The organism is Streptomyces jumonjinensis, from assembly GCF_009600885.1.
In the GTDB taxonomy this organism is placed as follows: domain Bacteria; phylum Actinomycetota; class Actinomycetes; order Streptomycetales; family Streptomycetaceae; genus Streptomyces; species Streptomyces jumonjinensis.
The window spans coordinates 1-57637 of record NZ_VCLA01000061.1; the positions used below are offsets into that span (position 1 = coordinate 1).

Annotated in this window: 49 protein-coding genes and 1 pseudogene; 29 read left to right on the forward strand and 21 right to left on the reverse strand. The window is 72.3% G+C overall.

The annotated features are described in order from the left end of the window. The 3 genes from FF041_RS07305 to FF041_RS07315 all read left to right on the forward strand — a co-directional run. Positions 1-612, forward strand: a 612-nt coding sequence (locus tag FF041_RS07305) for an SDR family NAD(P)-dependent oxidoreductase (RefSeq protein ID WP_153521538.1), incomplete at its 5' end; no start/stop codon positions are given. After that, positions 609-1673 carry a threonine aldolase family protein gene (locus FF041_RS07310; RefSeq protein ID WP_323391417.1) on the forward strand — a complete coding sequence of 355 codons (1065 nt, stop codon included), beginning with the start codon at positions 609-611 and terminating at the stop codon, positions 1671-1673. The genes FF041_RS07305 and FF041_RS07310, both read left to right, overlap by 4 nt. A gap of 216 nt (positions 1674-1889) precedes the next feature. Next, complete coding sequence (locus FF041_RS07315; protein ID WP_153521539.1) at positions 1890-2582, forward strand: B3/B4 domain-containing protein; 693 nt, start codon at positions 1890-1892, stop codon at positions 2580-2582. A gap of 81 nt (positions 2583-2663) precedes the next feature. Here the strand turns inward: FF041_RS07315 and FF041_RS07320 are convergent, their stop codons facing one another. Beyond that, complete coding sequence (locus FF041_RS07320) at positions 2664-3386, reverse strand: lysophospholipid acyltransferase family protein (RefSeq protein WP_153521540.1); 723 nt, start codon at positions 3384-3386, stop codon at positions 2664-2666. Between the two features lie 259 nt (positions 3387-3645). On the opposite strand from FF041_RS07320, the gene FF041_RS07325 reads away from it, so the two are divergent. From FF041_RS07325 to FF041_RS07340, 4 genes are all read left to right on the forward strand, one after another. Next, positions 3646-4152, forward strand: coding sequence for a flavin reductase family protein (locus FF041_RS07325; protein WP_153521541.1), 507 nt, complete (start codon positions 3646-3648; stop codon positions 4150-4152). A gap of 238 nt (positions 4153-4390) precedes the next feature. Beyond that, positions 4391-5179 (forward strand): electron transfer flavoprotein subunit beta/FixA family protein, encoded by a 789-nt coding sequence (locus tag FF041_RS07330; RefSeq protein ID WP_323391404.1) that lies wholly within the window; start codon positions 4391-4393, stop codon positions 5177-5179. 98 nt (positions 5180-5277) lie between these two features. Next, on the forward strand, positions 5278-6249 hold the full coding sequence (locus tag FF041_RS07335; RefSeq protein WP_153521543.1) for an electron transfer flavoprotein subunit alpha/FixB family protein: 972 nt from the start codon (positions 5278-5280) through the stop codon (positions 6247-6249). Between the two features lie 158 nt (positions 6250-6407). Next, a complete protein-coding gene (locus FF041_RS07340; protein WP_153521544.1) occupies positions 6408-7736 on the forward strand; it encodes a DUF6986 family protein in 1329 nt (442 codons plus the stop codon). Here the strand turns inward: FF041_RS07340 and FF041_RS07345 are convergent. Next, entirely contained in the window at positions 7717-8730 is a 1014-nt protein-coding gene (locus FF041_RS07345) for a LacI family DNA-binding transcriptional regulator (RefSeq protein WP_228387407.1), read from the reverse strand. The two genes, FF041_RS07340 and FF041_RS07345, sit on opposite strands and share 20 nt — an antisense overlap. Before the next feature lie 215 nt (positions 8731-8945). Here FF041_RS07345 and FF041_RS07350 point away from each other — a divergent pair, with 215 nt between their 5' ends. Further along, on the forward strand, positions 8946-9881 hold the full coding sequence (locus FF041_RS07350; RefSeq protein WP_153521545.1) for an ROK family protein: 936 nt from the start codon (positions 8946-8948) through the stop codon (positions 9879-9881). A gap of 158 nt (positions 9882-10039) precedes the next feature. Here FF041_RS07350 and FF041_RS07355 read toward each other — a convergent pair whose 3' ends face one another. Then, the gene (locus FF041_RS07355) at positions 10040-12118 is read right to left on the reverse strand and encodes an NPCBM/NEW2 domain-containing protein (RefSeq protein ID WP_153521546.1); all 2079 of its coding nucleotides are present in this window, start codon (positions 12116-12118) and stop codon (positions 10040-10042) included. A 287-nt stretch (positions 12119-12405) separates the two neighbouring features. Here FF041_RS07355 and FF041_RS07360 point away from each other — a divergent pair, with 287 nt between their 5' ends. The 4 genes from FF041_RS07360 to FF041_RS07375 all read left to right on the forward strand — a co-directional run bounded on the left by FF041_RS07360 (position 12406) and on the right by FF041_RS07375 (position 17021). Further along, a complete protein-coding gene (locus FF041_RS07360) occupies positions 12406-13701 on the forward strand; it encodes an ABC transporter substrate-binding protein (protein WP_153521547.1) in 1296 nt (431 codons plus the stop codon). Between the two features lie 155 nt (positions 13702-13856). Further along, positions 13857-14855 carry a carbohydrate ABC transporter permease gene (locus FF041_RS07365; protein ID WP_153521585.1) on the forward strand — a complete coding sequence of 333 codons (999 nt, stop codon included), beginning with the start codon at positions 13857-13859 and terminating at the stop codon, positions 14853-14855. Continuing rightward, positions 14852-15772 (forward strand): carbohydrate ABC transporter permease, encoded by a 921-nt coding sequence (locus FF041_RS07370; RefSeq protein ID WP_153521548.1) that lies wholly within the window; start codon positions 14852-14854, stop codon positions 15770-15772. The genes FF041_RS07365 and FF041_RS07370 overlap by 4 nt, the downstream gene beginning before the upstream one ends. A 142-nt stretch (positions 15773-15914) precedes the next feature. Then, the gene (locus tag FF041_RS07375) at positions 15915-17021 is read left to right on the forward strand and encodes an NUDIX hydrolase (RefSeq protein WP_323391406.1); all 1107 of its coding nucleotides are present in this window, start codon (positions 15915-15917) and stop codon (positions 17019-17021) included. 155 nt (positions 17022-17176) lie between these two features. Here the strand turns inward: FF041_RS07375 and FF041_RS07380 are convergent, their stop codons facing one another. Beyond that, a complete protein-coding gene (locus FF041_RS07380; RefSeq protein WP_153521550.1) occupies positions 17177-18547 on the reverse strand; it encodes a dipeptidase in 1371 nt (456 codons plus the stop codon). Between the two features lie 108 nt (positions 18548-18655). On the opposite strand from FF041_RS07380, the gene FF041_RS07385 reads away from it, so the two are divergent. Next, complete coding sequence (locus FF041_RS07385) at positions 18656-19924, forward strand: geranylgeranyl reductase family protein (RefSeq protein ID WP_153521551.1); 1269 nt, start codon at positions 18656-18658, stop codon at positions 19922-19924. 91 nt (positions 19925-20015) lie between these two features. Here the strand turns inward: FF041_RS07385 and FF041_RS07390 are convergent, their stop codons facing one another. After that, the gene (locus FF041_RS07390; protein ID WP_153521552.1) at positions 20016-20477 is read right to left on the reverse strand and encodes a nitroreductase family deazaflavin-dependent oxidoreductase; all 462 of its coding nucleotides are present in this window, start codon (positions 20475-20477) and stop codon (positions 20016-20018) included. A 161-nt stretch (positions 20478-20638) separates the two neighbouring features. On the opposite strand from FF041_RS07390, the gene FF041_RS07395 reads away from it, so the two are divergent. The 3 genes from FF041_RS07395 to FF041_RS07405 all read left to right on the forward strand — a co-directional run bounded on the left by FF041_RS07395 (position 20639) and on the right by FF041_RS07405 (position 23843). Continuing rightward, a complete protein-coding gene (locus tag FF041_RS07395) occupies positions 20639-21460 on the forward strand; it encodes a TetR/AcrR family transcriptional regulator (RefSeq protein ID WP_153521553.1) in 822 nt (273 codons plus the stop codon). Between the two features lie 137 nt (positions 21461-21597). Beyond that, on the forward strand, positions 21598-22812 hold the full coding sequence (locus FF041_RS07400) for an ROK family protein (RefSeq protein WP_153521554.1): 1215 nt from the start codon (positions 21598-21600) through the stop codon (positions 22810-22812). Positions 22813-22997: 185 nt separating this feature from the next. Further along, positions 22998-23843 (forward strand): YhjD/YihY/BrkB family envelope integrity protein, encoded by an 846-nt coding sequence (locus tag FF041_RS07405; RefSeq protein WP_153521555.1) that lies wholly within the window; start codon positions 22998-23000, stop codon positions 23841-23843. 71 nt (positions 23844-23914) lie between these two features. Here the strand turns inward: FF041_RS07405 and FF041_RS07410 are convergent, their stop codons facing one another. Together FF041_RS07410 and FF041_RS07415 are read right to left on the reverse strand one after the other, a co-directional pair. Continuing rightward, complete coding sequence (locus tag FF041_RS07410) at positions 23915-24463, reverse strand: ATP-binding protein (protein ID WP_323391407.1); 549 nt, start codon at positions 24461-24463, stop codon at positions 23915-23917. A 230-nt stretch (positions 24464-24693) separates the two neighbouring features. Then, positions 24694-25017 carry a hypothetical protein gene (locus FF041_RS07415; RefSeq protein WP_153482264.1) on the reverse strand — a complete coding sequence of 108 codons (324 nt, stop codon included), beginning with the start codon at positions 25015-25017 and terminating at the stop codon, positions 24694-24696. A 199-nt stretch (positions 25018-25216) separates the two neighbouring features. On the opposite strand from FF041_RS07415, the gene cds1 reads away from it, so the two are divergent. Beyond that, positions 25217-26359, forward strand: a complete 1143-nt coding sequence (cds1, locus tag FF041_RS07420; RefSeq protein ID WP_153521587.1) for an L-cysteine desulfhydrase Cds1 — start codon at positions 25217-25219, stop codon at positions 26357-26359. A gap of 112 nt (positions 26360-26471) precedes the next feature. On the opposite strand, the gene FF041_RS07425 is transcribed toward cds1, so the two are convergent. The 4 genes from FF041_RS07425 to FF041_RS07440 form a co-directional block, all read right to left on the reverse strand. Further along, the gene (locus FF041_RS07425) at positions 26472-26948 is read right to left on the reverse strand and encodes an SRPBCC family protein (RefSeq protein WP_153521556.1); all 477 of its coding nucleotides are present in this window, start codon (positions 26946-26948) and stop codon (positions 26472-26474) included. A 275-nt stretch (positions 26949-27223) separates the two neighbouring features. Beyond that, on the reverse strand, positions 27224-27571 hold the full coding sequence (locus FF041_RS07430) for a nuclear transport factor 2 family protein (RefSeq protein WP_153521557.1): 348 nt from the start codon (positions 27569-27571) through the stop codon (positions 27224-27226). A gap of 173 nt (positions 27572-27744) precedes the next feature. Continuing rightward, a complete protein-coding gene (locus tag FF041_RS07435; protein WP_323391408.1) occupies positions 27745-28185 on the reverse strand; it encodes an SRPBCC family protein in 441 nt (146 codons plus the stop codon). A gap of 53 nt (positions 28186-28238) precedes the next feature. Beyond that, positions 28239-29069: a DeoR/GlpR family DNA-binding transcription regulator gene (locus FF041_RS07440; RefSeq protein WP_323391409.1), complete on the reverse strand. Its 831-nt coding sequence runs from the start codon at positions 29067-29069 to the stop codon at positions 28239-28241. A gap of 238 nt (positions 29070-29307) precedes the next feature. Here FF041_RS07440 and FF041_RS07445 point away from each other — a divergent pair, with 238 nt between their 5' ends. Continuing rightward, entirely contained in the window at positions 29308-31776 is a 2469-nt protein-coding gene (locus tag FF041_RS07445; protein ID WP_323391410.1) for a hypothetical protein, read from the forward strand. A 64-nt stretch (positions 31777-31840) separates the two neighbouring features. Here FF041_RS07445 and FF041_RS07450 read toward each other — a convergent pair whose 3' ends face one another. The 4 genes from FF041_RS07450 to FF041_RS07465 all read right to left on the reverse strand — a co-directional run bounded on the left by FF041_RS07450 (position 31841) and on the right by FF041_RS07465 (position 37464). After that, positions 31841-34294 carry a right-handed parallel beta-helix repeat-containing protein gene (locus FF041_RS07450; protein ID WP_153521558.1) on the reverse strand — a complete coding sequence of 818 codons (2454 nt, stop codon included), beginning with the start codon at positions 34292-34294 and terminating at the stop codon, positions 31841-31843. Between the two features lie 215 nt (positions 34295-34509). Next, complete coding sequence (locus FF041_RS07455) at positions 34510-35118, reverse strand: Rv1733c family protein (protein WP_323391411.1); 609 nt, start codon at positions 35116-35118, stop codon at positions 34510-34512. 258 nt (positions 35119-35376) lie between these two features. Continuing rightward, positions 35377-35844, reverse strand: a complete 468-nt coding sequence (locus tag FF041_RS07460) for a DUF6643 family protein (protein WP_153482259.1) — start codon at positions 35842-35844, stop codon at positions 35377-35379. 357 nt (positions 35845-36201) lie between these two features. Further along, positions 36202-37464: a glycosyltransferase gene (locus FF041_RS07465; protein WP_153521559.1), complete on the reverse strand. Its 1263-nt coding sequence runs from the start codon at positions 37462-37464 to the stop codon at positions 36202-36204. On the opposite strand from FF041_RS07465, the gene FF041_RS07470 reads away from it, so the two are divergent. Together FF041_RS07470 and FF041_RS07475 are read left to right on the forward strand one after the other, a co-directional pair. After that, positions 37463-38296: a glutamate racemase gene (locus FF041_RS07470; RefSeq protein WP_153521560.1), complete on the forward strand. Its 834-nt coding sequence runs from the start codon at positions 37463-37465 to the stop codon at positions 38294-38296. The two genes, FF041_RS07465 and FF041_RS07470, sit on opposite strands and share 2 nt — an antisense overlap. Positions 38297-38424: 128 nt before the next feature. Continuing rightward, positions 38425-39000, forward strand: a complete 576-nt coding sequence (locus tag FF041_RS07475; RefSeq protein ID WP_153521561.1) for a hypothetical protein — start codon at positions 38425-38427, stop codon at positions 38998-39000. 390 nt (positions 39001-39390) lie between these two features. On the opposite strand, the gene FF041_RS07480 is transcribed toward FF041_RS07475, so the two are convergent. Next, a complete protein-coding gene (locus FF041_RS07480; RefSeq protein ID WP_153521562.1) occupies positions 39391-40545 on the reverse strand; it encodes an O-antigen ligase family protein in 1155 nt (384 codons plus the stop codon). 234 nt (positions 40546-40779) lie between these two features. Here FF041_RS07480 and lnt point away from each other — a divergent pair, with 234 nt between their 5' ends. The 3 genes from lnt to FF041_RS07495 all read left to right on the forward strand — a co-directional run bounded on the left by lnt (position 40780) and on the right by FF041_RS07495 (position 43785). Next, entirely contained in the window at positions 40780-42378 is a 1599-nt protein-coding gene (gene lnt / locus FF041_RS07485; RefSeq protein WP_323391412.1) for an apolipoprotein N-acyltransferase, read from the forward strand. Positions 42379-42422: 44 nt separating this feature from the next. Beyond that, complete coding sequence (locus FF041_RS07490) at positions 42423-42929, forward strand: NUDIX hydrolase (RefSeq protein WP_153481302.1); 507 nt, start codon at positions 42423-42425, stop codon at positions 42927-42929. A 136-nt stretch (positions 42930-43065) separates the two neighbouring features. Further along, positions 43066-43785, forward strand: coding sequence for a Clp protease N-terminal domain-containing protein (locus FF041_RS07495; protein ID WP_153521592.1), 720 nt, complete (start codon positions 43066-43068; stop codon positions 43783-43785). A gap of 426 nt (positions 43786-44211) precedes the next feature. On the opposite strand, the gene FF041_RS07500 is transcribed toward FF041_RS07495, so the two are convergent. After that, complete coding sequence (locus FF041_RS07500) at positions 44212-45138, reverse strand: MurR/RpiR family transcriptional regulator (RefSeq protein WP_323391413.1); 927 nt, start codon at positions 45136-45138, stop codon at positions 44212-44214. A gap of 218 nt (positions 45139-45356) precedes the next feature. Between FF041_RS07500 and FF041_RS07505 the strand changes: the two genes are divergently transcribed. Both FF041_RS07505 and FF041_RS07510 read left to right on the forward strand, forming a co-directional pair. Then, positions 45357-45824 carry a nuclear transport factor 2 family protein gene (locus FF041_RS07505; RefSeq protein WP_153481304.1) on the forward strand — a complete coding sequence of 156 codons (468 nt, stop codon included), beginning with the start codon at positions 45357-45359 and terminating at the stop codon, positions 45822-45824. 164 nt (positions 45825-45988) lie between these two features. Then, positions 45989-48529, forward strand: coding sequence for a SpoIIE family protein phosphatase (locus FF041_RS07510; protein ID WP_323391414.1), 2541 nt, complete (start codon positions 45989-45991; stop codon positions 48527-48529). A 77-nt stretch (positions 48530-48606) separates the two neighbouring features. On the opposite strand, the gene FF041_RS07515 is transcribed toward FF041_RS07510, so the two are convergent. Beyond that, positions 48607-49050: a DUF6299 family protein gene (locus FF041_RS07515; protein ID WP_153521564.1), complete on the reverse strand. Its 444-nt coding sequence runs from the start codon at positions 49048-49050 to the stop codon at positions 48607-48609. Positions 49051-49457: 407 nt separating this feature from the next. Here FF041_RS07515 and FF041_RS07520 point away from each other — a divergent pair, with 407 nt between their 5' ends. Genes FF041_RS07520 through FF041_RS07530 form a run of 3 tightly spaced genes read left to right on the forward strand, consistent with a single transcriptional unit; the run spans position 49458 to position 52926 of the window. Further along, positions 49458-50414 carry a hypothetical protein gene (locus FF041_RS07520; protein ID WP_323371164.1) on the forward strand — a complete coding sequence of 319 codons (957 nt, stop codon included), beginning with the start codon at positions 49458-49460 and terminating at the stop codon, positions 50412-50414. A 44-nt stretch (positions 50415-50458) separates the two neighbouring features. Then, positions 50459-52003, forward strand: a complete 1545-nt coding sequence (locus FF041_RS07525; RefSeq protein WP_153481308.1) for an amino acid permease — start codon at positions 50459-50461, stop codon at positions 52001-52003. A 50-nt stretch (positions 52004-52053) separates the two neighbouring features. After that, complete coding sequence (locus FF041_RS07530) at positions 52054-52926, forward strand: GNAT family N-acetyltransferase (RefSeq protein WP_153521565.1); 873 nt, start codon at positions 52054-52056, stop codon at positions 52924-52926. A gap of 23 nt (positions 52927-52949) precedes the next feature. Here the strand turns inward: FF041_RS07530 and FF041_RS07535 are convergent, their stop codons facing one another. Further along, a complete protein-coding gene (locus FF041_RS07535) occupies positions 52950-54299 on the reverse strand; it encodes a DUF6777 domain-containing protein (protein WP_153521566.1) in 1350 nt (449 codons plus the stop codon). A 147-nt stretch (positions 54300-54446) separates the two neighbouring features. Here FF041_RS07535 and FF041_RS07540 point away from each other — a divergent pair, with 147 nt between their 5' ends. Continuing rightward, the gene (locus FF041_RS07540; RefSeq protein WP_153521567.1) at positions 54447-55742 is read left to right on the forward strand and encodes a streptophobe family protein; all 1296 of its coding nucleotides are present in this window, start codon (positions 54447-54449) and stop codon (positions 55740-55742) included. Positions 55743-55746: 4 nt separating this feature from the next. Here FF041_RS07540 and FF041_RS07545 read toward each other — a convergent pair whose 3' ends face one another. Beyond that, on the reverse strand, positions 55747-56769 hold the full coding sequence (locus tag FF041_RS07545) for a serine/threonine-protein kinase (protein WP_153521568.1): 1023 nt from the start codon (positions 56767-56769) through the stop codon (positions 55747-55749). Then, a pseudogene (locus FF041_RS07550) lies at positions 56769-57637 on the reverse strand (hypothetical protein); the annotation flags it as partial. The pseudogene FF041_RS07550 and the gene FF041_RS07545, both read right to left, overlap by 1 nt.

Below are 57637 nucleotides of genomic sequence, written 5' to 3' on the forward strand. Positions count from 1 at the left end.
GCGTCGGCGGTCGACGCCGCCCGCTACGCCCACGGCGGCGCCACCGTCACCGGAGACACCGTCGACCTTCTCGACCTGGCCGCCACCCGGGACTGGGCGGACCGGACCGAGAAGGAGTTCGGCAGGATCGACGGACTGGTCCATCTCGTCGGCGGCTGGCGCGGCAGCGCCTCCTTCACCGCCACGGATCTCGCCGACTGGGACGTACTGGAGCGGCTGCTGATCCGTACCGTCCAGCACACCTCCCTCGCCTTCCACGACGGGCTGCTCCGCAGCGACCGGGGCCGCTATCTGCTGATCAGCGCCGCCGGGGCCGGCAAGCCCACCGCGGGCAACGCCGCCTACGCCGCGTCCAAGGCCGCCGCCGAAGCCTGGACGCTGGCGCTCGCCGACTCCTTCCGCAAGGCGGGGGGCGAGCAGGGCCCCGGAGCGGCGGCTGCGATCCTGGTGGTGAAGGCCCTTGTGCACGACGCCATGCGTGCCGAGCGGCCGAATGCGAAGTTCGCGGGCTTCACCGACGTCAACGATCTGGCCGAGGCCATCGCCGGGGTCTGGGACCGGCCCGCCGAGGAAGCGAATGGACAGCGCCTGTGGCTGACGCCCCAACCGTGAAGACCGACGCCCGACGCCATCACGACCCCACGGTGCGTGGTTTCGCCAGCGACAACTACGCCGGAGCCCATCCGGAGATTCTCGCGGCTCTCGCCCTCGCCAACGGCGGCCACCAGGTCGCCTACGGCGAGGACGACTACACCGACCATCTCCAGCGGGTGATGCACACCCACTTCGGCCCCACCGCCGAGGCATTCCCGGTCTTCAACGGCACCGGGGCCAATGTGACCGCCCTCCAGGCGCTCACCGACCGCTGGGGCGCGGTGATCTGCGCGGAGTCCGCCCATATCAACGTGGACGAGGGCGGCGCCCCCGAGCGGATGGGCGGGCTGAAGCTGCTGACCGTGCCCACACCGGACGGAAAGCTCACCCCCGAGCTGATCGACCGGCAGGCATGGGGCTGGGAGGACGAGCACCGGGCGATGCCGCAGGTCGTGTCGATCACTCAGAACACCGAACTGGGCACGGTGTACACACCGGCCGAGATCCGGGCGATCGTCGAGCACGCCCATGAGCGCGGGATGAAGGTCCATCTCGACGGAGCCCGGATATCCAACGCGGCGGCGTCGCTGGACACCCCGATGCGGACCTTCACCAACGCCGTGGGGGTCGATCTCCTCACCTTCGGCGGCACCAAGAACGGCATGCTCTTCGGCGAGGCGATCGTCGTCCTCAACCCGGACGCCGTCAGCCATATGAAGCATCTGCGCAAGATGTCGATGCAGCTCGCCTCGAAGATGCGCTTCGTCTCGGTGCAGCTGGAGGCCCTGCTCGCGCGCGATCTCTGGCTGCGGAACGCCCGGCACTCCAACGCCATGGCCCAGCGCCTGGCGGACGGGGTACGGCAGGTCGACGGGGTCGAGATCCTCTACCCCGTGCAGGCCAACGCCGTCTTCGCCCGGCTGCCGAACGCCGTGAGCGAGCGGCTCCAGAAGCGCTTCCGCTTCTACTTCTGGGACGAGACGGCGGGCGATGTCCGCTGGATGTGCTCCTTCGACACCGCCGAGAGCGACGTCGACTCCTTCGTGCAGGCGCTGAAGGAAGAGATGAACCGACAGTAGTGACGGACGACCGTACGCGTGCGCAGCCGACCGGAAAGATCCACTCCGGTCGGCTGCGCACGCATGATGCCGTGGTGCGCCGCGTAGTCCAATAAAACGCACTGAGCAGTGCTATATGCTGAACCTCGCTCTATGGTGCCGGACGTGCTCCGGAACCATGTCGCTCCGGAGTCCCCTGTGGACGCATCTCCCGACCGAACTGCGAGGCATTACGGCATGGCGCTCACGCTCACCGTCTCCGACGAGGTCAGGGCGCTCGCGCCCGGCTTCACCCGGCTCACCGTCGAGGCGCACGGCCTCACCGGCGGTCCCAGTGACGAGGGCGGGGCCGCGCTCCTCGACGACGCGGTCCGCAGAGCCGCCGAACGGCTCGGCGGACGCGCCCCGCACGAAGACCCTCATATGGCCGCCTGGCGCGAGGCGTACACCGCTTTCGGCGCCAAGCCCTCGCGTACCCGCAACTCCGCCGAGGCGCTCGTCAGAAGAGCGCTCACGGGCGGCGGACTGCCGCGGATCAACGTGCTGGTCGACCTCTACAACGCGATCAGCGTGGCCCATCTGATCCCCGTCGGAGGCGAGGATCTCGACCGCGTCAGGGGCGGTATGCGGCTGGTGCGCGCCACGGGCCGGGAGCCGTTCGTCACCGTCGCCGCGGGTGCGGAGACGGTCGAGCACCCGGAGGCGGGAGAAGTCGTCTGGTGCGACGACGAGGGCGTCACCTGCCGCCGCTGGAACTGGCGGCAGGGCCCGCGCACCCGGCTCACCGAGCGGACGGTCAACGCCGTCTTCCTGCTGGAGGCGTTGCCTCCGATGACGGCGGGAGAGCTCGAAGCCGCGGGCGCGGAACTCGCCGAGGGCCTGGCGAAGCTGAGCCCGGGGGCGCGGATCACGGTCCACCCGCCCTGCTGAAGCTCCATGGCCATCGCGGTTCACCCACCCCGCTGAGGCCCTGTGGCCCCCGGGCCCCCGGGTCCGTACGTTCCGGGGCCTTCAGAGGGTCCCGCGGACCTCCGCCGCGGTCGGCGCGGTACCCCCGAGGTGCGCGGGCACCCACCAGGTGTCCGACGCGTCCTTGGGGCGTACGGGATACGACCGCTGGGCCGCTTCGAGAAGCTCCTGCACCCGCTCGCGCAGCCGCCGGCTGATCGCGCCCGCGTACTGGTCGGCGGGCGCCTCCACGGGCTCGCCCACCCGGATCGTCACCGGGATGTGGCTGCGCTTGAAATTGCGCGGCCGTCCCTTGGTCCACAGCCGCTGGGTGCCCCACAGCGCCATCGGGATCAGCGGCACGTTCGCCTCCTGCGCCAGCCGCACCGCACCCGACTTGAACGACTTCAGCGTGAACGACTCCGAGATCGTCGCCTCGGGGAAGACCCCGACGATTTCCCCCGCGCGCAGCGCCTCCAGCGCCTGCTGATAGGCGGCTTCGCCCTGTTTGCGGTCCACCGGGATGTGCTTCATCCCGCGCATCAGCGGGCCGGAGATCCGGTGCTTGAAGACGGCGTCCTTCGCCATGAAACGCACCAGGCGCTTCTGGGGGAGGGCGGTCAGACCGGCGAAGATGAAATCCAGATAGCTGATGTGGTTGCTGACCAGCACGGCGCCACCCGAGCGCGGAATGTTCTGCGACCCCTGAGTGTCGATCTTCAGGTCCAGCGCCTTGAACATCGTGAGAGCGGCGCCGACGACCGGCCGATAGACGAACTCTGCCATCTGGGGAGGACCCTTCTGTTGTGCCCGGGGAGGGTTCGCCCGGTAGAAGTTACGCAGCCGTAGGTTTTCGGCACTGCGCAGATCGTGCCCCATGTGCGGCGCTCTGACCAGTCCTGGCGGCCTCGGCGGGCGAGATTCTCGTCACGTCGTGCATTTCTGGCCCCCGAGAACGAGGACGCCACTTGACTGCACATGCCACGTATCGTCACTCTGACGGGGTGTCCGATGAATTCCCGCTTTCTGGGCAGGGTCCCACTCCATGACGGCTTCACCTGAACTCGGCACCCCCGGCGCGGCGTCTTCAGAACTGTTCCGCGCCGTCTTCCGGCGGCATGCGGCGGGTGTCGCGGTGATCACCGCGAAGGGTGAATCGCCGGTGGGATTCACCGCCACATCGCTCTCCTCGGTCTCCGCCGATCCTCCGATGATCTCCTTCGGCATCGCGTCGGCGTCCCTCAGCTGGCGGGTCGTCTCGGAGACGGCCCATGTCGGGGTGCATCTCCTCGGCGAGCATCAGCGCGAGCTGGCCGCCGTCTTCGCCCGCAGCGGCGCCGACCGCTTCGGACCGTCCACGCGCTGGCGCGACGGCCCGGCGGGCGTCCCGGTGCTCGACGGCGTCCAGGCGTGGCTGGTCTGCCGGATCGTCTCCCGGGTCCCGGCCGGCGACCACCGGATCGTCATCGCCGAGGTCGTCGCCGGGGACGCCGCCGGACCCGGCCGGCCGCTCGTCTACCACCAGGGCCGCTTCAACGCGCTGAGGGACTGAGACGTGCCCCGGAGGGGCGGGGGAATCCGGTCGGAGGGGCGTCGGCAACGTCACAGTCACCGGCGTTCGTTCAGACCTGGATCACTCTCGTACTGGTGAGTAATATTCGATGCGGAGCGCCCGGTCGCACCGGCCGGAAACCCCGCCTTCGGCGGCCTATGCTGCCTGGAAAGCAGGCCCCCGGGCCCTCGGTATGGGGACCCCCACGGAAATGACCACTGCAAGTAGGAGAGCCGGCGTGAGCTTGAGGATCGTTGTCTGTGTGAAGTATGTGCCCGATGCTTCGGGTGACCGGCGCTTCGCCGAGGATCTGACGGTGGACCGGGAGGATGTGGACGGTCTTCTCTCGGAGCTGGACGAGTACGCGGTGGAGCAGGCGTTGCGGATCGCCGAGGCGTCGGGGGACGGTGCTGAGGTGACGGTGTTGACGGTGGGGCCTGAGGATGCGCGGGAGGCGGTCGCGAAGGGTCTGCGGATGGGGGCGGACCGGGGGGTGCACGTCGAGGACGAGGCGGTGCACGGTTCGGATGTGATGGGGACGTCGCTGGTGCTGGCGAGGGCGGTGGAGAAGGCCGGCTTCGATCTGGTGGTGTGCGGGATGGCCTCGACGGACGGGGTGATGGGGGTGCTGCCGGCGGTGCTGGCGGAGCGTCTGGGGGTCGCGCAGCTGACGCTGCTGTCGGAGGTGTCGGTCGACGGCGGCGTGGTGCGCGGCCGGCGGGACGGGGACCGGGCGGCGGAGGTGCTGGAGGCGTCGCTGCCGGCGGTGGTGTCGGTGACGGACCAGTCGGGCGAGGCGCGGTATCCGTCGTTCAAGGGGATCATGGCGGCGAAGAAGAAGCCGGTCGTGTCGTGGGATCTGGACGATCTGGGGATCGACGGCGGGGACGTCGGCGTGGCGGGCGCGTGGACCGTGGTGGACGCGGCGGCCGGACGGCCGGCGCGGGGCGCGGGCGTCGTGGTCACGGACGACGGCGAGGGCGGCCGTCAGCTGGCCGGGTACCTCGCCGAGCGGAAGTTCATCTAACCCCCGCCCTGGCCCGGCCCTGCTGCGCGGGCCGGTCCCTCTGATCCCCCTCTGCTTCTCCGTCGTTGTCGTTTCCGTGTGTTTGGAGTGCGTGTCCCATGGCTGAAGTCGTCGTTTACGTCGATCACGTGGACGGTGCCGTCCGCAAGCCCACCCTGGAGCTTGTGACGCTGGCACAGCGGCTGGGCGAGCCGGTCGCGGTGGTCCTGGCCGCGCCCGGCGACGGGCTCGACCCCGCGGTCGCGCTGCTCGCCGAGCACGGCGCGACCCGGATCCTGACGGTGCGGGCGGGCGAGTTCGCCGCGCACCCCGTGGTCGCGAGGGCGGACGCCCTCCAGGCCGCGTGCGCGCACGTCACCCCCGCCGCGGTCCTGGTCCCCTCCTCGCCGGAGGGCAAGGAGATCGCCGCGCTGCTGGCGGTGCGGACCGGGTCGGGGCTGCTCACGGACGCGGTGGACGTGGAGAACAGCGGGGAGGGGCCGGTGGCGGTGCAGTCGGTGTTCGCGGCCTCGTTCACCACCCGCTCGCGGGTCACCCGCGGGATCCCGGTCATCACCGTCAAGCCGAACGCCGCCCCGGTCGAGCCCGCCCCCGCCGCAGGTGTGGTGGAAGAACTGGAGGCGGTGTTCAGCGAGCGGGCGACGGCGGTGCGGGTGGTCTCCAGCACCCCCCGCGAGGCCACCGGCCGCCCCGAGCTGACCGAGGCCGCGATCGTGGTCTCCGGCGGACGCGGCGTCGGCGGCGCGGACAACTTCGCCCTGATCGAGGCCCTCGCCGACTCCCTCGGCGCGGCCGTCGGCGCGTCCCGCGCCGCCGTCGACGCCGGCTGGTACCCCCACTCCCACCAGGTCGGCCAGACCGGCAAGAGCGTCTCCCCGCAGCTGTACATCGCCTCCGGGATCTCCGGCGCGATCCAGCACCGCGCCGGCATGCAGACCTCCAAGACCATCGTCGCCGTCAACAAGGACGCCGAAGCCCCCATCTTCGACCTCGCCGACTACGGCGTCGTCGGCGACCTCTTCACCGTCCTCCCCCAACTCACCGAAGAAATCAACAACCGCAAAGCCTGACCACACCTCAGGTTCAGCACTGCTCAGGGGCCGTACGGCGATGTCCGCCGCACGGCCCCCGGCCGTTTCCGCGCACCGTTGACGGGGATGCGGCCCGGCCGCTAGCTTCGCCATCCGGACGATTGATTCCGATAGGCGGAAATCGGGAGGGTGCCGTGATGCCGAGCCGGCAGAAGAAGCCGAACGGACCGGAGAAGGCGGCGACGAGCCTCCCGGACACGGCCGTCCGGGAGGCCGCCGCCTCGCTCGCGGCCGTCGACGCCGAACTCGCCCGCCGCTACCCCGGAGACCCCGGCACCCGGCAGCCCGTGCACACCGTCTACGTACCGGGCGAGGATTTCGCCGCCGACACCGTCCGCTCCTGGGGCGACCAGGCGCTCGCCGCGCTCGATGAACACGCCCCGGACGCCGGGACCTTCGCCGCCGTCCTCGGCCTCCCGGACCATCTCGCCGAACCGGTCCACACCCGCGTACGCGCCAAACTGGAGCGCGAGCCGGTGGACGACATCCGCGTCGACTTCGAGGACGGATACGGCGGTCGCACCGACGCGGACGAGGACGCCCACGCGGCCCGTGCCGCCCAGCTGATCGCACAGGCGTACGCGGACGGCACGGCCGCCCCGTACTCCGGCATCCGTATGAAGTGCCTGGAGGCTTCCGTACGCGACCGGGGCATCCGCACCCTCGACATCTTCCTCACCGGGCTGATGCGGCACGGCTCGCTCCCCGCCGGGCTGATGCTCACCCTCCCCAAGGTCACCTACGCCGAGCAGGTCGCCGCCTTCGCCCGGCTGCTCGAAGCCTTCGAGCGCACGCATGGACTCCGGACGGGCCTGATCGGGTTCGAGATCCAGATCGAGACCAGCCAGGCCGTCCTCGCCGCGGACGGCACCGCCACCGTCGCCCGGATGATCGACGCCGCCGGCGGCCGGGCCACCGGGCTGCACTACGGCACCTTCGACTACAGCGCGTCCCTCGGCGTCAGCGCCGCCCACCAGGCCGGCGACCACCCGGCGGCCGACCACGCCAAGGCCGTGATGCAGGTGGCGGCGGCCGGGACCGGCGTACGGGTCTGCGACGGCTCCTCCCATGTGCTCCCCATCGGCCCCACCCCCCAGGTCCACCACGCCTGGCGGCTGCATTACGGACTCGTCCGCCGGGCGCTGGCCCGCGCCTACTACCAGGGCTGGGACATGCACCCCGGCCAGCTGCCCACCCGCTACGCCGCCGTCTTCGCGTTCCACCGCGAGGCCCTCGAACCGGCGGCGGCCAGACTCGCCGCCTACACGCGCCGCACGGGCGGCGATGTGCTGGACGAACCCGCGACCGTCAAGGCGCTCAGCGGCGGCCTGCTGCGCGGCATCGACTGCGGAGCGCTGGACGCGGCCGAGGTCACCGCGGTCACCGGACTCGACCGCGCCGCTCTCGCCGACCTCGCCGCGCCCCGGCGGGGGAACCTCACGAACCTCACCGCACCGGCGGGGTGACCGGGTCCGGCCGCCCGCCGGGCGGCCGGATCTCCCCCGAGCCCCGGGGGATCAGCACCGTCTCCAGGGCCACCCGCACCGGTTCGCCGTTCGCCCCGTCGAGCCGGCGGAAGAGCTGCTCCGCCGCCGTACGGCCGAGCGCCGCCGCGTCCTGGGCTATCACCGTGATACCGAGCAGATCCGCGAGCTCGATATCGTCGAAGCCGACCAGCGCGGTCCGCCGTTCACTCCCGGCCAGCGCCCTGACGGCCGTCACCGTCACCCGGTTGTTCCCGGCGAAGAGCGCGGTGACCGGCTCGGGTCCCGACAGCATCCCCTCGACGGCCGAGCGCACCCGCTCGGGCGCGGTGGACCCCAGGGAGATCCAGTCGTCGGACACCGTGAGACCGGCGTCCCGCATCGCCGTGCGGTAGCCGCGCAGCCGCTCGACGGCCGTGTGGATGCGCGGCTGATCGCCGATGAAGCCGATCCGGCGGTGGCCGTGCGCGATCAGATGGGCCACGCCCGCCCGCGCGCCCCCGAAGCTGTCGGAGAGCACGGTGTCCGCGTCGATCCGGCCCGCCGGCCGGTCCACGAACACCGTCGCGACGCCCGCCTTGATCTCCGGCTCCAGATAGCGGTGGTCATGGCCGGCGGGGATCACGATCAGCCCGTCCACCCGGCGTGCGCAGAGCGCGAGCGCCAACTCCTGCTCGCGGTCCGGGTCCTCGGCGCTCGATCCGTTGATGAGCAGCGCGCCGTGCGCCCGGGCGACCTCCTCCACCGCACGGCTGAGCGGTCCGTAGAACGGGTCGGCGAGGTCCTCCAGGACCAGACCGATGGAGGCGGTACGGCCCTTGCGCAGCACCCGCGCGCTGTCGTTGCGGCGGAAGCCCAGGGACTCGATCGCCTCCTGCACCCGGCGCTCCGTGTCCGGGGTGACGCCCGGCTCGCTGTTGACCACACGCGACACCGTCTTGAGCCCGACTCCGGCACGTGCCGCGACGTCCTTCATGGTGGGCCGATTGCCGTAGCGGGCCTCGCGCCCCCGCGGGCGTCCCGGCGTATGCGGTGAACGATCGGTATTGGCCACGGTGCGCAGTCCTGTCGTCGTACGGTGTGTATGCCAATGTGCAGCGATGAGCATAGAGCCTGGACAACGTTGTCAGGTGGTTGGAGACTGTTCCGAACTCGCAGGTCCGACCATAGTTCACCGGGGGATCCACGCCGATGCATACCGACCTCGTCGCCGCTCTGGACATCGGCGGAACCAAGATCGCAGGGGCGTTGGTGGACGGTGGCGGACGCATCCGCCTGCGGACTCGGCGGCCCACGCCCGCGCGGGAGGACGCCGAGACGGTGATGGGCGCCGTGGAGTCGGTGCTCGGTGAGCTCTCCGGCTCGCCGCTGTGGGCGCGTACCCGTGCCGTGGGCATCGGCAGCGCCGGGCCCGTGGACGCCTCGGCCGGCACGGTCAGTCCGGTCAATGTGCCGGGATGGCGTGATTTCCCCCTGGTCTCCCGGGTCCGCCGGGCGGTAGGAGGACTACCGGTCGAACTGGTGGGCGACGGGGCGGCGATGACGGCGGCGGAGCACTGGCAGGGCGCGGCACGCGGCTATGCGAACGCGCTGTGTCTGGTCGTCTCCACCGGGGTGGGCGGCGGACTGGTGATCGGCGGGAAGCTGTACCCCGGGCCGACCGGCAACGCTGGGCATATCGGCCATATCAGCGTCGATCTGGACGGGGATCTCTGTCCGTGCGGTGCGCGGGGGTGTGTGGAACGGATCGCCAGCGGCCCCAATATCGCCCGGCGGGCGCTGGCCGGGGGCTGGCGGCCCGGTCCGGACGGCGACTCGTCGGCCGCCGCCGTGGCGGTGGCGGCCCGGGCGGGCGATCCGTTCGCCGTCGCCTCCTTCGAGCGGGCCGCCCAGGCGCTCGCCGCCGGGATCGCCGCGACCGCGACGCTGATCGAGATCGAGATCGCGGTGGTCGGCGGGGGAGTGGCGGGCGCGGGCGATGTGCTCTTCGGGCCGTTGCGACGGCATCTGCGGGAGTACGCCACGCTGTCCTTCGTCCGGCGGCTGACCGTGGCGCCGGCCCTGACCGGTACGGACGCGGGCCTGGTGGGCGCGGCGGCGGCGGCCCTGCTGGGGACGGCCCGGTGATCTCCGCGCGGGCGCGGGTCGCGGCGTCGCCGCCCCGGGCCCGGGGAGCCGGCCCGGAGTGAGGCGTTCCCGGCGACCGGCTTCCCCAGGGAGTGCCGTCGAGGTCCCGTCCGCCCGCCCTCCGGACGGAGGGGACGTCGACGACACGACCTGAGCCCTCAGCAGCTGATGGTGAGATCGGCCCAGTCGGCGTGGTCGGAGTCGATTCCGTCCCCGCCGTCCGTGACCACCAGCCGGACGACCTTCGCACCCGTCACATCCGCCGAGACCGGCTGGGCGTTCATCGCGTTGGTCAGCACTCCGGTGGACGCGGCCTTGACGCCGTCCGCCCAGATCTCGAAGGCGACCGTGCCCCGGCTCCCCTTCTCGTCGTCCACTCCGGCGCTCGCGCTGACCCCTGTGCAGCGCCCGCCCGCGTAGTACTCGACCGTGCTGGAGGCATGGACCCCGAGGCCCTTGGCGAAGACCTGCCCGCCGATGGTGATCGGTCTGCCGTCGCCCGCCCTGCTCTCGCCGTTGCTGGTGTCCTTCTCCACCGGGCCCCAGCCGTTGACCGCGCTCAGCCAGCTCAGATCGCTGAGGTACGACCGGCCCGCCGGCGGCGCCACGACCACGCTCACACTCGCCGGCACGGAGGCGGTGAGCCGTTTCCCGGTCGGCGAGTGGTAGGCGGCGGCCACGGTCAGTTCATGCGTTCCGGCCGAGGCGTCCGCCGGAACCGTCACCTCCCACTCCGTGGTCAGCTTCGCTCCGCTCGTCAGCACGGGTGCGGCCGTCCGGCCGACGGCCTCGACCGTCCAGCCCTGCGGGCCGGTCACCCTGGCCGAGACCGCGAGCGCGGGGGTACGGCCCAGATCGGTGACGGTCGCGGTGAGCTTCACGGTCCGCCCGGACTCCGCCATCACGCTGTCGTCGGCGCCCACCTCGACGGCCGGCGGCAGCAGCGCCCAGCCGCGGTCCTGGGAGATCCGCAGCAGCACGGTGCCGTGCGCGGGCACCGTCGCGGCGATCGTGCCCGCGGTGTTGGCGCTGGTGTGCCGCCAGAGATCGCGCACCTTGTACGCGGCAGCCGCCGGGAGCCCCACGGCCTGCGCGGTGGTGGCGATCCGCTGGGGGCGTCCGCTCTCGTTGAAGAGCGCGACCGCGCGGCTGCCGTCCGCCAGTTCCTTGGCCACCACCCAGCGCCCGCCCTCGGAGCCGATCACGGCGCCCTGCCGGCCCAGCGGGTCCTGGTCGACGGCGATGACCTCGCGGTTGCCGAGTATCTCGAACGCCGATTCGGGAACCTTGCGCAGATCGGAGCCGATCAGCAGCGGCGCCGCCATGATGGACCACATGGAGAAGTGGGTGCGGTACTCGGTGTCCGTCATCCCGCCGTTGCCGACCTCCAGCATGTCGGGGTCGTTCCAGTGGCCGGGGCCCGCGTAGGGGGCCAGCGCCAGATTCCGCTTCATGATCGACACCATGGAGCCCCAGTTGTCGCTGATGTCACCCGTGGTGCGCCAGAGCTGGCCTACGCCCTTGGCCCACTCCCACGGTCTGTTCTGACCCCACTCGCAGATGCTGAAGACGATGGGACGGCCGGTGGCGAGAAGCGCGTCGCGCATGGTGGTGTAGCGAAGCCTGGCGTCCACGCCCTGGTTATTGCAGTTGTCGTACTTGAGGTAGTCCACGCCCCAGTCGGCGAACTGCTGGGCGTCGCTGTACTCATGGCCCAGCGCGCCGGGGAAACCGGCCCGGTTGCAGGTCTTCGTCCCCGCGCTGGTGTAGATGCCGAACTTCAGCCCTTTGGAGTGGACGTAGTCGGCGACGGCCTTGATGCCGTTCGGGAAGCGCACCGGATCGGGAACCAGCCGGCCCTCGGCGTTCCGCTGCGGCAGGGCCCAGCAGTCGTCCAGATTGACATAGGTGTAACCGGCTTCCTTCAGCCCCCTCTCGACGAAGATGTCCGCGATCCCTTTGATCATGGATTCATTGAAATCGGCCCGGCAGTGGGTGGAGTTCCAGTTGTTGAACCCCATCGGCGGGGTCGGCGCGAGGGCTTCGCCGACCTGTGCGCCGGTCTGTGTGCCGGTCCGTGTGCCGACCTGTGCGCCGGCCTCGTTCCCGGCCGGTGCCGTCGTGTCGTCAGGGGAGAGGGCGGCGGCGGGGGCGCTGAGCCCCGCCGCGCCGAACAACGCGGTGATCAGCGCTCCGACGACTCCGGTGCGCACTCGGTGGACGGATAGGTGACGCATCGTGACCTTCCTCCGTGCTCTCGGCTGTTCGGGGGAGACGGTCTGGATGTCGCAGTGACGAGCGTTTACGGTAGAGCCTGTTCGAGTCTGTTGGAAGAGATGTGGTAACGGTTGGCTGAGGTCGCGTCATAACCCTTGACGACACCGTTCTCTCGGAGTGAGATCCAATCCTCGCGTTGGGTTGTGTTGGGTTGCGCTCCTGAGGGGGAGGCATGGCACAGTCTGCACAGTCTTCGTTCAGTGGTTCCTACGAATCAGCGGCGCCTGGAAGCGTGGCCGGACATCGGATGTCACGGCGGAGTCTGATGCGGGGGGCGGTGGCCGGGGCGGGAGCGATCGCGCTGCCCGCGCTGCTGACCGCCTGCGGCGGCGGCCCCGGCGGGGACGGCAAGACCGTCACCCTGGGGTCCAACGCATCCGACCCGATGCCGAAGAAGGCGTTCGCCGACGCGTTCTCCGCGTATGCGAAACAGTCCGAAGGCGGCCGGAAGGTCAAGGTCAACATCGTTGACCACAATACGTTCCAGGAGAACATCAACCGCTATCTCCAGGGCAAGCCGGACGATGTCTTCATGTGGTTCGCGGGCTATCGCATGCAGTTCTTCGCCGAGAAGGGCCTGCTGCATGACATCAGCGACATCTGGGCGAAGTACGAGGGCTTCTCCGATGCGCTCAAGGCCCAGTCCACGGGCGCGGACGGAAAGCAGTACCTCACGCCCTACTACTACTATCCCTGGGCGGTCTTCCACCGGAAGAGCGTATTCCAGAAGTATGGCTACACCGCGCCCAGGACGCTCGACGAGTATCTGGCCCTCGCCAAGCAGATGCAGAAGGACAAGCTGATCCCCATCGCGTTCTGCGACAAAGACGGCTGGCCCGCCATGGGCACCTTCGACTACATCAATATGCGCAGTAACGGCTATGAGTTCCATAAGAACCTCATGGCCGGCGAGGAGTCCTGGACCGACAACCGGGTCCGCGACGTCTTCGACACCTGGCGCAGCATTCTCCCGTACTGCCAGCCCGGGGCCAATGGCCGCACCTGGCAGGAGGCCGCGACCAGCCTCCAGAAGAAGCAGACCGGCATGGCGGTCTTCGGACTTCCGCACCCCGGCCAGCAGTTCCCCGAGGACGAGCGGGACGATCTCGACTTCTTCCCGTTCCCGGAGATCGGCGCGGAGCACGGCCAGGACGCCGTGGAAGCCCCCATCGACGGATTTCTGCTGGCGAAGAAGTCCAAGAGCCTCAAGAACGACAAGACCATGGAGAGCGCCAAGGATCTGCTCTCCTGGCTGGCCACGGGCGAGGCGGAGGACGTCTATCTCGCCGGTGACCCCAACAACATCGCGGTGAGCGACCGGGCCGACACCTCGAAATACACCCCGTTGCAGAAGAAAGCGGTCGAACTCGTCTCCGGGGCCAGACAGATCTCCCAGTTCCTGGACCGGGACACCCGGCCCGACTTCTCCTCCACGGTCATGGTTCCGGCCATTCAGGACTTCATCAACGACCCGAAGGACGTGGACGGGTTGGTCCATGGCATCGAGAGGCAGAAGAAGACCATCTTCACCTCGGAATCCTGACCGGCCGCCACCTGCCGGACTCCGCCGGGCCCCGCAGGCCGGACCGACCGGACCGTACCGGACCCCGCCGGGCCCTCGTCGGCCCGACCGTACCGGACCCCGGCGGCCGGGCCCGGCTCTCGGACGCGACCGACTTGGAGTCACCACCCGTGCCGCTGCTGCGAACCCCCGGGGGCGGGCCCCCGGACCCCCGGCCGAAAGCCCCGGCTGCCCGGGACGCCCCCGGCGCGGCACGGCGGACCGGGGCGCGTACGAGAGCGAGCGCCCGCCGCCGCGGCCCCCGGCGGTTCACCCGCCGCGACCTCGCCGTCATCGGGCTGCTCCTCGGCATCCCCGTCCTGCTCGACATGGTCATCGTCTGGGGCCCGACCCTCGCCTCCGTCCTGCTCTCCTTCACCAGCTGGGACGGCATCGGCGACATCTCCTGGGTCGGACTCCGCAACTACGAGAACCTCTTCACCGCCTACCCGGCCTTCTGGCCCGCCGCCCGTCACAATCTGCTCTGGCTGGCCTTCCTCGGGCTGGTCGCCACCCCCTTCGGGCTGCTGCTCGCCGTCCTCGTCGACCGGGGCGTGCGCTTCAGCCGCTTCTACCAGTCCACCCTCTATATGCCGGTGGTGCTCTCGCTCGCCGTCGTCGGCTTCATCGCCCAGCTGATCCTCTCCCGCGACCAGGGGGCCCTCAACGCCGTACTGGGGAACACCGCCGATCCCACCGACTGGCTCGGCGACCGCGATCTGAACATCTGGATGATCCTGCTGGCGGCGGCCTGGCGGCACACGGGCTATGTGATGATCCTCTACCTCGCCGGGCTCAAAGCCGTCGATCCCTCGCTCAAGGAAGCCGCCGCCATCGACGGGGCGAGCGAGGCGCAGACGTTCTTCCGGATCGTCTTCCCGACCCTGCGGCCCGTCAACGTCATCGTCGGCGTGATCACCGTGATCGAGGCGCTGCGCGCCTTCGACATCGTCTACGCCGTCAACAAGGGCAGAAACGGCCTGGAACTGCTCTCCGTCCTGGTCACCGACAACATCGTCGGCGAGGCCAGCCGGATCGGCTTCGGCTCCGCCATCGCCGTGGTGCTGCTGCTGTTCTCCCTGGGGTTCGTCGTCACCTTCCTGGTGCAGGAGATCAGAGGGGAGTCACGCCGATGACCGCTGCTGCTCCCGCGTCCGGAGCCGCGGAGCCCGCGCCCCCGCGACGGCGGCGAGGACACCGGATCCGAACCGGCCGGATCGGCGTCCACGCCTTTCTGCTCACGGTCTCGCTGGCGTTCCTCGCTCCGCTGCTGCTCGCCGTGTACGCATCGCTGAGACCGTACGAGGAGACCTCCGAGCACGGCTACTTCTCACTGCCGAGAAAACTCTCCTTCGACTACTACCAGCGGGCGTTCAGCGATTCGGAGATGACGAAGTACTTCATCAACACCCTGCTCATCGCCGTGCCGGGAGTGCTGATCACCCTCTTCTTCGCGTCCTTCACCGCGTTCTGCGTCGCCAGGCTGAGAGTACGCGGCTCGCTGCTCCTGCTGATGCTGTTCACGGCGGGCAATCTACTGCCCCAGCAGGTCATCGTCACTCCGCTGTATGTGCTGTTCAACCGTATTCCGCTGCCGTACTGGATGTCCGACTCGATGACGATGTTCGACTCGTACTGGGCCGTGCTCTCGGTGCAGATCGGATTCCAGATCGGGTTCTGCGTCTTCGTTCTCGCGAACTACATGCGCACCCTGCCCCAGGAGATCCTGGAAGCGGCGATCGTCGACGGCGCGGGGGTCTGGACGCAGTATCTGCGTATCACCCTGCCGCTGTGCAGACCCGCCCTCGCGGCGCTCGGCACCCTTCAGTTCACCTGGATGTACAACGATTTCCTCTGGGCGCTCGTCTTCATCTCCGACGGCGACAAGCTCCCCGTCACCTCGGCGCTGAACAACCTTCGCGGCCAGTTCTTCACGGATTACAATCTGCTCGCGGCGGGCTCAGTGATCGTCGCACTGCCCACGCTCATCGTCTTTCTGCTGCTGCAACGCCACTTCATCGCCGGACTCACTCTCGGCGCGGGCAAGGGCTGAGCACCCGAGCGGCATCGCCCATACGGCTTCGGGAAGGCTCCCCGCGACCCCCTTTGCGGGGCGGCCTCCCGGCTCCTGTCGCGGGTTTCCGTGGCAGGGTGTTCCGGGCAATCCACTGTGGGCTACGGAAGAGGGGGGAACCGTGATCGTTTGGATCAACGGCGCGTTCGGAGCGGGCAAGACGGCCACCGCGCAAGAACTGATCGACCTGCTGCCCAACAGCACGCTGTACGACCCCGAACTCATCGGCGACGGAGTGCGGCGGCTGCTGCCGCCCAAGCGGCTCGCGGAGGTGAGCGACTACCAGGATCTGCCGATGTGGCGACGGCTCGTGGTGGACACGGCGGCGGCCATGCTGGCGGAGGTGGGCGGGGTGCTGGTGGTGCCGATGTCCCTGCTGTGCCAGGAGTACCGGGACGAGATATTCGGCGGTCTCGCCGCCCGGCGGATTCCGGTACGGCAGGTGCTGCTGCGGCCGGATGAAACGATCCTCCGGGCACGGATCGCGGCACGTGAGGAGCCCCCGGCCCCGCGGCCGGACACCGACCGGCCTGCGAGCGGCACCGATGAAGGACCCGGCGGGGCGGGCGCCGGCGTAGAGGGACCCGGCGGGGAACCGAGCCGGGCCCAGTGGTCCTACGACCGTATCGAGCCCTACCGCGCCGCACTGGAGTGGCTCACCCGGGACGCGTACACCATCGACACCAGCGCACTCGACCCCCGCGGGACCGCCCGGCTGATCGCCGACGCGCTCCGCACCGGAGCGGCGGCGGTCTGCGAGATCGTCCAGACCCCCGAGCCGACCGCCGAGACCCTCGCGGCCGGAGTGCTGCTCTTCGACGACGAGGACCGGGTGCTGCTCGTCGATCCCACCTACAAACCCGGATGGGAGTTCCCCGGCGGGGTCGTCGAACACGGTGAGGCCCCCGCACGGGCCGGAATGCGGGAGGTCGCCGAGGAACTCGGCATAGAGCTCGACCGGGTGCCCCGGCTGCTCGTCGCCGACTGGGAGCCGCCCAGGCCCCCCGGATACGGCGGACTGCGACTCCTCTTCGACGGCGGGCGGCTGGACCGCGACGAGGCGGGACGGGTGCTGCTGCCCGGGGCGGAGCTGCGCGACTGGCGGTTCGTCGGAGAGCAGGAGGCGCAGCGACTGCTGCCGCCCCTGCGCTACGAACGGCTGCGCTGGGCGCTGCGCGCCCGGGAGCGGGGCACCGCGCTCTATCTGGAGGCAGGGGTGCCCTTCTGACGCCGGATCCGACGGGAACCGCCCCCCGGCCGCCCCCCGGCCGCCCACGCGGCCGGGCCCGGTCCCGCTCCGGTCGTTCGCGTCCTGGGCCCGTTGCCGGAAGTGCGCTCGCGTCCTGGACCGTTACCGGGAAGCACGTTCGCGCCCTGCGCCCGTTACCGGGAAGCGCCCTCGCCCGCCGCGTAATTCCGCAGGAACAGCGCCTCGGCGACGGACAGCCGCTCCAACTCCTCCGGCGACACCGACTCGTTCACCGCGTGGATCTGCGCCTTGGGCTCGCTCAGCCCGATCAGCAGGATCTCCGCGTCCGGATAGAGCGTCCCCAGCGTGTTGCAGAGCGGAATCGAGCCGCCCATGCCCGACGCCTGCATCTCCTGGCCCGGATAGGCCACCCGCATCGCGTCCGCCATCGCCGTGTACGCCGGGCTGCTCACATCCGCCTGGAACGGCTGTCCCTGACCCGACTGCTCCACCGAGACCCTGGCCCCCCACGGGGTGTGCGCCTGGATATGCGCCGTCAGCAGCTTGGTGACCTCGGCCGCGTCCCGGCCGGGCGGCACCCGCAGACTGATCAGCGCCCCCGCGCTCGACTGCACCGACGGGGTCGCGCCGGTCACCGCCGGGCAGTCGATGCCGATGACGGTCACCGAGGGCCGCGCCCAGATGCGGTCGGCGACCGTACCCGAACCGGTCAGCTCCACCCCGTCCAGCACCTTGGCGTCCCGCCGGAAGTCGTCCTCCGGATACTGCAGACCCGTCCAGCTCTGCCCGGCGTCCAGCCCGTCCACGGTGGTCGAACCGTCCTCGGCGCGCAGCGAGTCCAGCACGCGGATCAGCGCGGCCAGCGCGTCCGGGGCCGCGCCGCCGAACTGACCCGAGTGCAGATTCCCCGCCAGGGTGTCCACCCGGACCTTGACCAGCGTCATCCCCCGCAGCGTCGCCGTGACCGTGGGCAGTCCCTCGCGGAAGTTCCCCGAGTCGCCGATGACGACGGCGTCGGCGGCCAGCAGCTCCGGGTGCGCCTCGGCGTACCGCTCCAGACCACCGGTGCCCTGCTCCTCCGAGCCCTCCAGGATCATCTTCACCGAGACCGGCGCCCCGCCGTTCGCCTTCAGGGCGCGCAGGGCGAGCAGATGCATGATGAAGCCGCCCTTGCAGTCGGCGGAACCGCGCCCGTACCAGCGGCCGTCGCGCTCGGTCAGCTCGAAGGGCGGGGAGAGCCAGGCGTCCTCGTCCAGCGGCGGCTGAACGTCGTAGTGCGCGTACAGCAGCACGGTCGGCGCACCGGCCGGCCCGGGCAGGAATCCGTAGACCGACTGGGTGCCGTCCGGGGTGTCGAGCAGCGCGACGTCCTCGAACCCCTCGGCGCGCAGCACGTCGGCGCACCAGCGCGCCGCCGCCTCGCACTCGCTCTTCGGGAACTGAGCCGGATCCGCCACCGACCGGAAGGCCACCAGCTCGGCCAGCTCCGCCTTGGCGCGGGGCAGCAGCGAGGCGACGGTCTCGGCGATCGGATCGGCGGTCATGGGCACGCTCCTGGTAGGTGCGACGTTATGCGATACGTGTACGGCAAATACGCGGTCGATCCTGCCACAGCGAGGTGGGATCGCCGCCCGTAGGATGCCGTCGAGAGCATGGGGAACGCGTCGGATCGGGAGCAGAAGCACATCGTGAGCAGCGAGAACGGTGGCACCGGGGCAGAAGCATTTGAACACGGCGATCCGGTGTGGGACGTCGTCGTGGTCGGCGCCGGGCCCGCGGGGGCGTCGGCGGCATACGCGGCGGCGGTGGCGGGCCGTCAGGTGCTGCTGCTGGAGAAGGCCGAACTGCCGCGCTACAAGACCTGCGGCGGCGGGATCATCGGACCCTCGCGGGACAGTCTGCCGCCGGGATTCGAACTGCCGCTGCGCGATCGGGTGCACGCGGTCACCTTCACCCTGAACGGGAAGCTGACCCGAACCCGCCGCTCCAAGAAGATGCTCTTCGGGCTGATCAACCGCTCGGAGTTCGACGCCCAGCTGGTCGAGCACGCGCAGAAGGCCGGCGCCGTCCTGCGGACCGGGGTCGCGGTCTCCAGGGTCGAGCAGCACGGCCCGGCGGTCCCCGACCGGCGCACGGTCGCCGTGGTCACCTCCGACGGGGAGACGGTGCTCGCCCGGGCGGTCGTCGGCGCGGACGGCAGCGCCAGCCGGATAGGAGCCCATGTCGGGGTCAAGCTCGACCAGGTCGACCTCGGCCTGGAGGCGGAGATCCCGGTGCCGGAGTCGGTGGCCGAGGACTGGGCGGGGCGGGTGCTCATCGACTGGGGTCCGATGCCCGGCAGCTACGGCTGGGTGTTCCCCAAGGGGCAGACCCTCACGGTCGGTGTGATCTCCGCGCGCGGCGAGGGCGCCGCGACCAAGCGCTATCTGGAGGACTTCATCGCCCGGCTCGGACTCGCGGGGTTCGAGCCGGCCGTCTCGTCGGGGCATCTGACCCGCTGCCGCAGCGATGACTCGCCGCTGTCCCGGGGCCGGGTCCTGGTCTGCGGCGACGCGGCAGGACTGCTCGAACCGTGGACCCGTGAGGGGATCTCCTGCGCCCTGCGCTCGGGCCGGCTCGCGGGGGAGTGGGCGGTCAGGATCTCGGAGGCGCATGACGCGGTGGACGCCCGCCGGCAGGCGCTGAACTACGCCTTCGCCATCAAGGCGGGCCTCGGAGTCGAGATGGGGGTGGGGCGGCGGCTGCTCTCCGTCTTCGAGCGCCGTCCCGGCGTCGTCCACGCGGCGATCACCGGGCTGCGGCCCGCGTGGCGGGCGTTCGCCGACATCACCCGCGGCTCCACCACCCTGGCGGGTCTGGTCCGCACCAACGGGGTGGCCCGGCGGGCGCTGGAGGCCCTGGACCGCCGCGCCAAGAGCTGACCCGAGCCGTCGCCCTGGGGCCCGGGTCGCCCCGGGGCCCGGCGGCCGTGCCGCCGTGTCGCCGTGTCGCCGCGACGTGGTCCCCGGGGGCTCACCCGCCGACGGTGATCCGGAAGACCGGGTGCCGGTGGGCGGCGGCCAGCAGCTCCTCGTCCGTGGAGTCGGCGGTCACATCGCCGAAGAAGCGGCCGACCTCCCAGCCCCAGCGCTTCAGATAGACGCGGAGCAGGGCGGGCTTCTCCTCGTCGGGCAGCTCCACGGCGGTGAACTCCTGCACCCTGCGGCCCAGCTGGAGCCGTCCGCCGCCCGCGGCCCGCAGATTGCGCACCCAGTGGGAGTGCCCCCGGGCGGAGATCAGATACGGGCCGCCCTCGTAGGGGAGCGGGTTGACCGGGATGCTGCGCCACTCGCCGCTGGTGCGTCCCCGGACGGAGAGCTCGGCGGTGCCCAGGAGGCTGATCCCGCGACGGGCGAGCCAGCCGATGGCGGTGTTCATGATGCTGTCGACGCGGTTGGGCTTGATGTAGTGGGGGGTCGAGTGGGTCTGCTGCATGGCGGGCTCCTGGGCTGTTGATCCGCTCTTCGTTTCGAGAGCAGTGCTCTCGCTTGAGATCAGTGTGCACGCGTTCGCGTGTCAAAGCAAGAGCAGTGCTCTCGAAATGGCTCGCTGCTCTTGTCGTTGGTCAGTGCTCTGAAGCGTGAAAGACTGTTCCCATGACCACGATCCGAGGGGCCAGGGCGCGGGCCCGTATGGAAGTCACCGCCGCCATCAAGGACGAAGCCCGCAGACAGCTCGCGGCCGAGGGCGCGGCCAAGCTCTCCCTGCGCGCGGTCGCCCGGGAGCTCGGCATGGTCTCCTCGGCCCTCTACCGCTACTTCCCCAGCCGTGACGATCTCCTGACCGCCCTTATCGTCGACGCCTATGACGCGGTCGGCGCGGCGGCGGAGTCCGCCCTCACCACCGCGCCCGGTGCGCCGGAGTCCGGAGCGCCCGCGCCCGGCCCCGCCGTTGCTCCCGCCGCGTCCGGCCCGTCCGCCGCCTCCGCCGCCCCCGCCCCCGCCGCCCTCCACTCCGCCCGCTGGATCGCGCTCTGCCGGGCGGTGCGGGCCTGGGCCCTCGCCCACCCCCATGAGTACGCCCTGATCTACGGCTCCCCGGTGCCCGGCTACTCCGCCCCCAGCGACACCATCGGCCCCGCCGCCCGCGTCGGCGGCGCGCTGATCGCCATCGCTCGCGACGCCCACCGGACGGGCGGCCTCGCACTGCCGCCCCTCGCGGAGGAGCTCCGCCCCGAGGCGCACCGGCTCACCGCCCTGCTCGCCCCTGACCTGCCGCCCGCCGTCGTCGTGGCGCTCACAGCCGCTTGGTCACAGCTCTTCGGGCTGATCTCCTTCGAACTGTTCGGCCAGTTCAACAAGGTCGTCGAGGAGCGCGACGCCTTCTTCACCCAGGCCGTCACCCGGCTCTCGTACGAGGTCGGGCTCGGCGCTCACCCCTCCGCCGACCCGCTCTCCAGGGGTGCGGCGCGGCGCTGACCCGGGAGAGCGGCGGCCGGGCCCCGTACGGCAGTTTGTTCTTGCGCGGCACAAACAGGGGATGGCGGGCGATAGGGTGAGGTCATGATCCGGACATGCCGACTTCACGACCTCCGGATCATGGGAGACTCGCCCCCATGAACGGCAAGGCGACGAGCAACAGAACAAAGCTGGAAAGGGGCCGCGGGGCACTGGGCCCCGCGCTGGAACTGGTTCACACCGGCCGCGCGCCCACCCGCGCCGTGCTCACCGCCGAACTCGGAGTCACTCGTGCCACCGCCGGCGCGGTAGCCGCCGAACTCGAAGCCCTGGGGCTGATCCGGGTCGACTCCCGGCCCGCCGCCGCGGCCGGATCCCAGGGCAGGCCCTCCCACCGGCTCTCCATCGACGAAGCGGGCCCCGTCGTCCTCGCCGCCCAGGTCCACGGGGACGGATTCCGCGCGGCGCTGGTCGGCCTCGGCGGACGCACCGTCGCCACCGCGCCCACCTGCGCGCCGGTCGCCGCCGACCCCGCCCAGGTGCTCGGCGAGGTCGTCGCCGCCGGAGCGGCCCTGCTCCGCCGGAGCGGGCGGCGATGCGTCGGCGCGGGCCTCGCGGTGCCGTCCGCGCTCGCCGAACCCGAGGGGACCGCGCTCAACCCGCTGCACATCGCCTGGCCCGCGGGCTCTCCCGTACGCGACGTCTTCGCCGAACGGGTCCGGGACGCGGGCATCACCGGCCCGGCCTTCACCGGCAACGACGTCAATCTCGCCGCGCTCGCCGAGCACCGGCACGGCGCGGGGCGCGGCGCCCGGCATCTGCTCTGCGTCGCCACCGGGCACCGGGGCGTCGGCGGCGCCCTGGTCCTCGACGGCCGGCTGCACACCGGCAGTTCCGGACTGGCGCTCGAAGTCGGCCACCTCACCGTCAGCCCCGAGGGCCGCCCCTGCCACTGCGGCAGCCGGGGCTGCCTCGACGTCGAGACCGACCCCCTGGCCTTTCTGCTCTCGGCCGGCCGGGAGCCGGGCCCCGAGGTCTCCCTCCTCCAGCAGTCCCGGGAGCTGCTCCGTTCGGAGTACGACGACCCCGCGGTGCGCAGGGCGGGTGCGGAGCTCGTCGACCGGCTCGGTCAGGGACTCGCCGGGCTGGTCAACATCCTCAACCCCGACCGCATCATCCTCGGCGGACTCCACCGCGAGCTCTTCGCCGCCGACCCGGAACGGCTGCGCGCGGTGGTCGCCGACCGCAGTCTGTGGGGCCGCAGCGGAGGGGTGCCGATCCTCGGCTGCGCACTCGACCACAACAGCCTGGTCGGCGCGGCGGAACTCGCCTGGCAGCCGGTGCTCGACGACCCCCTGACGGCACTGGCCTGACCGCCCCCGGGACCCGCGTCATCCCTCCGGGGACATGGGCGGGTCCGCGGTCCGCCACGCGTCCGGGGACATGGGCGAGTCAGGGGCCCGCCACCCGTCCGGCGGCATGGGCCGGTCCGTGGCCCGCCACCCGTCCGGCGGCATGGGGGACGCCTCGCACCGCCCGAGCGGGTAGTCGACCAGCTATGACCCATCAGCCCTCCGGTGCGGCCCCCCACCCGCACCGGGCCGGCCGACTGAGCGCCAGGATCCTCTCCTCGCCCATCGGCCTCGCCTGGGTCCGGGGCCGTGAGATGGAACTGATGCACCGGGCCATGGGCTTCGCCGCGCTCGGCTTCCTCACCCTCGTGCCGCTGCTGGTCGTCGTCGCCGCGGCCGACCCGGCCAGCGGCCAGGGCTTCGCCCGCTGGCTGGGTCAGGCCCTCGGGGTCTCCCAGGCGTCCCAGGACGAGGTCGAGAGCCTCTTCGGCATGCCGGGCACCGCACTCCAGCGCACCACCGCCTTCGGTCTCGCCGCGCTCACCGTCTTCGGGCTCACCTTCGGATCCGCCGTCCAGACGGGGTACGAGAAGGTCTGGGATCTGCCCACCGCGCGCTGGCACACCATGTGGCGGCATGTCGTCTTCCTCGCCCTGCTCGTCTTCTGTCTGCTGGTCTTCGTCAACACCCCGATCCCCTCCGACCCGGCCATCGCCGCCGCCGCGGCCACGCTCGGGGATCTCACCGGCACCGCCCTCTTCTTCTGGATCGCCCAGCGCCTGCTGCTCGGCGGCCGGGTCCGCTGGCAGGCCCTGCTGCCCGGAGCCGTGCTGACCGCGCTCGCCCTGCTCGGGCTGCGGGTCTTCTCCCAGTTCGTCTTCTCCCCGCTGATCGCCTCGAACGCGGTCACCTACGGCCCCTTCGGCACCGTGCTCGTGCTCCAGTCCTGGCTCGTCGGCGTCGGCGTGGTCGTCTACGGCGGAGCGCTGGTGGGCCGGCTCGTCCATGAGGGCCGGGTACGCCGGCGACTGGAACGCGAGCTGCTGTCCTGACCTCCCGGCCCGGGCCCGGCGTGCCGTAAGGGGTTCGGCGTGCCGTAAGGGCGGCGCGTCCGCCGCCGCGCTCAGCTCGCCAGCGCCGACCCGGCCGGGGCGTGCTCCCGTACCGCGTCATCGGAGCCGGCGGCGAGTGAGCCGTCGGCCGCCGGGGCATCGGCCGTACGCCGTGCCGGATCGGCCCCCGGATCGACCGCCGAGAGCCGCGCCGCCTCCATGGGCGGCGGCGCGGCCAGCGTGAACCAGACGGTCTTCCCCGTATCGCCCTGGGGCCGTACCCCCCACTTCTCGCTCACCGCCGCTATCAGCGAGAGCCCACGCCCCGACGTGGCGAACAGATCGCCGTCCTGGACGGCGGGGAGCCGTGGATCGTGGTCGTGAACCGAGACCGTGACCCGGCCGAGCAGCAGTTCGAGGTCCACGACGCACAGCTTGTCCGGCTCGGCGTGCCGGTGGACATTGGTCAGCAGCTCGGTGACGCCGAGCGCGGCCTGGTCGATGAGAGGGTCGAGATGCCAGTAGCGCAGCTGCGCCGAGACGATCCTGCGGACCTGGCCGATCCGCGACGGCAGGGCCTGGAGCTCCACCGTGCAGTGTCTGCTTGACTCGCTGATCACGGCTGCGACTCCCCGAAGTAGGTCCGGAAGAAGACGGAGATCGGATCCAGCAGTTGCCGCCTGCTGAGTCTTGACCGGCGGTACGCCTGATCCCCTCCGGGATCGCACGGTGACCGTCGATGCACCCTGAGTAATGTATGACCAGCGTGAGGCACGTACCACGGTCCCGCAACCCGGCGCTTCCCCGCGGCCCGGCCCGGACGGCGTCCGGGCGATGGGCGCGGCGGCGCTCAGTCCTCGGCGGCGCCCGCCCCGTGCACGGCCTTCAGAAAACGGCCCGTCAGCGTCTGAGGGTCCGTCCGGCGGTTGCGCTGGCCCATCGTCAGCCGGTAGCGCTTGCCGTTGACCGTCAGTGCGGTGCTCGCCTCATCGGTGAACCACGCCCTGCCCGCCCTGACCGCGCGGATCGGCGCACTGTCGATCACCCGGCCATAGCTGGTGAGCAACTCCAGCTTGCCGTCCCTGATCAGCACCTGACCGGCTTTGGTGAGCGAGCGTGGCCACCGCTCGATCCGTACGCCCGTGGCCCGGAATTCGGGTTCAGCCATCGCCATGGGCTCCCCGCCCCCTTCGTAGCATCGCCTGATGGCAGTCTGCCCAACTCCGGTCGCGTATACCAGTAGGCGTGGGCAGTGCCGCACTCCACTGAACCACAAGTACGCCCTATGGATTCCCCAAGTGAGTATTTGTGCAGGTAGTGGGCTTACTGTGGCCGTGCGGAGACGGGACATCAGTGTGACGGAGGCGGCGGGCATGGATATCGGCGGGAAGCGTGCGGCGGATGTGGTGGCGATGACCCTGGATACGGACCGCACCGATCTGGACTACCGGGCCTGGCTGAAAGAAGCGGTACGCAAGGTGCAGGCCGACGCCAACCGCTCGGCCGACACCCATCTGCTGAAGTTCCCGCTCCCCGAGGAGTGGAGGATCGACCTCTATCTGAAGGACGAGTCGACCCACCCCACGGGCAGCCTCAAGCACCGGCTGGCCCGTTCGCTCTTCCTCTACGGCCTCTGCAACGGCTGGATCCGCCCGGGCAAGCCCGTCATCGAGGCGTCCAGCGGCTCGACCGCGGTCTCCGAGGCGTACTTCGCCCGGCTGATCGGCGTCTCCTTCGTCGCGGTCATGCCGCGCACCACCAGCGCGGAGAAGATCCGGCTGATCGAATTCCACGGCGGGCGATGCCACTTCGTGGACGACCCCCGCAAGGTGTACGAGGAGTCCGCGGCCCTCGCGGAGCGGACCGGCGGCCACTACATGGACCAGTTCACCTACGCCGAGCGGGCCACGGACTGGCGCGGCAACAACAACATCGCCGAATCCGTCTACCAGCAGCTGAGGCTGGAGCGTTACCCCGAGCCCGCGTGGATCGTCGCCACGGCCGGTACCGGAGGCACCTCGGCGACCATCGCCCGCTATGTCCACTACATGCAGTACGACACCCGGATCTGTGTCCCCGACCCGGAGAACTCCTGCTTCTTCGACGGCTGGACCCGGGGCGACCCGCACGCCGCCACGGACCGTGGCTCCCGGATCGAGGGCATCGGCCGGCCGCGGATGGAGCCCAGCTTCGTCCCCGGCGCCATCGACCGGATGATGAAGGTGCCCGACGCGGCGAGCATCGCGGCCGTACGGGCGCTGGACACCGTCATGGGCCGGAAGGCGGGCGGCTCCACCGGCACCGGGCTGTGGAGCGCGCTGAAGATCGTCGCGGAGATGGTGGCGGCCGGGGAGCGCGGCAGCGTGGTCACCCTGATCTGCGACCCGGGCGACCGCTATCTCGACAAGTACTACTCCGACGGCTGGCTGGCGGAGCAGGGGCTCGACATCGCGCCCTACGCCGCCGAGATCGAGGGCTTTCTGGCGACGGGCCGGTGGCCGGCCCCGGACGCCTGAGACCTGGTGCCGGGTCAGTGGGCGGTCCCGGACGCCTCCGTGCCCCGTACGGCTTGTGCTCTGTACGGTTCCGGGCGTGCCCGTTCGCGCACGCCCCGGGCCGCCCCGGACATCAGCGAGCCCGGGCGAGCCTGCGGTCCAGCGTCCGTACCGCGCCCCGGAACGAGACCGTCAGACCGGGCCGTATCAGCGGCAGCGTCATCCGCAGCGACGTCGCGCAGTCCGCCGCGAAAGTCCACCGCACCCGGGAGCCGCCGGGCGCGGGGGCGATCCACCACTCCTCGGCGAGGGCCCGCAGACCGGGCGCGTTGACCGTGTCCACCCGATAGGCATAGCGCTCGTCGGGGTCGGCGGCGAGGATCGTCTCCTCGAAGCGGATCCCCACCCTGAGCTGGATGTCCCGCCCCGCGCCGCCCCGGGTGGGTGTGGCGGCGGAGATGGCGGAGAACCACCGGGGCCAGTCGGAGACATCCTCCGCGAGGGCCCGGTACACGGTCTTCGGCGCGGCGGACATCCCGGCGGTGAAGACCATCCGCTGCGGCGCGGAGAGCAGGAAGCCGAGTTCGACGGGGCGGAGCCTGCGGGCCATACCAACCTCCGGGCGAGGGGCGCCAGGGAGCGTCGTCCGCCCGCAGGGCACGCCGGGCGGACGGGATTTCGACGACACGGACCTGGAACCTGATCCATCAGACAGGCGCTGGGCCCGCACCCTAGCCGTCATGGCACCGGTTGTCTGCCCCCGGACGGGCCCTGGGCCGCGTATCGAGTCGTGACCAACGGGTCGTCCGGGTGCGTCATTCCGGAGAAGAGGGATCAAGCTGCCAACCGGAAGAGGAAAGGCACCAGGGACTTTGAAGACACGACCTAGGCCCAGATGTACTCCTCAGCAATCGCACCGTCGCGCCACTTCGCGACGGTAACCATGCGACCGCCACCCTCGAACTCGCCAATGACGCAGGTCCACTCACCTGACCCAAAGGCAATGGGATGCGAGGTGATCTGCGGGGGCGTGCCACCCGCCGATTCGACATAGGCCTTCATGGCGTCGATGTGCTCCTGGACTCCACGGGTCGGCAGCTGGCCCTTCCAGTCCACCAGGACATCGTCGGTGTGGTGGTGGGCAAACACACCGTCCCAGTCGGCTCTGTTCCATCCGGTGAAATCGAGATCGTCCATACCCTTGAGATTGCGGCTGACCTGGTCCTCCGCCATCAGCCTCGCTCCATGCCTCGCCGCATTCGTACGGTTCCGCACTGATCGCCGTGTTCGGCGCCCCGGCGCTGCGAGCCTACGGGCGGCTCGTGCGTCACGCACCCGCAGCGGAGCCACGACGCCCACGGGCCGCGGCCTTGCTCGTCAGCGAATGCGCGTCGTCGATACGCGGGCTAGTGTCCGTCCCCGAGCAGCCCGTCCAGCGCACGGCCGAACATCCACCGCCCCAGCCGGGCCACCACCGGATCCAGCACCCCCGGCACCGCCCGGATCCGCAGCTCCTCCACCCAGACCACCACCGAGCCCGTACCGCTCGGACGGACCGAGATCTCCGCCCAGCCCCTGATCGTCCGGCCGCGCTTCACCAGCCGGCAGCGCCCCGTTCCGTCACCGTCCGGGGGCTCCCAGCGGACGACCTCCATCGGATCGTCCACCCCCACCGGGCCGACCGCCGAGCGCACGGTGAACACCGTGCCCGCCCGGGTGGGACCCTCGCTCGCCGAAACGAGCGCCGTCAGAGGCATCCGCGCCGCATGAGCACGCCAGTCGGTCACCCGCCGCCAGCTCTCGCCGACGGGCAGCGCCACGGCACGCCTCAGCCGGAACGCGCTCACCGGCCGCCCACCCGGCCCCGGGCTGCTCCAGGCCGTGTCTTCATCTCATCACCTCAGCCGATCCGGGGCTCGCCCGCCACCACCAGCTCCGGCAGATGCTCGGCGATCTCCGCACGGGCCGCCGGAGACAGCCCGCCGTCCGTCACCAGCGCGTCGACCTCCGACAGCCGGGCGAAAGAGCTCAGCCCCACCGTCCCCCACTTGGTGTGATCGGCGACCACCACCACCCGGCGCGCCGACCGCACCAGCCGCCGATTGGTCTCGGCCTCCGCCAGATTGGGCGTGGAGAGACCCGCCTCCACCGAGATCCCGTGCACCCCGAGAAAGAGCACATCGAAGTGGAGCGAGCGGATCGCCTGATCGGCGACCGGACCCACCAGCGAGTCGGACGGCGTCCGCATCCCGCCGGTGAGCACCACCGCCGCCGCGCCCGGCCGGGGCACGCCCGCCGTGCCCGAGCGCTGGGCCGTATGGAAGACGTCCGCCACCCGCACCGAATTGGTGACCACCGTCAGATCCGGCACCTCCAGCAGCTGATGCGCCAGCGCGAAGGTCGTGGTGCCGCCGGACAGCGCGATGGCCGTGCCGGGCAGCACCATCCGGGCCGCCGTGCGGGCGATGTCGTCCTTCGCGGTCAGCTCCAGCGCCGACTTCGCCTCGAAACCGGGTTCATGGGTACTGGCCTCGACCACCGGCACCGCGCCGCCGTGCACCTTCTCGACGACCCCCTGCCGGGCCAGCGCGTCCAGATCCCGGCGCACGGTCATATCGGAGACATTGAGCTTGCGGGTGAGCTCATTGACCCGCACCCCGCCGCGCCTGCGCACCTCATCGAGGATCAGGGCACGCCGCTGCTCCGCGAGCAGGTTCTGATTGTCGGTCACTACCAGGGCCGGTCCTTCCACGCGATCGTGCTTCGCCGCCGTACACCCGCCGCCGTACTCCGCAGAGGCGTTCCTCCGGTGGCCGGGGCGTCATATCCTCCCACGGGCCGATCCGCCCCCACTCGCGGAGATTCGGTGAGAGCGCTGCGGTGACCTGCCGCGATCCGGGACCCTGTGGCGTGGACGCCGCGCGGTCGCTCGCCGGTCGTCGACCGCCCCACGAGAGAGCGAGTCACCTGTGTCCACTGCAACCCCGGTCCCGCGGAGCGCGGGACCCGCGCTCGAACTGCTGGTGCACGGCGTCGGCGGCGCCACGCCGCAGGAGATGCTCGGCGACCCCCGTACGGTACGGATCTCGGGGGACGAGAAGGCCGCGCTCTTCCGGCGGTTCGGCGACGAGGACGCCGAGAGCCGGCCCGATGACCACCGTGACCAGCCCGTCCTGGAGGCGTACTGCTGGTCCAACCTCACCTCCGGCAACAGCGCCCGCGCCCTGTGGCTGCTGCTCGTCCCCTTCATGGTGGCCAACCTCGCCCACTGGATGCGCCCGCGCGCCAAGGGCATGATCCGCACGACCAGGCTGTACGGGATGCTGGTGCGGCTGGTCGCCCTGAGCCTCACGGTGCTGATGACGGCCGCCGCCTGCGAGGTGACGCTCGATCTGGTGGCCTGGCAGTGCGCGGGCACGCCCGAGTGCTCCGGCCGGCGGGACTGGATCTCCCTGCTCGCCAGCGCCGAGGGCGGCTGGTGGTCGCAGCCCGGCCGCCGGCTGGCCGCCCTCGCCGTGCTTCCGGCCGCGCTCGTGGTGCTGCTCTGGTACCTCTCCAACCGCACCTGGAACGCCTACGAATCCCAGCGACCGCCGACCGGAGCCGAGGTGGCGGAAGGGGAGACCGGCCCCGAAGACGGCTCCGACGAGTCCGGATACGAAGAGTCCGGACACGGCGAGTACGGCGCATACGGCGGGGGTGCCGCGGAGCCCCTGCGCCCGGACGCCCTGCCCGGTGACGGGCCGGCGGCGACCGCCGTACGGCCCGCCCTCGGCCGGCCCGGCTTCTGGTACGGCCGCCGTCTCGTCGCCCGGCTGCGCGCCGCCCACACCGCCGCCGGATTCCTCACCGTCTCCGCCGCCGTCACCGGGGCCACCGCACGCCACGACCGGAGCGGCGACAGCACCCTCCTCGACCTCTCCGGCCGCGCACTGGAGGCCGTGCACATCATCGGACTGCTCGTCGTGATCGCGGTCGTGGTCCGCAGAGGCCGCAGCGAACGCCGCTTCGACGCCCGCCTGGACCGGACCGTCGTCAGCGCCCTGCCCGGCTGCGCCCTCGCCGTGCTCGCCCTCTCCCTGCTCTACGCGGGCTGGTCCCGGCCCGGCTGGACCTCCGAAGGCACCCTGACGGGCGCGTCGATCGCGTTCCGGGCCATCGTCCTGACCCAGGGCGCCGTCACCGTCGCGCTCGCCGTCGCCGCCTTCGCCCTCCAGCGCCGGGCCCGCCACCCCCGCTCCGTGCTCGGCGGCCTGGGCGGACCGGCCGCCGCCCTGCTCGCCTGCGCCCTCGGCGGAGTGATGACCGGAGGACTCGCCCACTGGTTCGCCGACCGGCTGTCCGGGGACGGCGCCATCCCCGGCCCCCCGGTGCTGCTCAGCTGGCAGGCGGCGGTGATCCCCGTGCTGCTGACCGCGCTGCTCGTCCCCCTCGCCGTGCTCGCCGTACGGACCTGGGCGGCCGGCCGCCGGTGCGCGGCCGAGGTGGAGGCGGAGTACGCCGCTGCCGAGACCCAGGACACCGGCTTCGGCGACTGGCGGTCCGACCCCATCCGCACCCGGAGGATCGCGAGCGCCCGCGCCCGGGCCGCCCTGACCGACACCGCCGCCTGGATCGTGGGATTCATCTCCGTCGCCACCCTGCTGCTCGGCGCCGTCGCGGTCGCCGGCGCGTGGGGGAGCGGCAGGGAGCCCGGCAGAGCCTTCGGGAACAGCGGCATCGACGAGGCCGTGGCGGAGGCCGCCCAGTATCTGGGGTCCTGGCTCATCGGCTTCGGCTTCATCCTCTTCATCACCTGGGGCCGCCGCGCCTACCGGGACGCCTCCGCCCGCCGGACCATCGGCATCCTGTGGGACGTCGGCACCTTCTGGCCGCGCGCAGCGCACCCCTTCGCGCCGCCGTGCTACGCGGAACGCGCCGTCCCCGACCTCACCTGGCGTATGAGCACCTGGACCGAGCGGACGGGCGGACGGCTGGTCATCTCCGGGCACTCCCAGGGCAGTGTGCTGGCCGCGTCCGCGGTCTGGCAGCTGCCCGCCGCCACCCGCAGCCGGATCGCGCTGCTGACCTACGGATCACCTCTGGAGAGGCTCTACGGCCGCTGGTTCCCGGCGTACTTCGGCCCGGACGCACTGGCCCGGCTGAGCGGAGAGGTCGACTGCTGGCGCAATCTGTGGCGGCACACCGACCCGATCGGCGGGCCCGTCCTGGTCGCCGCCGCGGACGGGGAGCGGACCGTGGACCGGGCGGCCCTCAAGGACCCCGTGGTCTACGGCCGCTCCCGGAACAACCCCCTGCCGGAACCGCTGCTCGGACACGCCCAGTACCAGGCCGACCCGCTCTTCGCCCTGGAGCGCCGGGAACTGCTGGACCGCCTCCGGTCGCACATCCCCCGGCAGTCCCGCGAGACCGGCGCGGCCCGGCCCACGGGCCCATGAGAACGGCCCCGGCCCTCGGCCCCCGGCCCTCTGCCCGGGAGAGGGGACCGGTGGCCCGGGACGCTCAGAACGGCTCGGGCGGCTCCGGCAGATCCTCCGGATACAGCAGGGTCAGCGCGTCCTTGTCGGCTTCGCTCAGCTCGGCGACCCGGCCCGCATGACGCTCCACCATCGACTCGAAGGTCTGGCGTGCCGTGCGGCCGTTGCCGAAGGCCGGGCCCTTGGGCACCGCGGAGAAGTACTTCACCAGCGCCTCGTCCGTGCCGTCCGCGAGCCGGTACTCATGCTCGTCGGCCTGCTGCTCCACGATTCTGAGCAGCTCGCCGGCGTCGTAGTCCTGGAAGGTGATGGTCCGCGAGAACCGCGACGCCACCCCGGGGTTCACCGAGAGGAACCGCTCCATCTCCGCGGTGTATCCGGCGACGATCACCACCACCGCCTCCCGGTGGTCCTCCATCAGCTTCACCAGGGTGTCGATGGCCTCCTTGCCGAAGTCCCGGCCCGAATCCTCGGGGGAGAGGGCATACGCCTCGTCGATGAACAGCACCCCGCCGCGCGCCCGGTCGAACGCCTCCTGGGTGCGGATCGCGGTCGAGCCGATGTGCTCGCCGACCAGATCCACCCGGGAGACCTCGACCAGATGCCCGCGCTCCAGCACTCCGAGCGCGGCCAGGATCTCCCCGTACAGCCGGGCCACCGTCGTCTTGCCGGTGCCGGGGGAACCGGTGAAGACCAGATGACGGCGGACGGAAGCGGCTTTCAGACCCGCTTCCTGACGGCGTCTGCCCACCTCGATCATGTTCGTCAGCGAACGCACCTCACGCTTGACGCTCTCCAGGCCGACCAGCGCGTCCAGTTCGCCGAGAACGGCCTCCGAGGTGCGCCGGGGCCCCGACGGCGGCGGCCCGGGGACGGGCGCGGCGGGGCCGGACGGCTCGGGGAGCACCGCCGGGAGCAGCCCGGCCGACACCGGCGGGGCGGCGGGCGGGAACATCGTCAGCGCGGACACGGGCGGCGCCGGCGCCCCCCGCTCGGCCGCGGTGATCACGCCGCTCTCATCGCTGCTGGAATCCTCCACCAGCAGCAGCGCCGGATCCGCGAACTCATAACCGCCGCGCGCGCACCGCTCGGTGCGGCAGCGGCTCAGCGTCGTGCGACAGCCGTCCATCACATGGAACCCATAGCCGCCGCTGCCCGTGACCCGGCAGCTCCGGAAGGTGCCCCGGCCCTCGGCCGACACATAGAACCCGGCCTCGGCGGGCGAGGTGACCGTACAGCGCTCGATCACCGGGTCGGCGCCCTTGGAGACGATGACACCGGTCTGGGCCGCGTCGATGGTGCAGCCGGCCAGGGTGCCGCCGCTGCCGTGGTCACGGAACCAGGCGCCGGTGGACGCCTCTCTGATCCGGCAGTCGTCCAGCTGCGCCGTCGCGCCGTCGCTCACCGACACGGCGGTATTGCGGATCTGGGAGAGATCGCTGTCGACGACGTCGACCCGGGAGCCGCGGTCGAGGACGAACAGCGCGTCGGGCACATCATGAACCCGGCAGGAGTCCAGCACCGCCGTCGCGCCGTCGCTGATCCACACCGCCGGATAGTCGCCCGTGCTGTCGTGTATCTCGCACTGGTTGGCGTCCACCCGGGTGCCCGGGTCCCACACCGACAGGCCGTTGCGCCCGAAGCTGCGCACATTCGACCGGGTGAGCGTCAGCACCGAACGCGAGCGCAGATCGATCGCGTTCTCCGGGATGTCATGGATCTCGCAGTCGGAGAGGGTGAGGACGGCGTCGGTGTCGAGGGTCACCCCGTCGGCCGACGTCCGGTGCACGGTGGAGTCGGAGAGATGAGCGGAGGCGCGCGAGGCTATCTGCACCCCCGCGCCCTTGACCTCGTACACCTCGCAGCCGATGGCTTCGAGTCCGCTGCCCTCACCCGTGACGGTCAGCCCCGCGCCCGAGGTGTGATGCACCCGGCACCGCTCCAGCCGGGGATGCCCGCCGCCGCGCACCGAGACCCCCGACTGGCCGGCCGAGACCACCTCGCACTCCTCGAACACCCCGCCCGCGCCGTCCAGTACGGCTATGCCGACCCCGGCGGGGTTGTCGACCGTGCACCGGCGCACGGTGGGGCGCGCCGCGCCGCGCACTTCGAGCCCGGCGGCGGAACGGGTGGAGATCCGCAGCCCGGTGAGCTCCGGTGTGCCGTCCTCGATCAGCAGCGCGGGCGCCGTCGTGTCCTGTCCTTCCACATGGAGGTCCTGCAGACAGGCCGACGCGCGCACCGTCAACGGCACCCCGTCCGCCGGTGCGATCCGCACCGAGCCGACCGCGCTCTCGGGGCCGCGGAGGGTGACCGCGCGCTCGATCACGAGATTCTCGCGGTACGTCCCCGGCGCGACGGTGAGGATGTCGCCGTCCCCCGCCGCCTCCAGGGCCGCTGCCAGAGAGGCGTACTCGCCCGTGCGGCGCCGCCACCGCGATGTGCCGGTGTGGGTCACCTGGACCGTGCCCTGTGCCATCGTGCTGCTCTGCCCCCACCTCGGGATCTGTTCCGGCGCGCCTCGGAGAAGGGGACGCCCCCTTGGGACCTGTCTTCCGCGCCGGGTCCGGCGCGCTCGGGAACCGCCGCGCACGCCCGGAAACCCCGCCCTGTCCGGACGGCAGGTCCTGACCCCGTGTCGGGGGTCGCACCACCGTAGCGCGCATGAGGGGCGGGAGTTGACGAGCCAGGAGGTCAGCCGCCTGCGCCGGTGCGTCCCCAGTCGGGGCCGAGGGCGGCCCAGGCCCGCTCCAGCCGGGCCTGTCTTCGCCGGGAGAGCCGCGCAAGAGCCAGCCGTCTGGCGGCTTCGGTCAGGCCCGCGAACGCGAACGCGGCGCCCAGACCGGCCAGCACGGCGCGGGTGCCCACGGCGGCCTCGTCCAGGGGAGGGCCCGCCGGACGGCCGGATCGGTCGATCCAGACGGTCAGTTGATCGCCCGTCCGGGGATCGCGGAGCCGGGTGGTGACCCTGCCGGTGTGCCGGTCGCCGTCCACCCCGGTCCAGGTCGCGACCACGGTGTGCCGCTTCTCACGGGCGGCCGACGACTCGGGGTCGTGCGCCGGCGGTCTGCGCGGCGGGGTGTGCCGCAGCACCGTGGCGACGACGGGGTGGCGCTCCTGCCGCTGCTGGAGCATGGAACGGCGCAGCGCGTCGCCGGCGCCGCTCCCGGTGAACCAGCCGACCGCGGGGGCCGCGACGACCAGAAGGAGGACGGCCACGAGCGCGGTCCACGCCTCGGCGAGATCGGTGGTCCGGCGCAGGGGGTTACCGCGCCAGCGCCAGACTCCCGCGGCTGTCCGCACGCACCGCACCCCCTTCCGCGTCCGCGCTGCCCCCGTGCCGGACGGCGCGGTCGGAAGACAGGGGAAGGGAGAGACGTCACCCCCCTCGCAGCCACGTCCTCGCCCGGTCAACGTGCGGGGCACGGCGCGGAGTTCCCGGAGACCTCGTCGAGTGCGGACTCCGCCGCCGAAGCGGCCGGGTGGCGAAAGCGGAACCCCGGGGGAGACCGGTCGAAGCCGGTGTCCCCCGGGGCCGCGGGCGTCCCCAGGTCCCCTCGGTCAGTAACCCTGACCCTGCTGGGGGCGGTTGTAGGGGTCCTGATGACCTCCGGGCCCGGGGGCCGGAGCGGGGCGGCCGGCCGCCGGGCGCATCGCCTCGTAGCCGCCGGCCGCCGGCCGGTACTGCTGGGGCTGGCCCTGGGGTCCCGGATAGCCGCGCGGGGCGGGCTGTTGCTGCGGGATGTACGGAGCGGCGGCCTGCTGGAGCGGCATCGGCTGCTGGGGAGCCTGCTGCGGATAGCCGTACGCCGGGGCGGGCTGGGGGGCCGAGGAGGCCGCCGGGAGGGCGGGCAGGGCCGCCGGCAGGGCCGGCAGATAGCTGTTGCCGGTGTCGTACGCGGCGGGCACTCTGATCGGGGCGATCTGAGGCGTGCCCCGCTCTGCGACGAGGGAGTCGTAGATCGGGGTGTCGGCGAAGGACGGTGCGGAGTAGTAGCCGCCGCCGTAAGTGGAGCGGGGGGAGGTCATGGGACCTAAGGTAAGCCCACGGTGCCTGGTTGGGGAGGCCGGTATGTGGGTTGTTTCGGTGGATGCGCGGTCCTATGGGGCCCCAATGTGAGCGAATCTGGGAAAATCGGTCGCTCAACAGGGTAGGGAACGTGTAAAGAGCGAGCTTAGGGTGGGTTACTCACGGGTCGGCCCGGTGAAACGGAGGCCGATCGGAACGTGCGTGACGGCCTGTGAGTTCCCGGGCCGGTCCGCTCCCGGGGTCTCGTACCGGAAGCTCCGCCGACCCCGCCGATCCGCCGTCCCGACCGTCCGTGCCGCGCCGTCTCCACCGCCGCGCCGACTCGCTGTCCCGACTGCCCGCGCCGCGCCGCCCGCTCAGCTCCGGGCGCGCTCCGCCGCGGCCCCCGGGCCCGCGCTCTCCGGAGCCGCCCGGGGGCGTGCGTATCGACGCCCCTTCCAGGACGCGCCGCGGCCGAGGTGGTGCCGGCCCGCCGAATCGAGGGTCATCAGGAGATACAGCAGCGCCGTGAACGGCAGCGGGAGCGCGAGCGACGGCGTGAGCCGGTAGTAGCGGAGCATCGGCAGATAGGTCGCGGTCATCACCGCCCATGCCCCGCCGCCGCTCCACGCGGCGACGGCGTCGCCGCCGGCGAGCCCGGCGAACAGCGCGACGGGCGGCACGAGATAGACCAGGGCCAGCCCGGCGACCGTCCCCGCCAGCAGGGCCGGGCTGTACCGCAGCTGGGTGTACGCGCTGCGGGACACCATCCGCCATAGATCCGCCAGCCGGGGGTAGGGCCGCACACTCGTCACCCCGTCGGCCAGTCCCAGCCAGATCCGCCCGCCGGAGCGCTGCACGGCGCGGGCCAGGGACACATCGTCGATCACCGCCTGCCGGATCGAGTCCGGCACACCCGCGCGGACCGCGGCCTCCGTGCGCAGCAGGACACAGCCGCCCGCCGCGGCGGCCGTCCGCGCGCCGTGCCGGTTGACCCGGCGGAACGGATAGAGCTGACAGAAGAAGTAGACGAAGGCGGGCACCACGAGGCGCTCCCAGCCGCTCTCGACCCGCAGCCGCGCCATTTGGGAGACCAGATCGAGACGGTGGGCGCGGGCCGAGGCCACCAGGGCGCGCAGACTGTCCGGGGCGTGGGCGATATCGGCGTCGGTCAGCAGCAGATACTCCGGCGGTCGCTCCGGTCGCTCCGGTTCCTTTGGTTCCTTCGGCAGCCCCGGTCCGTCCGCTTCCACTCCGGCCGCCGCCATGCCGTGCCGCAGCGCCCACAGCTTTCCCGTCCAGCCCGGATCCGGCTCGCCGGGGCAGACCACGCTCAAGGGGAGCCCGCCGTACCGGACGGCCAGCGCCCGGGCCGTGTCGCCGGTGCCGTCCGAGCTGTCGTCGTCCACCAGGACGATCCGGGCACGCCCGGGATAGTCCTGGTGGAGCAGCGAAGGCAGGCTCAGGGGCAGCATCGCGGCCTCGTCCCGCGCGGGCACCACCACGGCGACATCCGGCCAGGATTCCGGCTCCCCGTGGGGCGGCAGCCGCTGGTCCGTGCGCCAGAAGAAGCCCTGTCCCAGCAGCAGCCAGGCCCATGCGGCCAGCGACGCGACAGCGGTCCACGCGAGGGCGCTCATGCGCCGCAGTCTGCCCCACCGGACGGCCCGGGAGGACGCCGTCGACTATGGTGACCGGGTGAAGATCGCGCTCATGGACTCCGGAATCGGCCTCCTCTCCGCGGCTGCCGCGGTACGCGGGCTGCGCCCGGACGCGGACCTCGTGCTCTCCTCCGACCCCGACGGAGTGCCCTGGGGACCGCGTACGCCGAGCGATCTGACCGAGCGGGCCCTCACCGTGGCGCGCGCCGCCGCCGCGTACGCCCCTGACGCCCTGATCGTCGCCTGCAACACGGCGTCCGTGCACGCCCTGCCCGCGCTCAGGGCCGAACTCGAACCCGCCATCCCGGTCATCGGCACCGTCCCCGCGATCAAGCCCGCGGCGGCGGGCGGCGGGCCGGTCGCCATCTGGGCGACCCCGGGGACGACCGGCAGCGCGTACCAGAGGGGTCTGATCCGGAGGTTCGCCGACGGGGTCGAGGTGACCGAGGTGCCCTGCCCCGGGCTCGCGGAAGCCGTGCAGCAGGCGGACGCCGCCGCGATCGACCGGGCGGTGGCCGCCGCGGCGGCGCTCACCCCCCGCGATGTAAGGGCCGTCGTCCTGGGCTGCACCCATTACGAGCTGGTCGCCGAACACATCCGCGCCGCCGTGGGGCGGTCCGTGGAGCTCTTCGGCTCGGCCGGGGCGGTCGCCTCGCAGGCCCTGCGGCGCATCGGGGCGGAGCCCGCCCCGGACGCCGCTCCGACCGGGGGTCTCACGGTCCTGTTCAGCGGCCGGGTGTCGGCCCTCTCCGCGCAGGCGGCGAGCTACGCCGAGGCCGGACTGCTCCAGAGCGTGACCGCGGGGCGCTGACCGCCCGCCCCGTCTCTCCCGGGTGATCCCGGCGCAGCGGCGCGAGCTGATCACGGCCCCTTATCGCCCGATATGCCACCCACGGTGGATTCGGTGCCGCCCCGCCGGAACGTGGGTACGCTGCTCGCATGAGGGACCACTCCCATGACCCGGCGGACCCCGCCGCGTACCCCCCGGAGCCTGGGACCGCGGTGTGGACCGGGCGTGCCACCAACCGTATGCAGTGGCTGCTCGCCCTGGCGGGCGCCGCCTTCGTCGTGCTCGGCGTCGAGCTGGCCGTCAACTCCTCGTGGACGTCCGGCATCGCCCCGCTGCTGATGTCCGTGATCGGCTGTGTCGCGGTGGGTCTGCTGATGCTCTACGGAACCCTCGCCTTCGTCCATGTCTCGGTCAGGGTGGACAGCGACGCGATGGAGGTGCGGTGCGGCCATCTGGGGCTGCCGCGCCGCAGAATCCCGCTCTCCCATGTGGTGGGCGCGGATTTCGCCCCGAGCGTCACCCCGCGCCAGTGGGGCGGCTGGGGATACCGCTGGCGTCCGGGGAAGGGGACGGCGGTCGTCGTCCGCAGGGGTGAGGGCCTGGTCGTCACCCTGGGCGACGGACTGACCTTCACGGTGACGGTCGACGATGCCGAGTCGGCGGTACGGGCCATCCGCGACCGCCTCCGCCCCGGCGCGGGCACGGGGACCCCCGCCGAGATCTGAACAGGGCCGTCCGCCCCCCGCCCGGGGCGTGCCCGCCCGCCCCTGCATACGGCCGTCTCGCCCGTTCCGTACGCACACTTCGGCCGTCCCGTATGCGCACCTCGGCTGCACGTATCGCCCGTCCCATGCGCACCCCCCCGGAGGCCCGAAGCCGGTGACCGTCACCCGTACGGCCGAGTGCCGCTGTCCGGACACGCCTCCGGCCGTTCCGGCAGGCCGGGACCGTCTCCCCGCTCGGGAGCGCCGGCAGAGCAGCGTCGGCCGCCCGGATGGGGGTCCCCCCGGGCGAAGCCCAGGGGGAGGGCCTGGCGGGGTCTGGTGCATGGGGTCTCCCCAGGCCCGCGGGGCCCCATGAGGCCGCGCCGGCAGACGGGCCTTCGACGACACGGCCTACAGGCCCGCCGGACCCGGACGGCCCACGGCCGCCGGGCGGGCCGCCGCGAGGCCCGCGAGAAGGCCCGCGCCCACCGTGACCGGGGTGAAGCTCAGCGCATTGCCCAGACAGGCCACCACCGCGAGCGCCGTGAGGGCCGCCCCCGCGCTCACCGCCACCGCCGTGGAACGGGGCGAGCGCCACAGCCCGTACAGCAGCCACCCGAAGACGGCGGCCAACAGCGCCAGGCCCACCACCCCCTGCTCGGCCGTCTGCTGCAACACCGCCGAGTGCGGCTTGCCGTCCGTGACCGCCGACTGCTGGGCGGTGACGCTCAGCTCGCCGAAGCGGCCGGGGCCCACCCCCCGTACCGGTTCCGCCCCGGCCACGGCCGCCGCCTCCTGCCACAGCGCCATCCGGTGGCCCGTCAGCTGGCCCTCCAGCGACGCGGACAGCCCCTCCGGCAGCGCGTCCTTGGCCACCCCCCACGACAGCGCCACCGCCGCCGCGGCGGCCAGCGCCAGCGCGATCAGCGCGACCGCCCGCCGCCGTGTCCGCGCCGCCGCGAGCGAACAGAGCAGTACGCCCGCGGACCCGGCGAAACCCGCCACCGACCCCAGTACGAGCGCCGTGCAGGTCACGGCGAGCGCCAGCGCCCACAGCAGCGGCCGGGAGCCCCGCCCCCGGGCCGCCGAAGCGGCGCAGCAGGCCGAGCCCGCGCCGAGCACCAGCAGCGCCGCGGTCGCCCCCGCGTCACCGGGGACGACACCCCCCGCCGGATACGCGCCGGGCACCTCCTGCGGCGACACCACGGCGAGCCCGGTCGCGGTCAGCGCCGCCGCGCAGGCGACGGCGACCGGCCGCAGCGTGCCCGCGATCCGGCCACCGGCGTACCCGGCGGCTACGGCGAACACCGCGAGCAGCACCCCCTCGGGCCGGGCGTCCCGCCCGGCCGCGCTGATCAGGGACCAGACGGCGCACGCGGCGAGGACGATCACCCCGATCACCCCGACCGCGCCACTCCCGCCGTCGCCTTCCCGCGCCTCCGACCGCTCGCCCTCGCGCTCCTCCGACCGCTCGCCTTCCCGCGCCTCCGACCGCTCCCGCGCTCGGGCCTCCGACCGCTCCCGCTCGCGCTCCGCGACCGCCGCGTACTCGTTCGGCACAGCCATTCCGTTGACCACCGCCCCCCGACCCCTGACGGACCCCGTCGTTCCCATCCCCGACCTGGGGCGACGGCAAGACTGTCGCACACGGTAACGGCAGAGCAACCCGCTTGTGGACGGATTGCGAGGGAATGCCGGGCCGAGCCCGCCGCCGCCCCGCGCCGACCGGCGGATCGCGCGGATATCCCGGACATGTCCCCGAGCGGTGCCCGCGCCACCGCTCGCCGTAGACTCCGGCGAGTGAGCGCCACCATCACCGCCGTAGACGCCCCTGACTCCGCACGCCCCGCGAGCGGATCACCGCTGCGGCGGCTCATCAGGCCCGGGGCCGCCGCCCTCGCCGGAGTCCTGCTCTTTCTGAGCTTCCCGCCCCGGCCCCTGTGGTGGCTGGCGGTCCCCGCCTTCGCCCTCCTCGGCTGGTGTCTGCACGGACGGCGGCCACGGCATGCCTTCGGCCTCGGCTACCTCGCCGGCCTCGGCTTTCTGCTGCCCCTCCTCAGCTGGACGGGCGAGGAGGTCGGCCCGGTTCCCTGGATCGCGCTGGCGGCCGTCGAGGCGCTGTTCATCGCGTTCGCCGCGGTGGGCATCGCCCTGGTCACCCGGCTGCCGCTGTGGCCGGTCTTCGGCGCGGCCGGCTGGATCCTCGGCGAAGCGGCCCGCGCCAGGGTCCCCTTCGGCGGCTTCCCCTGGGGGAAGATCGCCTTCGGCCAGGCCGACGGTCTCTTTCTGCCGCTCGCGGCGGTCGGCGGCACACCCGTGCTCGGCTTCGCCGTCGTCCTGACCGGTTTCGGCCTGTACGAGACCGTCCGGCGCGTCCTCGCATACCGGAGCACCGGCGAGCTGCCCCGGGGTCCGCTGGCCGCCGCGCTGCTCGCCGTGCTCGTGCCGGTGACGGCCGCGTTCGCCGCGCTGCCGCTGGTCGACGGCTCCGCCGAGGACGGCACCGCGACCGTCGCCGCGATCCAGGGCAATGTGCCCCGCCTCGGGCTCGACTTCAACGCCCAGCGCCGCGCCGTCCTGGACAACCACGCGCGCCGTACCGAGCAGCTGGCCGCCGATGTGAAGGCGGGCAAGGAGCCCCAGCCCGATTTCGTGCTCTGGCCCGAGAATTCGTCCGACCTCGACCCCTACCGGAACGCCGACGCCCGGCTCGTCATCGACGACGCCGTGAAGGCGATCGGCGTCCCGGTCGTCGTCGGCGCGGTGCTCAGCCCCGACACCGGGAAGCTGCGCAACACCCTCATCGAGTGGGACCCGGAGCGCGGCCCCGTCGACACCTACGACAAGCGCCATGTGCAGCCCTTCGGCGAGTACATCCCGATGCGTTCGGTCGTACGCCTCTTCAGCTCCGACGTCGACCGGGTGAGCCGCGACTTCGGACCCGGCGACGAGGTCGGCGTCTTCGATCTCGCGGGCACCAAGGTGGGGCTGGTCACCTGCTACGAGGCCGCCTTCGACGACATGGCCCGTGACACGGTCACCGAGGGGGCCCAGCTGATCTCCGTCCCCAGCAACAACGCCACCTTCGGCCGCAGTGAGATGACGTATCAGCAGCTCGCGATGTCGCGGGTGCGCGCGGTCGAGCACAGCCGGTCCGTCGTGGTCCCCGTCACCAGCGGGGTGAGCGCCGTGATCATGCCGGACGGGAAGGTCGTGCGGAAGACGGCGATGTTCACCCCGGACGCGCTGGTCGCCGAGGTCCCGCTGCGCTCCTCGCTCACTCCGGCGACCCGGCTCGGCGTCTGGCCGGAGATCGCGCTGCTGCTGGTCGCGGCGGGAGGGCTCGGGCAGGTGGCCGCCGGGGCCGTACGCGCGCGCCGTGAGCGGGCCGCAGGTTAAAGGGATGACCGTCCCTGTGGTGACGGTCCGTTAGGGTCGAAGCCATGGCGACTCCTGAGTTCATCCGCGCGATCCGGGCCACGGCCGGCCATCAGCTTCTTCTGCTCCCCGGGGTCAGCGCGGTCGTCTTCGACGACGAGGGGCGGCTGCTGCTGGGCAGACGGGCCGACGACGGGGTGTGGGCGATCATCGGAGGCATCCCCGAGCCGGGCGAGGAGCCGGCGGCGACCGCCGTGCGCGAGGTGTACGAGGAGACCGCGGTGCGCTGTGTCGCCGAGCGGGTGGTGCTGGTCCAGGGGCTGCCGAGGGCGGTCACCTACCCCAATGGCGATCGCTGCCAGTACATGGACATCTGCTTCCGCTGCCGTGCGGTCGGCGGGGAGCCGCGGGTCAACGACGATGAGTCCCTGGAGGTGGGGTGGTTCGCGTTGGACGCGCTGCCCGAGGTGAACGAGTTCTCCCGCTTCCGTATCGAGCGGGCGCTCGCCGAGGGGCCGACCTGGTTCCGGCCGGCCCCCGAGGGCCTCACCGTCCCGGCCCCCGCCGGGTGATCCGGGTCCGCCGGGTCGGCCCCCGGACCCGCCGCCGGGTCGACCGCGCCGCGTCAGTGCCAGTGCCGTTGTCAACCAAGGGTTGACACCCATGCCCGTCAACCTTAAGTTGACGGGCATGGAGAATCCCGTGCAGATGACGAATCCCGTCCGTCTCGACGAGCTGATCGAGGCCGTCAAGAAGGTCCACACCGGTGCCCTGGAGCAGCTCAGTGGCGCGGTCATCGCCGCCGACCACCTCGGCGAGGTGGCCGACCATCTGATCGGCCACTTCGTGGACCAGGCCCGGCGCTCGGGCGCGTCCTGGTCGGAGATCGGCCAGAGCATGGGCGTGACCCGGCAGGCGGCCCAGAAGCGCTTCGTGCCGAAGGGCGGCGCGCAGGACCTCGATCCCAGTCAGGGCTTCAGCCGGTTCACCGCGCGCGCCAAGAATGTGATCATGGCCGCGCAGAACGAGGCCCACGCGGCGCGCAACGACACGATCACGCCCGCACATCTCACGCTGGGGCTGCTGACCGAGCGCGAGTCGCTCGCCGCGAGGGCGATCCTGGCGCAGAACCTTCTGCTGGACGTCGTCCGGCAGGCGGCGACCGACGCGCTGCCCCCGGCGGCCGACGAGACGCCGGAGCTCGTGCCGTTCGACGCCGGCGCCCGCAAGGCGCTGGAGCTGACCTATCGCGAGGCGCTCCGGCTGGGGCACAACTACATCGGCACCGAGCACGTCCTGCTGGCGCTGCTCGAACAGGAGGGCGGTACGGGGGTGTTCGCCGGTCTCGGAGTGAGCAAGGAGGCCGTCGAGGCGTACATCGTGGAAGCCGTGGCCGCCGCGCTCGCCGCCAGGGAGGACGAGGCCTAGGGCCAGGGCTGAGGCGGAAGGATCATGGCGGCCCCGGTCCAGGGGGGACCGAGGCCGCCGGGTGGGCAGTCCGCAGGGGCTCGGAGCTGCCCGGGGCGGAGCGCCGTGGAGCGACGCGAGGAGGAAGGCGTCTGGTCCCGGACTCCGGTCTGGGGGTGGGCGGCGGCCTATCGCGCCCGCAGCGGCCCGCCGCCGGTCGCCGCGGCACCGCGCCGGAGCGGTACGGGCCCTGACCGCTCATCGCGGCGGTGAGCGCCGGGCGGGGCGGCGCGGGGGAGCGGATGCATGGGCGAGCGCTGCCGACTTTCTTGCGGGGCGTGGGCCGGCCGGGGTGTCCGGGGATCCCCGGACATGGGAGAAGTAAATATATATACCGTCTGGTAAGCAAGGGTATGAAAAAATTCATACACCTCCCGTGCGCGCCGGTCAGTCCTCCAGAAAGAAATCGTGCAGCTCAGCGGCCTGCTCATACCCTTCGAGCCGTGACTGGGTGCGCTGCGGCGCGGCGTCCGCCATCGCCTGGAGGAGGGCCGCCGACAGCACCCCGGGCGCGGCGTAGGAGTCGAAGACGAGCCGTGATCCCGTGGCGGCGCTCAGGGTGACGTCGGCTTCGTCCGTCAGTGGGCCGAGCGCGAGATCGGTGATCAGGGCGACCTTCAGCCCGGTGCTGCGGGCCGCCCGGATCGCCGCCAGGTTCTCCTTGGCGTGCCGGGGCATCGCGAAGGCCAGCACCCAGCTCCCGCCGGCCTCCCGGGACTGGAACAGTGCGTCATAGGCGACGCTGCCGCCACGGGTCACCGTCCGTACGTCCGGGTGGATCCGCCGCGCCGCGTAGGAGAAGTACTCCGCGAGCGACGCCGAGATCCGCAGTCCGAGGACGGTCAGGGGCGTCGAGCGGGCCAGCTCCCGGCCGAGCTCCAGCACCCGGCCGGTGTCGGCGAGCCCCCGGCGCAGCTGCTCCAGATTCTCGATCTCGGCGTCCACAGCGGCCTGGAGCTCATTGCGCCGGCTCTCGCCGTCCGTGCCCGGCGCCAAGGGGGCGGCGGCGGAGAGCGCGATCGGCTGGAGGGCCTCCCGCAGCGCCGGATATCCGCTGAAGCCGACGGATGAGGCGAAGCGCGTGACCGAGGGCTGGCTGACGCCCGCCCGCTCCGCGAGATCGGTGATCGACAGAAACGCGGCCTCGGTGAGGTGGTCGGTGATGTACTGCGCGATGCGCCGCTGGCCCGGCGAGAGCCGGTGGCCGCCGAAGAGGGCGAGCACCCGGTCGGTGGGGGCCGGCTCCGTGCCGGGAGACGGTCTTCCCGGTGTGATCGCGGACGCCTGTGCGCGTGCCTGCTGATCTGATGCCACCGGTGTCACTCCTTCTCGTCCCGCTGCCGATCAACATAGCCCAGGAGCCTTCCCCGGGTGGGCGCGTCGGCCGGCTCCCGGCGTCGTCTCGGATGCCGGACGCCCGGGGTCGTACGGCGGGCCGGCGCTGACCGGCTTGCAAGAGAACCATCGTTCTCCTAGAGTGGCGGTCATGAGGAGAACGATCGTTCTCCTCATGACGCGCCAAGGAGACGCCCATGTCCGTGAAGCCCCCCGTCCCTCCGTTCACCAGGGAGTCGGCCCGGGAGAAGGTCCGGCTCGCCGAGGACGGCTGGAACAGCCGCGCCCCCGAGAAGGTCGCCCTCGCCTACACCGACGACTCCCGCTGGCGCAACCGCGCCGAATGGATCACCGGCCGAGAGGAGATCGTCGCCTTCCTCACCCGCAAATGGGCGCGAGAGCTCGACTACCGCCTGATCAAAGAGCTCTGGGCCCATGACGGTCACCGCATCGCCGTGCGCTTCGCCTATGAGTGGCACGACGACTCGGGCAACTGGTACCGCTCCTACGGCAACGAGAACTGGGAGTTCGACGACCACGGCCTGATGCGCGTGCGGTACGCCTGCATCAACGACAGCCCCATCGAGGAGTCCGAGCGCCGCTTCCACTGGCCGCTCGGCCGCCGCCCCGACGATCACCCGGGCCTGACCGCTCTCGGCTTCTGACCTCGGTTTCTGACCTCGGTTTCTGACCCCGGCTTCCGACCTCGGCCTCCGACCTCGGCCTCCGGCCTCGGTTTCCGGCCTCGGTCTCTGACGGAGGCGCGCGCCTTCTCCGCCGCTTCCGGCGGAGATGCGCGCCGTGGCGGCCGGGGAGCATCCTTGGCTGTGTGAGCTGGTACGCCGCGACCGGGCGCACCCCGCCCCCCGGGCCGCCGAAGCGCGGGGCGGCGCCCGGCGCGCCGCAGGGCGGCAGGCGGGCGCCGGGTGAGCTGGAGCTGGTGCTCGCCCAGTCGGCCGTGAGCGCGATCGAAGCGGCCGGCGGCTATGCGGGCGGGGTCTATCTGCGCTCCGGCACCGAGGGACGGCTGCGGCTGGCGGTGCTCGCGGGTCTGCCCGTCATGCTCTTCCGCCCCTGGTGGCGGATGCATGTGAACCGCCCCTTCCCGGTCGCCGAGGCCCATCGCACGGGACGCGCCATCCATCTCGCGGACGCCGAGGACTCCATGCGCCGCTTCCCCCAGCTGATGGCGGGGCTGCCCTTCCCGTTCAGTTCGCTCTACGTCCCGGTCGTCAGCGGGCGGGAGAAGTTCGGGGTCCTGACGGTGCTGCGCCGGGCGGGCGCGGGACTGCCGGTCGCGGACGGCGACCGCCACCGGATGTACAGCGCCGCCCGGCGGCTCGGCGGCGCGCTGAGCGTGCTCAGCGGCCGGGGGGTCGCGGTGGAGTGGGACCGCGAGCCGCTGCCCGTGCAGCTGCCCGCCGCCAGTGAGCCCCCGGTGCGGCTGGGCGGCTTCGACTGGGACCTCGCGACCGGGAACGTCGCCGCCGACGACGGGATGTGCGCGATCCTCGGCATCGCTCCGGAGGAGTTCGGCGGCACGGTCGAGGCGCTCACCCGGGGGCTGGCCGATGAGGACGTCCTCGGCCTGTGGGCGCTCGCCCGGCAGGCCGCCGACGACGGCCCCCCGGCAACCCGGCGGATCCGGCTGCGCGGCCCGGACGGCCGCCCCTGGCTGATGGAGCTCACCCGCCGCCCGACCGGTCCGCCGGGCGCGGACCGGCCGGGCCTGCTCAGCGGGTTCGCCCTGGATATGGGCGCGGGTCCGATCATCTCCGAGGCCACCGACCGCATCCCGCGCGGCTTTCTCTCGCTCGACCGGCTCGGCAGGATCGTCTATCTCAACCAGAGCGCGGAGACGGTCGTCGGCCGGGCCCGGACCGAACTCGCGGGCCGGGTGCTGTGGGAGGCGCTGCCCTGGTTCGGACAGCCCTCGTACGAGGACTGCTTCCGGGCCGCGCTGATCTCCCACACGCCCGTCCGCTTCGTGGCCGCGCACCGGGACGACGACTGGCTTCTGGTCTCTCTCTTCCCCGGCCACGACGGAGTGACCGTCATCCTCACCCCCTCGGACGAGCCGCCGCCCGACCGCGGTCTCGCCGACGGGTTCGCCCAGGGCGGCGCTCAGGGCGGCACCGAGGGCGCGGGCTCCGGCGCCCCGTCCGGCCGGCCCTCCGCCCTCTACCGCCCGGTCGCCCTCGCCATCGCGCTCACCGAGGCCGTGACCGCCCGTCAGGTCTCCGCCGTGGTCACCGAGGAGCTGCTGCCCGCCTTCGGCGGCGGCCAGCTGGCGATCTATCTGCTGCACGAGAGACATCTCTTCCTCGCCTGGGAGACCGGCTTCCCCCAGGGCTTCCTCGACCGTTTCGACGGGGCCGCGCTGGACGCCCGGCTGCCCGGGGTGGAAACCCTCACCTCCGGCCGTCCGCTGTTCTTCGAGTCGATGGGGCATCTGGCCGCCGCCTACCCGGGCATCCCGCTCGACGCCCATGTGGGCGCGCGGGCGTTTCTGCCGCTGATCGCCTCCGGCCGGCCCGTGGGCTCCTGCATCCTCGGCTTCGACCAGCCGCGCCGCTTCACCGCCGAGGAGCGCGCGGTGCTCACCGCGCTCGCCGGGCTGATCGCCCAGGCGCTGGAGCGGGCCCAGCGCTACGACACCGAGGCCGCTCTCGCCCGGGGGCTCCAGGACGCGCTGCTGCCCCACCGGCTGCCCGTGCTGCGGAACGCCGAGACCATCGGCCGCTATCTGCCCGGCACCCAGGGCATGGACGTCGGCGGCGACTGGTACGACGTCGTGCAGACCGGCGAAAGCCTCGCCCTGGTCATCGGGGACGTCCAGGGCCACGGCGTCGCCGCCGCGGCCACCATGGGCCAGCTGCGCAGCGCGGTGCGGGCCTTCGCGCTGAGTGGGCACGATCCGCAGGAGGTGATGAGCGGCACCAACCGGCTGCTGATCGACCTCGACCCGGGCCAGTTCGCCAGCTGCTGCTACATCGTCGTCGACCCGGCGACCGGCCGTACCCAGGCGGTCCGGGCCGGGCATCCCCAGCCCCTGCTGCGCCATCCGGACGGCGAGACCGAGGTCCTCGATCTGGCGGGCGGGGTCGTCCTGGGCGTGGACCCGGCGGCCGGCTATCCCGTCACGGCGCTGGACCTGGAGTCCGGCGCGGTGCTGGCCCTGTACACCGACGGTCTGGTGGAGCAGCCGGGCAGCGACATCGACGTCGGCGTCGAGCGGCTGCGCGCCGCGCTCGCCGAGTGCGGCGCGTCCCCGTTGCGGGTGACGGCCGACCGGCTGATCCGCGAGGCCGGGCAGGCGGCGGACCGGCCCGACGACATCGCGCTGCTGCTGGCGTCCCGCTGGGGGTGAGCCCCGCCGGGGAAGCCGTTCCGGCGGTGGGCCGGGGGCGTACGACCGTACGCTGTGCGCCCCCGGCTCGCCCCGGGTCAGCGCTTGCGCAGGGTCAGGTCGGTGCTGTCGGCGTTGAGGATGACGGGGAACGGGACGAAGCCGTTCGAGGAGTCCAGATGGATCAGGGTCGCCTCGCCGCGTGCGGTGCCCGGGGTCAGCGGACGGAGCCCGCGCGCGGTCTCACGCCAGGTGTGCACCCGGTCGTCGCAGGTCGCCTGGAGGCCGTCGATCTCGGCGCGGGCATCGCCCTGGGCGGCGTGGGAGCCGATGAGGACCGGGCCCGAGCGCGAGCGCAGTGATGAGCACCGATAGGTGCCGCTGAGGGTGATGGCGCCGTCCTGGGCGATCCGTCCCGTGGGCGCGATGGTGATGGTGTCCGGGGCGAATTGCGCACTGGCGGAGCCGGAGACCAGACCGGCGGTGAGTGCGGCGGCGATGCAGACCGAGGAAATGAGGGTGGTGCGTCGTGCGTTGATCATGCTCCCCCAACGAGGGAGTGAGGCCGAGGTTGCGCATGTCCATGCGAACGGGTGACCTAGCTTCTATTCTGATTGCCGGCCGGTCGAGGTAGCGGTGGTGGATGGTTCAACGAGGTAATTCGTTCGTTATGGCTGGATCCCGTCCGATCGGTCGTGTCGCGCTTCCGGAAGGCGTCCCGAATCCCCGGGGAGCAACCCAGGTTGGCATATGCCAGCTCCTGGCGAGTTCCCCGCCGCAGCCCCCATTAACCGCCCGATCAGTTACTCGGACGAGTGTTTTCCCTCTCACTTGATCGTGAGTAGGGTGAGGTCGCGCTCTTGGTGATCCACGGGGATCCGGCCTGATTCGGCCTGGCGTGAATGCCTGCGGATGGTGTCGTGTCGTCCGGGGAACGGGGGAGGGGATCGTGCCTGCTGATTCGTTCGATGGACAGTACGTCTGGCATCCGGCCGCGGACGACCACCGGCTCGCCCGCGCATGCATCGACGTCAAAGCCGGCCGCTACTTCAGCGCGCAGGAGGTACTCCGCGAGGCCCGCGGCGATTTCGACATCCGCGCCCACCGGTCGCTGGTGCTGGCGTCCGAGGCGGCCGACTCGGACCTCGCCGAACGCTGGCTCGGCGAGGACCCGGGACCCGAGTCCACCCTGCTGTGGGCCCGCGTGGCGATGCTCCGCGCGCTGCGCGCGGCCGACGCGCACGACCCGCACACCGGCACCCTGGCCGACATCGCCGGCGCGGCCTGCGAGCGGGCCGCCAGAATGCTGCCCGACGACCCCACCCCCTGGGTCGCCCAACTGGCCCTCGCCCGCATCCGCAGACCGCTCGACCCCGCCCCGCAGGGCCTGCTGACCGCGCCCCCCGGCCCCTGGCGGCTCTTCTCCCGCGTCATCGGACTCGACCCCTGGAACCGCGAGGCGCACCACCGGTTCCTCGCGTTCTTCTTCACCCGGTACGGAGGCACCGCGAGCGCCCGCTGGGACGTCGCCTCCTTTCTCAGCCACCGGGCCCCCGCCTCCTCGCCGCTGCGACTGCTGCCGCTCGTCGCCCTGGCCGAGGAGTACGACCCCGCCTCGCTGCTCGCCTACCGGGCCTGGCGGCAGCCGCAGTGGGTGACGACCGCGGCCGGGAGCTACACCAACTGGTTTCCCCTGCTGCCGCAGTACCGGTACACCCCCGTCCTGGATCTGTCCTATCTCGCCCATGCCCTGTACATGGGCAGACGCGAACTCGAAGCGCGTGAGGTCCTCACCGCGATGGGGCCCTATGCGTCGCGTATGCCCTGGAGCGTCTTCGGCGCCCCCGATGAACAGCTGACCAAAGCGCGACGCGCCTGCGGACTTCCGATCCCCGAATCCCACTGACCCCGCAGCCCGCCTCGCCGGAGATAAAAGGAAAGGATGCACTGATGTCCGAGCGTGCGACTGTCCCCCGGCCGAGAAGAAGCCATAGCGGCGACGAAGCCATAGCCATCGACGATGACGCGACACTGCACGCCATGGGATATCCGAGAAAGCTCACCCGGAGATTCCGCGGGTTCGACAACTTCGCCATCTCCTTCACCATCATCAATATCATCTCGGGTATTTTCTCTGCCTTTGGCTTCGGAATGGGCGCGGGCGGGCCGCTGATTCTCGTCTTCGGCTGGATCGGGGTATCCGTCATGGTGCTGTTCGTCGGCGCCGCGATGGGGGAGATCGCCTCCGCCTACCCGACCAGCGGAGCGCTCTATTTCTCCGCCGGGAAACTCGCCAGACGCCATCGAGGCGCCTGGTCCTGGTACACCGGCTGGCTCAACTTCGTCGGCCAGATCGGGGGCACGGCCGCCACCGGCTACGCCGCCGCCACCTTCATCCAGGCCTTCATCGTCATGCAGTGGCCCGGCTACACGGTCACCGGCCAGAGCACGGTCACCATCATCACGGTGATCCTCCTGCTCCAGGCGCTCGCCAACACCTACACCGTCCAGCTGGTCGCCACCCTCAACCGGATCTCCGTGTGGTGGCTGCTGATCGGAATGACGGTCATCGTGCTCAGCCTCGTTCTGATCCCGACACACCATCAGTCGCCGTCCTTCGCCACGCATTTCGTGAACGGCACCGGGTTCAGCAATGCGATCTACGCCGCGATGCTCGGACTGCTGGTCACCAGTTGGACGTTCACCGGCTTCGACGGCAGTTTCCACATGTCCGAGGAGACCGTGAAGGCGACGGTCAACACCCCCAAGGGCATCATGCGGGCCATCGGCTACTCCGCCGCCGCCGGACTGATCCTTATGCTCGCCCTGGTGTATGCGATCCGCGATTACTCGGCTACGGCGAGTGCGTCCGCGCCCCCGGTGCAGATTCTCATTGACGCGCTCGGCACGGGCACCGCCAAGCTGCTCCTGCTCATCGTGATCGGTGCGATGCTGTTCTGCGGGCTCGCCAACATGACCAGCAATACCCGGCAGATCTTCGCCTTCGCCCGCGATGGCGCGATGCCCGGTTCACGGCTGTGGCATTCGGTGTCCCCGCGCACCCGCACACCCGTCAAAGCGGTCTGGCTGGCGGCGGCCTGCTCCTTCGTGCTGATCACTCCCGCATGGTGGTCGCACACCGCTTTCACCGCGATTGTGAGCGTCAACGTCGTCGGGCTCTATCTCGCCTACGGCGTCCCGATCCTGCTCCGGCTGCGCCTCGGCGACGAGTTCCAGCCCGGCCCCTGGCACCTCGGCCGCTGGAGCAGGCCCATCGCGCTGACCGCCGTCGTCTGGATCGCGTTCAGCAGTGTGCTGTTCATGCTGCCGCACGCCTCCCCGATCACCCCGACCACCTTCAACTACGCCCCCATCGCGCTCGGCGCGGTCCTCCTCATCGCCACCGCCTGGTGGTTCGCGACCGCCCGGCGGCGCTTCCAGGGCCCCGTCAGCTACGGCAGCCCCGACGAGGTCGCCGCCATGGACCTGGTCTGACGAGAGCGCGCCCCGTACCCCGCACCCTCCGCAGAAAGGACGCACCGCTCATGAACAACCCTCTCGCCCAGGAGACGGCGGCAGGACTCACCGTCGCCCGAGCCTCGCTGGAGGAGTGGCGACAGGTGGCCGAATGGGCCGCGGCCGAGGGCTGGAACCCCGGCGACGGCGATGTCGGCTGCTTCCACCCCACCGACCCCGACGGCTTCTTCATCGGCCGCCTCGGCGGCGAACCCGTCTCCGCCGTCTCCATCGTCGCCTACTCGGACCGGTACGCCTTTCTCGGCTTCTATCTGGTCCGCCCCGATCTGCGCGGGCAGGGCCTGGGGATCGCCACCTGGCGAGCGGCCTTCCCGCACGCCGGGGACCGGCTCATCGGCCTCGACGCGGTCCCCGCGCAGCAGGCCAACTACCAGCGCTCCGGCTTCACTCCGGCGTACGGCACCGTCCGCTACGGCGGGCGGCCCCTGCGCGGCGGCTCCCCGGACGCGGGGACCGTGCCCGCCGCGCCGGAGCACCTGGGCGCGATCGCCGCGTACGACCGCGACTGCTTCCCCGCCGACCGCGGCGAATTCGTCGCCCGCTGGCTGGCCGCGCCGGGGCACACCGCCCGTGTCCGGCTGCGCGACGGGCGCGTCACCGGCTACGGGGTGATCCGGCCGGGCCGTGACGCCCACCGGATCGGTCCGCTCTTCGCCGACACCGTCCAGGACGCCGAGGCGCTCTTCGACGGTCTGACCGCGCACCTCGGCCCCGAGGACACCGTGGCCCTCGATGTGCCCGAGCCGCAGCGGGAGGCCGCGGCGCTGGCCGTCGCCCGCGGGCTGACCGCCCAGTTCCCCACCGTGCGCATGTACACCGGCCCGGCTCCCGAGGTCCGCGCCGAACGCGTCTTCGGGGTCACCACGCTCGAACTCGGCTAGCGTCCGGCGGGCTACGGTACGGGCTACGGGGAGGCGGCCGGAGGCTCCGGCGGCGGGGCGACGCTGCCCTCGGTGCCGTAGCCCGCCGAGGGCGGCTGCTGCGGAGGCGGAGGCGGCGGGGTGGTGCCGCCCTGGGGCGGGGGCGGCACGGCGGGCGTGGAATCGGCCGTGGGCGCCGGTGTCGTCGCCCCCCCGGGCGTCGTGGTGGCGGGGGTCGGGCCCGGGGTGGTGGCGCCCGGTGACGTCGGCCCCGTCGGCTTCGAGGGACCCGGGGACTTCCCGGGGGACACCGTTCCGCCGGGCGAGGACCCCGGCGGGCAGGTGACGCCCGCGGGAGGCGGCGTCGAGGCGCACGGCGCGAGCGGATCGTGCGAGGGCGGTGCCGTCGGTGTGTCCTTGGCGGCCGAATCGCCCGGGGGCCGCGTGAACCACACGCCCTTCTTGCCGTCGTAGACCACGAACTCCTTCATCGGCTCCTTCGCGGGCGCGATGTACACCACGGCCGCCGGGTCGTACCCGGGCCAGGGGTTGCCCACATGCTTCACCTCGCCCTTCAGCTCGCCGGGCGGAAGCAGCGGATTGCCGCACGCGCACCGCACCGTGGGCACGCCGAGGTCGTTCACGAGCACGGCCGTACCGGCCTGGAGCACGGCCTGATAGGAGGTGGCGGCGCCGTTCTGGTAGCCGTGGTTGGTCACCCGGGTGTCCAGCCGCAGCTGAAGCGGTGTCAGCTTGCGCAGATATCCGGGCACGTCGCCGGGAGCGATGCCCAGCACGGACGCGAACGCCTGGTTCTTCGGCGCGTCGCCCGTCAGATAGCTGATCTGCCGCTCCACATCGCAGCTGGCGGCGGACTGGGTGCCGCCGTACAGGCCGGCTGTGGAGCCCGACACCTCACGGGCCGCGTACGTCTCCGTCGGAGCGGGGCCCGGCGGCTGCGCCGACTGTCCCTCGACGGTGCTGGCCTGCGCGGTCGACGGCGTATACGGATCCGGTCCCGGATCCGCCGCCGCCTGGAGAAACACCTCGCTCTGCGCGCCCGAGCCGCCCGGGCGGGTGAGAACGACCGCGAGCACCACGGCCACGACCACGCCCGCGGCGATCAGCGCGACCTTGGGAACCGAACGCCACCAGGGGGCTCCGCCGCCCGGTTCCGGGGTCCCGCCCGGACCGCCCGCACCGCCCACGTCGCCCGTCCCGCCCGGACCCGCCGGACCACCCGGACCGCCCGGCCCGTCGCCCGTCCCGCCTGGCTCGCTCGGCCTGCTCGGCCGGTCCGGCGGCGGCGGCACGGACGCGCGGTCGGGCCTGCCCGAGAGCGGGCCGGACGGGGGACCGGTGGGGCGTTCGGACGAAGGAGGTTCGGCGCTCATGGGCTCTTCTTCCCACGGTGAAGAACAGAAGTGATATATCAGGCATATCTCCGGCCATTGTGTGCCCCGGACTCCGGCACTCCGCAAGCGGGCGCATCCGGCCCCGCCCGGCGCGCGGAGCCGCCCCGGGCTGCATAGCGTGGCAGCGTGAGCCGGCCCGGAACCCAGCACGGAACCCAGCACCGCGAGCCGGCCGCACCTGCTCCGCACGGCTGGGTCCAGGCCGCGACGGCCGTGGCCGCCGCCCTGGCCGCGCTCCTCGCCACCGCCGCGCTCGGAGTCTGGGCGGCCGGCGCCGCGGACCTGCCCGACGGCGCGTTCCCCCGGGTGGTCGCGGCCGTCGTCGTCCTGGCCGTCGGCGGATCCGTCGAACTCTCCGGCGACGCCGGACTTCTCGGAGGCGCGACGGCGGAACTCGATGTGCTGCCCCTGTCCGTGACCCTCGCCGGAGCCCTCACCCTCGCCGCGGGCTTTCTCCGCCCGCTCAGACACCGGGCCGTCGCCACCGTCCGGGAGCTCGCCGGCTGGGCCGCCCGGATCGCCCTTCTCTGGGCCCTCGCGCTGATCGCCCTCGCCGCCTTCGCCCGGCACGACTTCACCGTCTCCCCCGGCGGCACGCTCTCCGACATCGGACAACTGCTCGACACCGCCCCCCGGGCGGGCTTCGCCGCACAGCCGCCGCTCACCGTCGTCGTCGGCCTGCTCTGGCTCGCGGGCGTGCTGCTGCTGGCCCTGGCCGTCTCGCGCGGCGCACCGCTGCCCGCCGCCCTGGTGCGCTTCCACGAACCCGTACGGCCCGCCGCGTACGCCATGGTCGCCCTGCTGCTCCTCTGGGTCGCGGCGGGCGTGATCGGCGGACTGATCGCCGCGGCGACCCGCGGCAGACCCGCCGAGACCCTCGCCGTCATCCTGCTCGGGCTGCCCAACCTCGTCTGGCTCGCGTACACCATCGGCCTCGGAGCCACCTGGGACGGCAGGGTCCAGGGCCCCTTCGGACTCCCCGTGCCCCGCCTGCTCGACCTGGTGCTGCGCACCCCCGAGGGCGGAACCCTCGATCTGGGTTCCCTCGCCGCGCACGACGGCCGCGTCTGGTGGCTGCTGGTCGCCGCCGCGCTGCTGACGCTGGGGGCCGGCTTCCTCATGGCCGTACGCTCACCCGCCCGGATCCCGCCCTGGCGGCACGCCGTCCAACTGGCCGTGGCCCTCGTCCTCACCGTGCTGATGATCTGTCTGACCGTCTCCGTGCGCGCCCACTACGGACTCTCCCTGTTCGGCATCGGGGACCTCGGCGGCGGGCTCTCCGCCGAGGTCTCGCTGACCCCGCGGATCTGGTCCGCGCTGGGGCTCGCCGCGCTCTGGGGACTGGCCGCCGGATTCCTCGGCGCGCTGCTCGCCCGGCCCGTCCACCGGCGCGGCGGGACGGAGCGTGCCGGGAGCCGTTGAGAGGTCAGCGGCGGCGGAAGACCGGACGCGCCCATTCGGGTGGCTCCGGCGGCGGGCCCGGATGGCCGGCCCCGGCCGCGATCGCGGTGTCGACCCGGGTGACCGGGCCGGCCGCCGCCGGGAGCCCCGTTGCCGGGAGCCCCGGCGCCGCCGCCGCCCGCAGCGCCGCCACAAAGGCCCCGCAGGACGCGTACCGGTCGTCCGGCTGTTTCGCGAGCGCCTTCGCCAGCACGGCGTCCGCCTCGGGCGGAAGATCGGGGCGGGAGTTCGTCAGCGGCGGGGGCGCGTCGAACTGATGGGCCCACAGCAGCGCCATGTCGTCGTCCCGCTCGAAGGGCGGGGCGCCGGCGAGCATCTCATGGACGACACAGGCGAAGCCGTACACATCGCAGCGGCCGTCCACCGGCCGCCCGGAGATCTGCTCCGGAGCCACATAGTCGAGGGTGCCGACGAACTGGCCCACCGTGGTGAAGCCGGTCAGCGACAGCGACTTCTTCGTCAGCCCGAAGTCGGTGAGATACGCGTGCTCGGGATGGTCGGGGTCGGTTCCCTCGGCGATCAGGATGTTCCCCGGTTTGACGTCCCGGTGCACCAGGTCGTGGCTGTGCGCGGCGTCGAGCGCGGACGCGACCTGTGCGGCGATCCGGCCCGCGACGGCGAAGGGGAGCGGGCCCTCCCGGTTGAGCAGGGCGCGCAGATCCTGGCCCGCCACATAGCGCATGGCGATGTAGAGCAGGCCCTCGGTCTCGCCCGCCTCGAAGACCGGCACGATATGGGGGTGGTCGATGGCCGCGGCCACCCTGGACTCATGGGTGAACCGCTTGCGGAAGGTGTCGTTGCGGGCGAGCTCGGGGGCGAGGAGCTTGAGGGCCACGGTGCGGTCCAGCCGCAGATCCCGGGCGCGGTAGACCACGGCCATGCCCCCGCGGCCGATCTCGGCCTCGACCAGATAGCCCGCGATCCGCTTCCCGATCAGATCGGCCTGCCGGCCGGCGGGCAGCGGGGCGTCGTGCGGCCCGTCCGCCATCAGGAGTCACCCGGCCGCGCGGTCTCCTCGGGCCCCGCGGTCCGGGTCGGCTCGTCCCGGTATCCGGCCTCGCCCGGCGCCGGGGCCCGCCGCTTGCGGGAATCGTCCGGGCGGACGTCCGCCCGCCCCGCCGGAGCCGCGGGCAGCGTCAGTCCGGGACCGGCCGGACCGCTCGTGGCCGCTGTCCGCGCCGGGACGGGTTCCACCCGCCGGGTCGCGCCGGGACCGCTGTCCGCGCCGGGACCGGGGGACGCGACGGTGCCGGCGGTGTCCGCCGGCGGTACGGGGTCGGTACGGGCCCCGGTATCCGGCGGCGGTACGGGGCCGGTGGACGCCGAGGCGCCCGGCGGGTGCGCCGGGCCGGTGTACGCCGAAGTGCCCGGTACGGCTCCGGGGTCGCCGCCGCTGTACGCCGGTGGGCCCGGCGGACCGTCCGGCGGTGCCGTACGGGTGGGCTCGGGGTCGCCCAGCGGCGTCCTGGGGGTGGTCGGCGGGGGCGGGGGCGGCGGAACACTGGGCGCGGGCTCCGGAGCGGCCGGAGCGGTGGGAGTGACGGCCGGAGTGGTGGGAGTCGCCGGAGCGACGGCCGGAGTGGTGGGAGTCGCCGGAGCCGGCTGTGGCGGCGCGGTCTGCGGGGCGGACGGAGGCACTGAAGCCGGCCCCGGCCCCTGCCCCGAGGCCGGAGCGGCGGCCCCGCCGGCGCCCCCGGTATCGGTATCCGCCGCCGGGGGATCGGGCGCCGTCGAACCCCCCGACGAGCCCCCCGGCACCGCGTAGGTGGTGACGCTCCTCCCGTCCCCGTACACCCAGCGCTCGTGCTCCGCGTCGAACAGCCACACCGACTCGCCGTCCACCACCGCCCCCACCC

Coding starts and splice junctions, on each gene's coding strand:
- FF041_RS07380 (WP_153521550.1), bottom strand. CDS start 18,547: ATGACCGCCGATCCGATCGCCGAGACCGTCGCCTCGCTGCTGCCCCGC.
- FF041_RS07360 (WP_153521547.1), top strand. CDS start 12,406: ATGTCACGGCGGAGTCTGATGCGGGGGGCGGTGGCCGGGGCGGGAGCG.
- FF041_RS07490 (WP_153481302.1), top strand. CDS start 42,423: ATGGCGACTCCTGAGTTCATCCGCGCGATCCGGGCCACGGCCGGCCAT.
- FF041_RS07450 (WP_153521558.1), bottom strand. CDS start 34,294: ATGGCACAGGGCACGGTCCAGGTGACCCACACCGGCACATCGCGGTGG.
- FF041_RS07425 (WP_153521556.1), bottom strand. CDS start 26,948: ATGGCCCGCAGGCTCCGCCCCGTCGAACTCGGCTTCCTGCTCTCCGCG.
- FF041_RS07505 (WP_153481304.1), top strand. CDS start 45,357: ATGTCCGTGAAGCCCCCCGTCCCTCCGTTCACCAGGGAGTCGGCCCGG.
- FF041_RS07355 (WP_153521546.1), bottom strand. CDS start 12,118: ATGCGTCACCTATCCGTCCACCGAGTGCGCACCGGAGTCGTCGGAGCG.
- FF041_RS07350 (WP_153521545.1), top strand. CDS start 8,946: ATGCATACCGACCTCGTCGCCGCTCTGGACATCGGCGGAACCAAGATC.
- FF041_RS07535 (WP_153521566.1), bottom strand. CDS start 54,299: ATGAGCGCCGAACCTCCTTCGTCCGAACGCCCCACCGGTCCCCCGTCC.
- FF041_RS07480 (WP_153521562.1), bottom strand. CDS start 40,545: ATGGCTGTGCCGAACGAGTACGCGGCGGTCGCGGAGCGCGAGCGGGAG.
- FF041_RS07430 (WP_153521557.1), bottom strand. CDS start 27,571: ATGGCGGAGGACCAGGTCAGCCGCAATCTCAAGGGTATGGACGATCTC.
- FF041_RS07545 (WP_153521568.1), bottom strand. CDS start 56,769: ATGGCGGACGGGCCGCACGACGCCCCGCTGCCCGCCGGCCGGCAGGCC.
- FF041_RS07515 (WP_153521564.1), bottom strand. CDS start 49,050: ATGATCAACGCACGACGCACCACCCTCATTTCCTCGGTCTGCATCGCC.
- FF041_RS07475 (WP_153521561.1), top strand. CDS start 38,425: ATGAGGGACCACTCCCATGACCCGGCGGACCCCGCCGCGTACCCCCCG.
- FF041_RS07385 (WP_153521551.1), top strand. CDS start 18,656: ATGGGGAACGCGTCGGATCGGGAGCAGAAGCACATCGTGAGCAGCGAG.
- FF041_RS07335 (WP_153521543.1), top strand. CDS start 5,278: ATGGCTGAAGTCGTCGTTTACGTCGATCACGTGGACGGTGCCGTCCGC.
- FF041_RS07340 (WP_153521544.1), top strand. CDS start 6,408: ATGCCGAGCCGGCAGAAGAAGCCGAACGGACCGGAGAAGGCGGCGACG.
- FF041_RS07470 (WP_153521560.1), top strand. CDS start 37,463: ATGCGCCGCAGTCTGCCCCACCGGACGGCCCGGGAGGACGCCGTCGAC.
- FF041_RS07325 (WP_153521541.1), top strand. CDS start 3,646: ATGACGGCTTCACCTGAACTCGGCACCCCCGGCGCGGCGTCTTCAGAA.
- FF041_RS07400 (WP_153521554.1), top strand. CDS start 21,598: ATGAACGGCAAGGCGACGAGCAACAGAACAAAGCTGGAAAGGGGCCGC.
- FF041_RS07315 (WP_153521539.1), top strand. CDS start 1,890: ATGGCGCTCACGCTCACCGTCTCCGACGAGGTCAGGGCGCTCGCGCCC.
- FF041_RS07370 (WP_153521548.1), top strand. CDS start 14,852: ATGACCGCTGCTGCTCCCGCGTCCGGAGCCGCGGAGCCCGCGCCCCCG.
- FF041_RS07390 (WP_153521552.1), bottom strand. CDS start 20,477: ATGCAGCAGACCCACTCGACCCCCCACTACATCAAGCCCAACCGCGTC.
- FF041_RS07345 (WP_228387407.1), bottom strand. CDS start 8,730: ATGAAGGACGTCGCGGCACGTGCCGGAGTCGGGCTCAAGACGGTGTCG.
- FF041_RS07495 (WP_153521592.1), top strand. CDS start 43,066: ATGACGAATCCCGTCCGTCTCGACGAGCTGATCGAGGCCGTCAAGAAG.
- cds1 (WP_153521587.1), top strand. CDS start 25,217: ATGGATATCGGCGGGAAGCGTGCGGCGGATGTGGTGGCGATGACCCTG.
- FF041_RS07415 (WP_153482264.1), bottom strand. CDS start 25,017: ATGGCGATGGCTGAACCCGAATTCCGGGCCACGGGCGTACGGATCGAG.
- FF041_RS07405 (WP_153521555.1), top strand. CDS start 22,998: ATGACCCATCAGCCCTCCGGTGCGGCCCCCCACCCGCACCGGGCCGGC.
- FF041_RS07395 (WP_153521553.1), top strand. CDS start 20,639: ATGACCACGATCCGAGGGGCCAGGGCGCGGGCCCGTATGGAAGTCACC.
- FF041_RS07525 (WP_153481308.1), top strand. CDS start 50,459: ATGTCCGAGCGTGCGACTGTCCCCCGGCCGAGAAGAAGCCATAGCGGC.
- FF041_RS07460 (WP_153482259.1), bottom strand. CDS start 35,844: ATGACCTCCCCCCGCTCCACTTACGGCGGCGGCTACTACTCCGCACCG.
- FF041_RS07465 (WP_153521559.1), bottom strand. CDS start 37,464: ATGAGCGCCCTCGCGTGGACCGCTGTCGCGTCGCTGGCCGCATGGGCC.
- FF041_RS07530 (WP_153521565.1), top strand. CDS start 52,054: ATGAACAACCCTCTCGCCCAGGAGACGGCGGCAGGACTCACCGTCGCC.
- FF041_RS07320 (WP_153521540.1), bottom strand. CDS start 3,386: ATGGCAGAGTTCGTCTATCGGCCGGTCGTCGGCGCCGCTCTCACGATG.